This window comes from Vibrio phycocola, assembly GCF_053850235.1.
Genome location: NZ_JBSQDJ010000001.1, coordinates 519043 through 576713 on the forward strand (window position 1 = coordinate 519043; position 57671 = coordinate 576713).

The 57671-nt window shown below is 41.0% G+C and carries 60 protein-coding genes and 1 pseudogene (2 of these 61 only partly in view); 18 read left to right on the forward strand and 43 right to left on the reverse strand.

From position 1 onward, the window contains the following. Together ACWU4D_RS02360 and ACWU4D_RS02365 are read right to left on the reverse strand one after the other, a co-directional pair. Positions 1 to 159, reverse strand: partial view of an HDOD domain-containing protein gene (locus ACWU4D_RS02360; RefSeq protein WP_456049768.1) — the start only. 993 nt of this gene lie to the left of the window's left edge; only the first 159 of its 1152 coding nucleotides appear in the window; its start codon is at positions 157 to 159; its stop codon lies off the left edge, out of view. Between the two features lie 431 nt (positions 160 to 590). Continuing rightward, positions 591 to 1502 carry a LysR family transcriptional regulator gene (locus ACWU4D_RS02365; RefSeq protein ID WP_456049975.1) on the reverse strand — a complete coding sequence of 304 codons (912 nt, stop codon included), beginning with the start codon at positions 1500 to 1502 and terminating at the stop codon, positions 591 to 593. A 94-nt stretch (positions 1503 to 1596) separates the two neighbouring features. Here ACWU4D_RS02365 and ACWU4D_RS02370 point away from each other — a divergent pair, with 94 nt between their 5' ends. From ACWU4D_RS02370 to ACWU4D_RS02380, 3 genes are all read left to right on the forward strand, one after another. Continuing rightward, a complete protein-coding gene (locus tag ACWU4D_RS02370; protein WP_456049769.1) occupies positions 1597 to 2055 on the forward strand; it encodes a DMT family transporter in 459 nt (152 codons plus the stop codon). 3 nt (positions 2056 to 2058) lie between these two features. Then, on the forward strand, positions 2059 to 2493 hold the full coding sequence (locus tag ACWU4D_RS02375) for a DMT family transporter (protein ID WP_456049770.1): 435 nt from the start codon (positions 2059 to 2061) through the stop codon (positions 2491 to 2493). A gap of 190 nt (positions 2494 to 2683) precedes the next feature. Continuing rightward, entirely contained in the window at positions 2684 to 3712 is a 1029-nt protein-coding gene (locus ACWU4D_RS02380; protein ID WP_456049771.1) for an AraC family transcriptional regulator ligand-binding domain-containing protein, read from the forward strand. Between the two features lie 67 nt (positions 3713 to 3779). On the opposite strand, the gene ACWU4D_RS02385 is transcribed toward ACWU4D_RS02380, so the two are convergent. The 4 genes from ACWU4D_RS02385 to ACWU4D_RS02400 form a co-directional block, all read right to left on the reverse strand. Then, positions 3780 to 4271, reverse strand: a complete 492-nt coding sequence (locus tag ACWU4D_RS02385) for a hypothetical protein (protein WP_456049772.1) — start codon at positions 4269 to 4271, stop codon at positions 3780 to 3782. A 22-nt stretch (positions 4272 to 4293) separates the two neighbouring features. Then, on the reverse strand, positions 4294 to 4863 hold the full coding sequence (locus ACWU4D_RS02390; protein ID WP_456049773.1) for an outer membrane beta-barrel protein: 570 nt from the start codon (positions 4861 to 4863) through the stop codon (positions 4294 to 4296). A 486-nt stretch (positions 4864 to 5349) separates the two neighbouring features. After that, positions 5350 to 6528: an amino acid aminotransferase gene (locus tag ACWU4D_RS02395; RefSeq protein ID WP_456049774.1), complete on the reverse strand. Its 1179-nt coding sequence runs from the start codon at positions 6526 to 6528 to the stop codon at positions 5350 to 5352. Positions 6529 to 6553: 25 nt separating this feature from the next. Next, complete coding sequence (locus tag ACWU4D_RS02400; RefSeq protein ID WP_456049775.1) at positions 6554 to 7468, reverse strand: DMT family transporter; 915 nt, start codon at positions 7466 to 7468, stop codon at positions 6554 to 6556. Between the two features lie 150 nt (positions 7469 to 7618). Here ACWU4D_RS02400 and ACWU4D_RS02405 point away from each other — a divergent pair, with 150 nt between their 5' ends. Continuing rightward, entirely contained in the window at positions 7619 to 8074 is a 456-nt protein-coding gene (locus ACWU4D_RS02405; protein ID WP_456049776.1) for an Lrp/AsnC family transcriptional regulator, read from the forward strand. Between the two features lie 94 nt (positions 8075 to 8168). Here the strand turns inward: ACWU4D_RS02405 and ACWU4D_RS02410 are convergent, their stop codons facing one another. The 5 genes from ACWU4D_RS02410 to ACWU4D_RS02430 all read right to left on the reverse strand — a co-directional run bounded on the left by ACWU4D_RS02410 (position 8169) and on the right by ACWU4D_RS02430 (position 11956). Continuing rightward, the gene (locus ACWU4D_RS02410) at positions 8169 to 8516 is read right to left on the reverse strand and encodes a DUF3316 domain-containing protein (protein ID WP_456049777.1); all 348 of its coding nucleotides are present in this window, start codon (positions 8514 to 8516) and stop codon (positions 8169 to 8171) included. A gap of 264 nt (positions 8517 to 8780) precedes the next feature. Beyond that, a complete protein-coding gene (locus ACWU4D_RS02415; protein ID WP_456049778.1) occupies positions 8781 to 9404 on the reverse strand; it encodes a LysE family translocator in 624 nt (207 codons plus the stop codon). 75 nt (positions 9405 to 9479) lie between these two features. Next, complete coding sequence (locus ACWU4D_RS02420; RefSeq protein ID WP_456049779.1) at positions 9480 to 10286, reverse strand: AraC family transcriptional regulator; 807 nt, start codon at positions 10284 to 10286, stop codon at positions 9480 to 9482. 139 nt (positions 10287 to 10425) lie between these two features. After that, on the reverse strand, positions 10426 to 11124 hold the full coding sequence (locus tag ACWU4D_RS02425; RefSeq protein ID WP_456049780.1) for an HAD family hydrolase: 699 nt from the start codon (positions 11122 to 11124) through the stop codon (positions 10426 to 10428). 421 nt (positions 11125 to 11545) lie between these two features. Next, positions 11546 to 11956: a methylglyoxal synthase gene (locus tag ACWU4D_RS02430; protein ID WP_456049781.1), complete on the reverse strand. Its 411-nt coding sequence runs from the start codon at positions 11954 to 11956 to the stop codon at positions 11546 to 11548. A 389-nt stretch (positions 11957 to 12345) separates the two neighbouring features. Between ACWU4D_RS02430 and mpaA the strand changes: the two genes are divergently transcribed. The 7 genes from mpaA to ACWU4D_RS02465 all read left to right on the forward strand — a co-directional run bounded on the left by mpaA (position 12346) and on the right by ACWU4D_RS02465 (position 20228). Continuing rightward, positions 12346 to 13056, forward strand: coding sequence for a murein tripeptide amidase MpaA (gene mpaA, locus ACWU4D_RS02435; RefSeq protein WP_456049976.1), 711 nt, complete (start codon positions 12346 to 12348; stop codon positions 13054 to 13056). 143 nt (positions 13057 to 13199) lie between these two features. After that, the gene (locus tag ACWU4D_RS02440) at positions 13200 to 14030 is read left to right on the forward strand and encodes an alpha/beta fold hydrolase (protein ID WP_456049782.1); all 831 of its coding nucleotides are present in this window, start codon (positions 13200 to 13202) and stop codon (positions 14028 to 14030) included. A 318-nt stretch (positions 14031 to 14348) separates the two neighbouring features. Continuing rightward, positions 14349 to 15953 carry an ABC transporter substrate-binding protein gene (locus ACWU4D_RS02445; protein WP_456049783.1) on the forward strand — a complete coding sequence of 535 codons (1605 nt, stop codon included), beginning with the start codon at positions 14349 to 14351 and terminating at the stop codon, positions 15951 to 15953. 113 nt (positions 15954 to 16066) lie between these two features. After that, positions 16067 to 17029, forward strand: a complete 963-nt coding sequence (locus tag ACWU4D_RS02450) for an ABC transporter permease (protein ID WP_456049784.1) — start codon at positions 16067 to 16069, stop codon at positions 17027 to 17029. Between the two features lie 9 nt (positions 17030 to 17038). Then, on the forward strand, positions 17039 to 17944 hold the full coding sequence (locus ACWU4D_RS02455) for an ABC transporter permease (protein ID WP_456049785.1): 906 nt from the start codon (positions 17039 to 17041) through the stop codon (positions 17942 to 17944). Further along, the gene (locus tag ACWU4D_RS02460) at positions 17944 to 19650 is read left to right on the forward strand and encodes a dipeptide ABC transporter ATP-binding protein (RefSeq protein ID WP_456049786.1); all 1707 of its coding nucleotides are present in this window, start codon (positions 17944 to 17946) and stop codon (positions 19648 to 19650) included. Before ACWU4D_RS02455 ends, ACWU4D_RS02460 begins: the two co-directional genes overlap by 1 nt. 209 nt (positions 19651 to 19859) lie before the next feature. Further along, a complete protein-coding gene (locus ACWU4D_RS02465) occupies positions 19860 to 20228 on the forward strand; it encodes a hypothetical protein (RefSeq protein ID WP_456049787.1) in 369 nt (122 codons plus the stop codon). A 56-nt stretch (positions 20229 to 20284) separates the two neighbouring features. On the opposite strand, the gene ACWU4D_RS02470 is transcribed toward ACWU4D_RS02465, so the two are convergent. The 9 genes and pseudogenes from ACWU4D_RS02470 to ACWU4D_RS02510 all read right to left on the reverse strand — a co-directional run bounded on the left by ACWU4D_RS02470 (position 20285) and on the right by ACWU4D_RS02510 (position 28584). Further along, positions 20285 to 21592 carry a TRAP transporter large permease gene (locus ACWU4D_RS02470; RefSeq protein WP_456049788.1) on the reverse strand — a complete coding sequence of 436 codons (1308 nt, stop codon included), beginning with the start codon at positions 21590 to 21592 and terminating at the stop codon, positions 20285 to 20287. A gap of 15 nt (positions 21593 to 21607) precedes the next feature. Beyond that, positions 21608 to 22087, reverse strand: coding sequence for a TRAP transporter small permease (locus ACWU4D_RS02475; RefSeq protein WP_456049789.1), 480 nt, complete (start codon positions 22085 to 22087; stop codon positions 21608 to 21610). Between the two features lie 78 nt (positions 22088 to 22165). Continuing rightward, entirely contained in the window at positions 22166 to 23125 is a 960-nt protein-coding gene (locus tag ACWU4D_RS02480; protein ID WP_456049790.1) for a TRAP transporter substrate-binding protein, read from the reverse strand. Between the two features lie 682 nt (positions 23126 to 23807). After that, positions 23808 to 24986, reverse strand: coding sequence for an MFS transporter (locus tag ACWU4D_RS02485; protein WP_456049791.1), 1179 nt, complete (start codon positions 24984 to 24986; stop codon positions 23808 to 23810). A 17-nt stretch (positions 24987 to 25003) separates the two neighbouring features. Beyond that, positions 25004 to 25435 (reverse strand): MarR family winged helix-turn-helix transcriptional regulator, encoded by a 432-nt coding sequence (locus ACWU4D_RS02490; protein WP_456049792.1) that lies wholly within the window; start codon positions 25433 to 25435, stop codon positions 25004 to 25006. Between the two features lie 253 nt (positions 25436 to 25688). Next, positions 25689 to 26315 carry an HD domain-containing protein gene (locus ACWU4D_RS02495; protein WP_456049793.1) on the reverse strand — a complete coding sequence of 209 codons (627 nt, stop codon included), beginning with the start codon at positions 26313 to 26315 and terminating at the stop codon, positions 25689 to 25691. A gap of 151 nt (positions 26316 to 26466) precedes the next feature. Next, positions 26467 to 26988, reverse strand: a pseudogene (locus ACWU4D_RS02500) (GNAT family N-acetyltransferase); the annotation flags it as partial. Further along, positions 26976 to 27509, reverse strand: a complete 534-nt coding sequence (mog, locus tag ACWU4D_RS02505) for a molybdopterin adenylyltransferase (protein ID WP_456049794.1) — start codon at positions 27507 to 27509, stop codon at positions 26976 to 26978. The gene mog and the pseudogene ACWU4D_RS02500, both read right to left, overlap by 13 nt. A gap of 172 nt (positions 27510 to 27681) precedes the next feature. After that, positions 27682 to 28584, reverse strand: a complete 903-nt coding sequence (locus ACWU4D_RS02510) for a LysR family transcriptional regulator (protein ID WP_456049795.1) — start codon at positions 28582 to 28584, stop codon at positions 27682 to 27684. A 217-nt stretch (positions 28585 to 28801) separates the two neighbouring features. Here ACWU4D_RS02510 and ACWU4D_RS02515 point away from each other — a divergent pair, with 217 nt between their 5' ends. Both ACWU4D_RS02515 and ACWU4D_RS02520 read left to right on the forward strand, forming a co-directional pair. Beyond that, entirely contained in the window at positions 28802 to 29470 is a 669-nt protein-coding gene (locus ACWU4D_RS02515) for a glutathione S-transferase family protein (RefSeq protein WP_456049796.1), read from the forward strand. Between the two features lie 96 nt (positions 29471 to 29566). Beyond that, positions 29567 to 30694: a zinc-binding dehydrogenase gene (locus ACWU4D_RS02520; RefSeq protein WP_456049797.1), complete on the forward strand. Its 1128-nt coding sequence runs from the start codon at positions 29567 to 29569 to the stop codon at positions 30692 to 30694. A 108-nt stretch (positions 30695 to 30802) separates the two neighbouring features. Here ACWU4D_RS02520 and ACWU4D_RS02525 read toward each other — a convergent pair whose 3' ends face one another. The 5 genes from ACWU4D_RS02525 to ACWU4D_RS02545 form a co-directional block, all read right to left on the reverse strand. Further along, a complete protein-coding gene (locus tag ACWU4D_RS02525) occupies positions 30803 to 31507 on the reverse strand; it encodes a hypothetical protein (protein WP_456049798.1) in 705 nt (234 codons plus the stop codon). Positions 31508 to 31680: 173 nt separating this feature from the next. Continuing rightward, entirely contained in the window at positions 31681 to 32139 is a 459-nt protein-coding gene (locus ACWU4D_RS02530) for a GNAT family N-acetyltransferase (protein WP_456049799.1), read from the reverse strand. A gap of 57 nt (positions 32140 to 32196) precedes the next feature. After that, a complete protein-coding gene (locus tag ACWU4D_RS02535; protein ID WP_456049800.1) occupies positions 32197 to 33189 on the reverse strand; it encodes a D-cysteine desulfhydrase family protein in 993 nt (330 codons plus the stop codon). Between the two features lie 137 nt (positions 33190 to 33326). Continuing rightward, complete coding sequence (locus ACWU4D_RS02540; RefSeq protein WP_456049801.1) at positions 33327 to 33743, reverse strand: GFA family protein; 417 nt, start codon at positions 33741 to 33743, stop codon at positions 33327 to 33329. Between the two features lie 65 nt (positions 33744 to 33808). Continuing rightward, positions 33809 to 34174, reverse strand: a complete 366-nt coding sequence (locus ACWU4D_RS02545; RefSeq protein WP_456049802.1) for a hypothetical protein — start codon at positions 34172 to 34174, stop codon at positions 33809 to 33811. A gap of 105 nt (positions 34175 to 34279) precedes the next feature. On the opposite strand from ACWU4D_RS02545, the gene ACWU4D_RS02550 reads away from it, so the two are divergent. Beyond that, positions 34280 to 35008: a helix-turn-helix transcriptional regulator gene (locus ACWU4D_RS02550; RefSeq protein ID WP_456049803.1), complete on the forward strand. Its 729-nt coding sequence runs from the start codon at positions 34280 to 34282 to the stop codon at positions 35006 to 35008. A 68-nt stretch (positions 35009 to 35076) separates the two neighbouring features. Here ACWU4D_RS02550 and ACWU4D_RS02555 read toward each other — a convergent pair whose 3' ends face one another. Then, entirely contained in the window at positions 35077 to 35550 is a 474-nt protein-coding gene (locus ACWU4D_RS02555; RefSeq protein ID WP_456049804.1) for an Lrp/AsnC family transcriptional regulator, read from the reverse strand. Between the two features lie 151 nt (positions 35551 to 35701). On the opposite strand from ACWU4D_RS02555, the gene ACWU4D_RS02560 reads away from it, so the two are divergent. After that, positions 35702 to 36655, forward strand: a complete 954-nt coding sequence (locus ACWU4D_RS02560) for a hypothetical protein (RefSeq protein ID WP_456049977.1) — start codon at positions 35702 to 35704, stop codon at positions 36653 to 36655. Between the two features lie 56 nt (positions 36656 to 36711). On the opposite strand, the gene ACWU4D_RS02565 is transcribed toward ACWU4D_RS02560, so the two are convergent. Next, entirely contained in the window at positions 36712 to 38610 is a 1899-nt protein-coding gene (locus ACWU4D_RS02565) for a PhoX family protein (protein WP_456049805.1), read from the reverse strand. A 226-nt stretch (positions 38611 to 38836) separates the two neighbouring features. On the opposite strand from ACWU4D_RS02565, the gene ACWU4D_RS02570 reads away from it, so the two are divergent. Next, entirely contained in the window at positions 38837 to 39460 is a 624-nt protein-coding gene (locus tag ACWU4D_RS02570; protein ID WP_456049806.1) for an SGNH/GDSL hydrolase family protein, read from the forward strand. A gap of 5 nt (positions 39461 to 39465) precedes the next feature. Here ACWU4D_RS02570 and ACWU4D_RS02575 read toward each other — a convergent pair whose 3' ends face one another. After that, positions 39466 to 39918 carry an Lrp/AsnC family transcriptional regulator gene (locus tag ACWU4D_RS02575; RefSeq protein WP_456049807.1) on the reverse strand — a complete coding sequence of 151 codons (453 nt, stop codon included), beginning with the start codon at positions 39916 to 39918 and terminating at the stop codon, positions 39466 to 39468. A gap of 124 nt (positions 39919 to 40042) precedes the next feature. Here ACWU4D_RS02575 and ACWU4D_RS02580 point away from each other — a divergent pair, with 124 nt between their 5' ends. Beyond that, positions 40043 to 40954, forward strand: a complete 912-nt coding sequence (locus ACWU4D_RS02580; protein ID WP_456049808.1) for a DMT family transporter — start codon at positions 40043 to 40045, stop codon at positions 40952 to 40954. On the opposite strand, the gene ACWU4D_RS02585 is transcribed toward ACWU4D_RS02580, so the two are convergent. Beyond that, positions 40951 to 41586, reverse strand: a complete 636-nt coding sequence (locus ACWU4D_RS02585) for a LysE family translocator (RefSeq protein WP_456049809.1) — start codon at positions 41584 to 41586, stop codon at positions 40951 to 40953. The genes ACWU4D_RS02580 and ACWU4D_RS02585 overlap by 4 nt on opposite strands. A 272-nt stretch (positions 41587 to 41858) precedes the next feature. Between ACWU4D_RS02585 and cqsA the strand changes: the two genes are divergently transcribed. Beyond that, the gene (gene cqsA / locus ACWU4D_RS02590) at positions 41859 to 43040 is read left to right on the forward strand and encodes an alpha-hydroxyketone-type quorum-sensing autoinducer synthase (protein ID WP_456049810.1); all 1182 of its coding nucleotides are present in this window, start codon (positions 41859 to 41861) and stop codon (positions 43038 to 43040) included. A 68-nt stretch (positions 43041 to 43108) separates the two neighbouring features. On the opposite strand, the gene ACWU4D_RS02595 is transcribed toward cqsA, so the two are convergent. From ACWU4D_RS02595 to ACWU4D_RS02660, 14 genes are all read right to left on the reverse strand, one after another. Continuing rightward, positions 43109 to 45139, reverse strand: coding sequence for an ATP-binding response regulator (locus ACWU4D_RS02595; protein WP_456049811.1), 2031 nt, complete (start codon positions 45137 to 45139; stop codon positions 43109 to 43111). Positions 45140 to 45317: 178 nt separating this feature from the next. After that, a complete protein-coding gene (locus ACWU4D_RS02600; protein WP_456049812.1) occupies positions 45318 to 46604 on the reverse strand; it encodes a peptidoglycan DD-metalloendopeptidase family protein in 1287 nt (428 codons plus the stop codon). A gap of 127 nt (positions 46605 to 46731) precedes the next feature. Further along, positions 46732 to 47733 carry a CobW family GTP-binding protein gene (locus tag ACWU4D_RS02605; RefSeq protein WP_456049813.1) on the reverse strand — a complete coding sequence of 334 codons (1002 nt, stop codon included), beginning with the start codon at positions 47731 to 47733 and terminating at the stop codon, positions 46732 to 46734. 10 nt (positions 47734 to 47743) lie between these two features. Further along, positions 47744 to 48196, reverse strand: a complete 453-nt coding sequence (locus tag ACWU4D_RS02610; RefSeq protein ID WP_456049814.1) for a Fur family transcriptional regulator — start codon at positions 48194 to 48196, stop codon at positions 47744 to 47746. Between the two features lie 294 nt (positions 48197 to 48490). Beyond that, positions 48491 to 49285, reverse strand: coding sequence for a hypothetical protein (locus tag ACWU4D_RS02615; RefSeq protein ID WP_456049815.1), 795 nt, complete (start codon positions 49283 to 49285; stop codon positions 48491 to 48493). 2 nt (positions 49286 to 49287) lie between these two features. Next, positions 49288 to 50406: a methyl-accepting chemotaxis protein gene (locus ACWU4D_RS02620; protein WP_456049817.1), complete on the reverse strand. Its 1119-nt coding sequence runs from the start codon at positions 50404 to 50406 to the stop codon at positions 49288 to 49290. Positions 50407 to 50730: 324 nt separating this feature from the next. Continuing rightward, positions 50731 to 51219: a DUF3617 domain-containing protein gene (locus ACWU4D_RS02625; protein ID WP_456049818.1), complete on the reverse strand. Its 489-nt coding sequence runs from the start codon at positions 51217 to 51219 to the stop codon at positions 50731 to 50733. Between the two features lie 110 nt (positions 51220 to 51329). Continuing rightward, positions 51330 to 51680: a RidA family protein gene (locus ACWU4D_RS02630; protein ID WP_456049819.1), complete on the reverse strand. Its 351-nt coding sequence runs from the start codon at positions 51678 to 51680 to the stop codon at positions 51330 to 51332. Positions 51681 to 51827: 147 nt separating this feature from the next. Then, on the reverse strand, positions 51828 to 52799 hold the full coding sequence (locus ACWU4D_RS02635; protein WP_456049820.1) for a hypothetical protein: 972 nt from the start codon (positions 52797 to 52799) through the stop codon (positions 51828 to 51830). Between the two features lie 204 nt (positions 52800 to 53003). Further along, on the reverse strand, positions 53004 to 54140 hold the full coding sequence (locus ACWU4D_RS02640) for a glycerate kinase (RefSeq protein WP_456049821.1): 1137 nt from the start codon (positions 54138 to 54140) through the stop codon (positions 53004 to 53006). A 7-nt stretch (positions 54141 to 54147) separates the two neighbouring features. After that, positions 54148 to 55161, reverse strand: a complete 1014-nt coding sequence (locus tag ACWU4D_RS02645; protein ID WP_456049822.1) for a LacI family DNA-binding transcriptional regulator — start codon at positions 55159 to 55161, stop codon at positions 54148 to 54150. Between the two features lie 53 nt (positions 55162 to 55214). After that, positions 55215 to 56312 carry an ABC transporter ATP-binding protein gene (locus tag ACWU4D_RS02650; protein WP_456049823.1) on the reverse strand — a complete coding sequence of 366 codons (1098 nt, stop codon included), beginning with the start codon at positions 56310 to 56312 and terminating at the stop codon, positions 55215 to 55217. 2 nt (positions 56313 to 56314) lie between these two features. Then, complete coding sequence (locus ACWU4D_RS02655; protein ID WP_456049824.1) at positions 56315 to 57277, reverse strand: carbohydrate ABC transporter permease; 963 nt, start codon at positions 57275 to 57277, stop codon at positions 56315 to 56317. A 6-nt stretch (positions 57278 to 57283) separates the two neighbouring features. Continuing rightward, positions 57284 to 57671: the 3' end of a carbohydrate ABC transporter permease gene (locus tag ACWU4D_RS02660; RefSeq protein ID WP_456049825.1), read on the reverse strand. Its footprint extends 476 nt past the window's final position; the window shows 388 of its 864 coding nt (coding positions 477-864); its start codon lies beyond the right edge, outside the window; it ends in the stop codon at positions 57284 to 57286.

The following is a 57671-nucleotide window of genomic DNA, read 5'->3' on the forward strand; positions in this document are numbered from 1 at the left end:
AGAGGTGCCTTGTGAATCGACAAGCTCGCGCCATTTGACTGGGTCCTGAATTAAGGTAATCGTCCAGTCAGGCTTAAGACGCCTCAGCAATCTGCTGGCGGCTTTCAGCATGAATTCATCATCATCAATGTAGAGAACTTGAAAACTGCTCTGTGCCATAGTTACTCGCTTTTCGTTAGTTATAGGATTTTGGTGGTTACCATAGAGTCCTCACTACAAACCTAGCTGCATATATCTAGCATAGTCAAAATATGGCGTTTTGTTAAAAAAGTGTTCAAAGTGTGAAGAAATTACACTTATGTGTGGCTAGAGTGACGTTAAGCCGCTTAAGGGAACGATGGCCTAAATCGCAGATGTGGAAGTTGCTAATGGTGAAACCTTGAATTCAACGTGCTTTGCGGATGATGACAAATTAGTCACGCTTCTGAATACACTGTTTACTAGGAGTCTGTATGCGACTTAACAATAATTCAGCTTCTTCAAAGTAAGGCTAGAGTCTCGTTTTCGCCTATTTGGGTGTTTTCACCGTGGTGTCCACGGTCAAGATTTGGAGGTTATCTTCGTGTGAGACACAGGCTTTGACCAAGAGATCAATTTTCATCCCAGTAGCCGAAGCCATCTCCTAGTTTCTCTTTGAGAAAATGTATGAAAACACTGACTTTCTCTGGCAAGTGTTTTCGTTCCGGATATACCGCATAAATGGCATGTTCTGGTAACGTAAACTCTTCTAATAGTGGGATCAACGTGCCGTTTGAAAGGTGCTCGGAAATAATAAATGTGGGCATTTGACAAATACCTAACCCCTGCAAGAGTACGTGTTCAATTGCTTCGCTGTTATTGACCACGAAGTTGCCTTTTACCTGTGTCTTTATTTTTCTATTATTCTGGTAAAAGGTCCATTCAACCCCTGCTTGAAACAAACTGTAGTAGATGCAATTGTGATGAGACAGCTCTTCGGGGCAACTCGGTTTTCCATTGTGTTTAATGTATTCAGGAGCGGCGCACACAACACTTCTGCACCCTACCAGTTTTTTTGCGATCAACGATGAATCTTTTAACTCTCCTATTCTTATGCCGACATCGAATGCTCCTTCGGTCATATCAATGAGGTTGTCATCCATACTCATCACCACATCCAGTTCAGGATATTTTTCCAGAAATTCTTTGATATAAGGAACGATATGAAGTTTGGAAAAGGTCATTGGTGCATTGATCTTCAGCGTTCCTTTTGGACTGCCTTGATACATCGATATTGCTGCGAAGCCATCTTGCGCTTGAATATATGAGTTTCTCGCATAGTCGGAAAATCGTTCCCCCGCTTCTGTTAGGGTTAACTTTCGGGTTGTGCGATGAAAAAACCTGACACCTAAACTGTCTTCAAGTACCGAAATCCTCTTACTGACCGCGGATTTCGTCATACCCAATCTATTGGCAGCAGAAGAGAAGCTCCCCGTTTCGACGACGGCGACGAAAACAGGAATCGCTGAAAAAGAGTCTTTGATTGTCAACTATTACTCTCCAATGTTTTGTTATAAGAGACATTATCATTCATTTCATTCCCAATTAAAATATTTGTATCAAAAACGAGGAATTAAAATGCAACTTCTCAATAAATATTCATTACTTGCGGTTATTGGTGGCGGTTTGCTTGCGCTCATGATCCATTTAAACAGCCAGCTTGCATCCGTTACATCCGCATTAAGTGCGTCATGGATAGCTCATGCCGTGGGCGCGTTTGTCGCTTGGTGCCTACTGATTGTCTTCAACACGGGTATAAGCCCTAGCGAGGTACACATGGCAAAACCGACTAAGATTTATCATCTTGGGGGCATTCCTGGAGCATTAACCGTGATTTTGGCGTCGATCACCATAAATAGTGGCGTTGGATTGTCGGGAACTCTGGCACTAGCACTTATTGGCCAACTGGTCTTTTCTATGCTTTGTGAACATCTTGGGCTTTTTAATCTTAAACAACGAACGTTTCTGTATCGTGATTTGATCCCTATATTACTGGTTACATCGGGTTCATTTATGTTGATATTTAGCAAGGGGTAATCTATGACGGTATACATACTTTTAGGGCTTTTAAACGGGTTTTGCATTGCGCTAAGTCGGATTTTGAATGGTCAACTCAGCTTACATTATGGTGCATTTCGTGCTTCCTATTTTAATCATATCGTAGGGTTAATTTTTCTCTCGCTGTTCGTCGTTTTTTGGTATCACCCTCCAGAAATATTTCCCAGTGATATTGTGCTTTATTCTGGCGGACTAATAGGAGCATTATATGTCGCGATTAATAGCCTCGTCATGACCAAACTCGGTTCAACCAATGCCATTGTACTGGTTATCGCTGGGCAAATGCTTGTGAGCGTGTTCTTTGATTCATTTACCACTGATCGTTATATTCAACAATACGTGGGAGCAGGACTGATCATTGTGGGAGTCGTATTCAAAGAGATGGTAGAAGTTAAAAAAAAGAGCATGAATAATTAACGATTCAGTAAAGTCCGGTTCAATTCAAGCCTTAACTTTTCAATATCAGGACGTATTCTTATGAGCTAACTTATGTGTAGGATTGAGAAATTCCAATGCTAATGTATTATGACAAATAAGTACCCCAGCTCATTTTAGGTTATTGGTATGTTTATACACTCTCACCCGCTGCTAACTTTCGGACATATAAATGTCTGATATAAATTTTTCAAACTCTGTTTCGATTGCGTCTATTTTGGATGTGATCGATGCATGCGGAAATTTGCCCGCCTCGGCCAAATTGAAATACAGAGCACTGGGTTTGTGTCATTCACGTAATAAATCACCTTTAACTCGTATCCCTGAAAATACGTTCATTGAACTGTGGAATCTAATTGGAACGTTCCACCCCTGCGCCGAGATAGGGCTTGTTATTGGCCAAAAAATCTCCCCGGAATCCAAAGGGGTACTCGCGAGTTGGGTAAGCCAATCCGATACCATTGGAGAGGCATTAACCCTCTTCCAGAAAAATATTATCTTGATGAATCCTTCTGAGCATTGGGAAATCGATGATGATGGTAGGTATTGTACATTGTCGTTAACGATTCATTCAGAGTACAGCTATCCAAATCAAGCTATAGAGCGCAGTTTTAGTGCGATGGTTGCTTGGGCTCGAATGCTTAGTGCGCACCCTTTCTCAATAAAAAGTGCTCATTTTACCTGTGAGAAACCCGACTACGCTGACAAATATGAATCTATCTTCGGGTCGAACATTCAATTTGGTTCGCAAACGAATCAGCTTGTCTTTAGTTCCAGCTTTTTAACGTACCCTATTACGTCTAGTAGCCGCTATGTTAAAGAAATAATGGCCGAAAATGCAGATAAAGTATTAAGAGCACTCAACGATACTGGCAGTATAAAAAAATTAGTCTCTGAAATTGTTACGAGTAATATGTCAGAAGGTCATCTAATTGGAATCGATGAAATAGCGACTAAGCTATATACCAGTAGACAAACGCTATATCGTAAACTAGAAAAGGAAAATACTACCTTTCGTTCTATCGTTGATGAAGTACGTAAAAAATACATTATCATCAATCTCAACAAGCCAAATGCACCTAGTATTACGGAACTCAGTTATAATCTAGGTTTCAAGGATACCAGTAGTTTCTATAAAGCGTTTAAACGTTACTTTAACGCCACCCCCAAAGAGTATATTGAGTCAAGACGCATTGAGTAACGCTCATTTCGATATGTAAAGAACAGTATTGAATGAGGATCGCTCTGTTTGTATCCAGTTTCTAGTTTCAATTAAAATGATAACGAACCCCAATACCAAACGTCTCTAAACTACCGCCTAACCAGCTATATTCAAGTTCAACATTAAATTGGTCAAATCGGTACCCGACTCCCACTCCTCTTGCGATACCGGCATGGACATCGTCTAATTTTAACGTCCCATTACTATCATAAAATTTGTATCTTTCATTCGTTACACCGAACTTAATTTTATAGAAAAGCGTTTCTTGACTGCGATAAACTCCATATAGGTGAACCATATTGATTTTTTGGTCACCACCGTAAAAGTCATTGTGTGTATTACTGATATTGTAGCTGCCTTCAATTGCCCAATGATTAAACTCATACCCAGCTAAGATGTTATTGACATTTACAGAATTAAATTCTGTTTGGTCTAAAGTCATACGGCTAAAGTCTGTGCCTACATAAAATTGATTTGCATGTGCAAATGACGAGAGTATTGATGCCCACGCAACAAAACATTTAGTGATTAATTTCAATTTTTGCTCCTCGCCACTATTGCTAAAAGTGGTAACCCGCCGTTAGGCCCCAAGTAAATCCACCCGCGTCACGCTCTTCGCCATTAAGTGTCATATCGCTACTCGAATAGTGAGCATCAAGACCTACAGACCATTGATCTGCAATGAGGTAGTCAACCCCGCCGCCAATCCAATACCCAGTAGATTCATCTTCATAAGTCTTCTTCGAGCCTGACTGCTCTGATTGAAGTTCAGCGCCTAAAATACTAACGCCCCCGCCTAAGTACGGGATAAATGAATCGGCTAAAACGGGCGCTTGCCACCGTAACCCAAAATTAATTTCAGCAACGCCTGTTTCTGTGGTCACCCCATTAGTTTGGTTCTCGTTACCACTGCCGTAAAAATCTAGCGCAATCCCCACAGGTGATGATGTCGGTAAGTAAGTAAACTGAAACCCGATAGTGTCCATTGAATCGTCGTCTCCCCAATCAGAATCAAGTGATTTCGCACCAAATAATACTTTGAATGAAGAATTCCCGTTTGCGGCATTTGCCAAGCCGACTGGCAATAATAATAAACTGGCAAGCGTAACGGTGTTCACAGTAGTTGACATAATAAGCTCTCACTTTTTTTAGGGTTAAATCGGTATCGCCTAATACAATGACCCAGTCCATGGACTCGTTATTTAGCGACATTTCGTTGGAGCATGATATGGCCTGACAATGGTTTTGTTTATGTTCATTTGTAACCATTTAATGTCAATTTGATTCAAATTTCGTTTGCAGATGATTAGCGTTTTTTAGTCTACTTGTGGATTGTCTATATCGTAGACAGATAGAGCGTTTGGATATTCCTATTGTCGGCAATGTGCACCAAGAAGTTGAAGGCATCACTTCTCTCTATACTCGTGGTTATTTGAGGGTATCTGGAGTAAAGGAAGTTAAGTAAGTTGATTAATTACGGCGGAGTTGGTTAAAGTCGTAGCAAGTAAAATACAAATACTGCACACACCGACTCGTATTGGGGCAAAAGGCTAAACCAGTGTTGGTTCAGCCAGTGTTATGACTAGTCATGATCCCGTCGTCGACTCTAAATTTCTCTAACCGTCGATGATATCTATTAGTGCTTCGGCCAGTATTCTTATCTGAGATTGTCTCAGTCCCGCAATGTTTATCCTGCCATTGGGAATACCATAAATTGCATACTTATCTCGCAATAGTGCCATCTGAGCGGTGCTTAAGGGCAACATCGAAAACATCCCTTTTTGCTTGGCGATTACGTGGAGTGACGCGGGAGCGCCTAATTCGGACAAGATGTCTCCAAGCTCTTTACGGATATCGACAACACGTTCTCGATACCCTGTTAGTTCTTGTAACCAAGGTTCAGGGTTACTGAATAGCAATGAAGCAATTGCGGAGCCATGATTCGGTGGCATTGAGTAGTTCGCTCGTGTAATGCGTTCTAGCAATGGACGTACGTTGGTTAGCAGGCTTTTATTATTCGCGACAACCATTGCGGCACCAGTACGCTCACAGTACAGTCCCATATTCTTCGAGCAACTTGCGGCAACAAATACCACATCATTTTGTTCCACAATCAATCTCAGTCCAGCGGCATCATTATCTGGTGTGTCGCCAAAACCTTGATAAGCGATATCGATAAATGGGGTTATTTTTTTACGCTGACAGAAATCTGAAAATTGTTGCCACTGTTCGATAGATGGATCAATTCCCGTTGGGTTATGGCAACAACCGTGAAGCAAGATGACGTCTCCTTCCACGGCGTATTCCAAATCGGCAAAGCAGGTTTCGATATCCAACTCTCCATCTTTATCCTGCCAGCGGAAAGGCTCAACCTTTAACCCGGCACCTTCCATAATCGGTCGATGGTTGATGTAGCCTGGATTGGTATTCCATATAACAGTATTAGGAGATAAATGCACAATAAAATCCGCCAATACTCTCAGTGCTCCCGATGCACCGACGGTTTGAATCGTGTATTGGCTTTCAAGTTTGGCGTTGATATCCCCGAGCAAGAACGTTGCAATTTGGTGATTGAATTCCAAATTTCCAGATAACGCTCGGTATGACTTTGAGTGCGCCTTTTTCGCTAGGTAATGTTCCGCATCTTGTACATTTTTCATGACTGGAGTTTCACCCAATTCATCTCGGTATACCCCCACAATAAGATCAATTTTTTCTTCTCGTGGGTCGTCTTTAAACTCATCTAAAAGTGTCCATAATGGGTCACCACTCAAATTCGGTAAGTTTTCTAACATAACTTTGATTCTCCCTGAATAAACACTAACTGCGGTTGGAAAGAATGACACCTGTAATGGTCAACCCTATCCCACAAAGAATGACAGCTGATAGCGGCTCGTCGAAAACCGCCACTGCGAGTAGTGCTGTTAAGCCTGGTGATATCGAGCCTATAGTCGAAGATTTCTCGGAGCCTAATTGACCAACGGCATAGGAAAATCCTATTGTGGCGAGGATACCAACGCCCAATCCTTGTATAACAATAAACGGTAGAGCTTCTTGAAATGAAAATGAGCCGAAATTACTCGGAACCCACTCGCAACAAATCAGCCCTAATGTAATAAAGAATGACAAGTACGATAGGATAATTGCTACGGTAATCGCGTTTAGGCCCGCACGTTTTAACCCCATTATGTACCCTGCCCAAATCAGCGCAGCGCATAGCAAATAAAATACACCATTGGACATACTGTTAGTCGCGTTGCCAGTACGGTCGATAACCATTATCACGATGCCCACAAGTATCAATGATAAAGAAAGAACACGCTTCAAAGACACATTCTGGTGGTAAAAAATATAGGAAAGCAGAGCAATAAAAAAGGGCGAAGTCCCCGCTAAGATAGCCCCAACATAAGCGGTAGGTGTCGTTTTTGCCCCTAAAGAAGCTAAGAACAAAAATGGAACGCCTCCTAGCAGAATAAATAGTACGTCCGAAATGCGCGTCGTTTTTATGGCTCTCAGGTGTGAAGGGATCATTGGAGCCAATAGCACCAATGGCACAAAAAACCTGATTAATGCAACATCAGCAATACTAAGAGGTGAAGTACCGATTGCACGGATGGTGAGAGAAAACCCTGACCAGATTATCAACACCATAAACATTGCCATGTAACCTTTTGCTAAAGGAGAGACAAAGCTCTGACTCAATTTACCCGTTACTGAATGGATCGCTCTTTCCATTGTACCTATCACCTACTCTCTACACTTGTTAATGATATTATTCACCAAATATCACGCATTTAATCGGCAAATGTTTAACCGGTAATTGCCATTTGTAGTGGAATAAATTAACTTGTCATAAAATATTGATTGATATCGGCAAGAGTAATTATGGATAGAATTGATCGTCACATACTTGAAATTATTCAATCGGAAGGACGATTGTCTACTGCGGATCTTTCAGAGCGAGTTGGCTTGTCGCCTTCCCCTTGCGCTCGGCGTTTAAAACGGCTTGAAGATGAGGGCTATATTGAAGGTTACCTTGCTAATTTGAGTAAGGAGAAGATAGGAATATCGATGACGTTTTTTGTTGAGGTGAGCTTGAATAATCATCAGGAAGAGTCGATTAGAAGCTTTGAATATGCGCTCTCGAGTATAGAAGAAGTGATAAATGGACATATTGTTTCGGGAGCATACGATTATCTATTAGAAGTCGTTACCCCAGATTTGACTGGTTATGAATCATTTACAAAAAAACTTCACAAAATAACCAGTGTAAAAGACATTCATACGCATTTATCTGTAAGGCAAATCATCACAAAAAAATCGTTACCATTATATATTTAACGGGCTGATTTATTCTTAACGTATATTCGTTTCAAATAGAAAGCCCCGTCGATAAATTGAGTTATCGTAACGGGGCTTGTTATTCATTCTTGATTTAGTCTTCGTCTTGCTGATACGCGCTGAAGTTATAATCCACATTCACAATTGCTTGGTAGCTAATTTCGCTCGGAGAAGTCGCAAACTCAGTGATGGTGACTTTCGTGTCTTTGAGCATAACGTCATCAGCAGATGCTTGAACGTAAAACGGAAGCTTTTTAATAAGCTCATCACTGGACAACGTCTTTAAGTTTTCGATCATCTTGAATCCAGCATCATACGCTTCTGCTTTGCTTTGATATGTCGCGGTCGCTATGTCTGTGCTGCCTTCTTGTGTTACTGAACCTGCGAAAGATGCAGTGCTTAGTAGTAGAGAAGTGGTGAATATAGTGATTAATGATTTCATAGTCTTTTTCCTAATATTGGTTAACAGTGCCCTTACTGCTTAAGACTAATCATAACGTTGAAATTATGTGATGTACGTCAAGTTATGTAAAGACAACGTAAATGTGAAATTACAAACGTTAATTAGATTATCTCGATATTTCATTAGCGGTAATAGATGTGATTAATATTTAAAATCAAGAAATTACACCTCTATCAGATTGCGATATTTTCTTTAACTCGCCCTTTACTCGTACTTAGCTAGGGGCTAAAGTTTTTCCATGTGTCATGCAAATAGTGATGTGAACAGCGGATTGTCCATCACAAGCCAGACAGCAACAGCGACCAGGCTGCCTGCATAAAAGAAATTCATCCCTTTCTCATACATTGGGCTGTTCGACAGTTTCGACAGTAATTCACCAATTGATACCCAGACAAAATGCATAGAAATGTTTAACACCGCCAGCCAGATAATTAAGACGGCAACACCGTTTGCTCCAAATGTTTCCTGAGACTGTTGCGCGAACAAGGTAAACATCAGAAATACCATTAGCCAGCCTTTACTGTTTAACAATTGAATCAACAATCCATCAAAAAAACCTAGTGTTCTTGAAGCATTATTCTGTTCACTGTCCTGAACTCGAATGAATTTACTGGCGATATAAACAAGATAGAGCGCGCCTACTAATTGCAGCACATTCATTAACTTCGGTTGCGTGCCAACAACCTCCCCTAACCCGTAACCGATTAAAATCGACTTAATAATGAAAATACTATCTACACCAGCAATTAACGGGATAGATTTTCTTACCCCTACCTTTGCTCCTGATGCTGCAAAAACAATGTTGGCGGGGCCAGGGCTAAATACCAGAGGAAACATCACCCCTAACCAAATAACAAATAAACTCATACTCACCTCCTAAGTAAAGAAGCGCAGAATAAGGAATTAATCTCGCGTGGTCTTGTACAAAATTGAACGCTAAAACTAATGCTGAGTGACTAGATAATTGGATGGAGATACGCCAAAGGCTTTCTTGAAATTGCGGGTAAAATGACTTTGATCATAGAACCCGCAAGCGAGCGATGTTTCGACACAACTCGCCCCTCTAGCAAGGAAAGTCTTGGCATTGATAACCTTTATTAAAAGTAAATATTGATGAGGAGTGACGCCAAACACTGTCTTAAAGCTTTTAATTAACTGAAATTTAGAACAGTTTGAAATGTCTTCAAGTTCGGTTAGTGAAGGATTTAACTCGAAATTATCGTGAATATAATCTCTGGCAAGATAACTGCTTCTGGTACAAATATGCTTATACATCTCTTGTTTAGGAGAACCATACTTCGTAAACAGTTTTTCTAGCGCGACGGTATATAAAGACTCTTTAGTTAACTGAAACGATGTTTCTTCGAGCGAAATGTGCAGTTTTAGCAATGTATCAAATAGCGTTTCATCGTGGATAACTGGGCGATCAATGATAGGGTCTAGAGGAAAACAACTATTTTCAAAAGTGTCATTTAGCGACTTCATATTGAAATAAAACATGCGATATCGCCAGCCTTCTGGCGAACCTGAAAAACCCGTATGAACCTCTGAGGGGTTGATAGCGACGATATGACGTTTGGGTATGATGATATTTTTACCACGGTACAATAAGCCTTCTGCACCTTCTTCAATAACACCAATCGCCAATTCATCATGCCAATGTTTAGAAAACTCAAACTTGGTATAGCTGGCCGAAAGTAGTTCTATGCCAGACAAGTCTGGATTTACCCAGAGCTTCGATTTTTCCACTCGGTGCCTATTGATCTTAAAGAGAGTTTGAATTTCATTCTGATGTAAATATCCTCAAATCACAATATAAATATAGGCGCAATACGTTCTTGTTTGGTTACCTCATATACACCACTGTTCTACAACCAATAATTATGTATCAAGTAATTTTGATAATGGTGTTTAGGGAGGTGATATTTGAAATGACGTGCTCATTTGGAACATTCTTTGGAGGTTTATTTGATATGAGTATCGATTTTATCCCGACGGTTTGTGGCCCCCAATAATCATGTTCATATGAGTCGCCAATGAATATTGAATTATCAGCTTTTTCTTGTAATGCCGAGAGCGCAACTTGATAAATTGATTTATGAGGTTTGGGGCGGCCATGATCCACCGAGGTTACAATTTCAGTAAAATAATCAGACATGGCAAATTTTTCCAACAACATTGGTACCATTTTTATGTGATGTGTATTGCTAACGATCGCAAGTTTGTAATTTGAATATAGCTTATCAAGTAACGCTTCAACGCCCGGAACGGGTTTAATATGAGCGCTCCACTCGCGAATATACAGATCAATAAACCCTTCTTCAATATCGTCTGATATCTGCTTGGCATTCACAAAAAATAAGAATTCTGTCAGCACGTCGTGCAAAGAAAATTCGATTTGGCTGTCTTGAGATTGTTGCTCCAGTTTGCAAAACACTTTATGCCAATTTTCTACAAACGACTCATACTCTATTTCAATTATATTGGTATTTAAATAATGATGAGTCTGTGAAAATTGTAAAGATTTCCGATGAGTAGAGTACTCTACCAATGTGCCAAAGAAGTCGAAAATTATTGTGTTGATCATGCTGTAACCTTTTCAGTATTTCTTCCGAAAGCTATTGAGCAGAGCACATGTTTTTACCGCTCTGCTTCGATTGATATAACGCGAGATCAGCACGTTGATAAATTTGTTCGATACTTGTGTCATTATCATTATGGTTCCTGCTATAAGCATAATGTGAGCACAGTCTAAAGTTTAATCCTACCTGTTTTCTAACGATAATATTGTTACATTAATATGCAATTGAAGGTGTATTTTAAATTTGTGATATGTGGAAGATTTAGGTGAAAAAGTTGCTATATAATCTATGCCTAAAATAACGATATATAGAGATGTTTCTCCACTATATATCTTAATCTCACCATTTACTGATAGATAAAGTAGTCGATGCTTGTCAACATAAACATTTTATCCAGAGTCGCTTTCCAGTGTTCTATCATCACCCTCATACAAAAAGAGGAGATGAAATCATTAATGCTGCGGTTGAAAGGTTATATGCCGTTGGGATGTTGTATAAAACGACAATTCTCAATAGCGCTGTTATGTCGGAATTATGAGGTTGTGTTTGCATCGGATCCAATAAAAATATGACTAAATCGATTCGATCTTCGATAATCAATGCTCCTAGTTGTACATCTCCACCATCTAAACCTGGTTTTAACTTGAACACTTCGAAATCATCTATATCACTCGCACTGAGTTTATTTTTAATTGCCTTTTCAACTAAATCTCCAGTTGTTTTTGTTGATATCAAGTTGTAACGGATTAAAAGTTCATGATTCCATTCGACCCATTTGATCAAATCTTGTTTTTTATTATCGTGCGCCACTAAAGCTATTCGTTTAATCTTTTTCATATAAAAACCCAACCAAATAAACTTATATAAGATCAATGTAATGAAAAGATAAGTGAGATAATTACTTTCAACTTTCTTACATTACACGACTCGCCACCTACCGTTGTATTGAAATTTTTACAATGTGTTAGTTGACCTAACTCATTGTTCCCTAGTTACTAAAGCCAAATTAAACTCAAATTGTCAAGTGAGTATTGAGAATTATTCTTAAATACTAACTACTTGAACTAGGCATTTATAACCATAATAAACACGACAAATGAGGTGCTAAGCTAGTCTGGAAAATCAAACACAATGGCGCGAAATAGCGACAAAGCCGAAGTTTGACGTTCTATAATTTTTATGCGAACTATAATTAGAGTCCATTAAGTGATTGGAGGTGAGATATGATCGAACTTGTAACCAGAAGTCAGCGCGCTTTCTTCTCAGTGTCACCGTGTGAGTTTGGCCGTTCCAATTTTGGCGCCCCACTTCACTACTTCCCTGCACAGGCGCAACATCATAGAAAGGGACTGGTTATTGCGGGAACTCATGGTGATGAAACCATTTCTCAAATCGCGCTTTCTTGTGCTTTGCGTTCTATTGCGCCTCAATATTTAATGCATGATGTCGTGCTATCAATCAACCCCGATGGTAATCAGTTAGGTACTAGGGCGAATGGTCATGGTGTTGATCTGAATCGAGCCTTTCCCTCTTCGAATTGGCATGCTGAAGATACTGTGTATCGCTGGAGCAGTGATACCGATGTGCGAGATGTTGCCATTAAAACTGGACAAAAATCGCCAAGAGAGCCTGAGGTGACGGCATTGATCTCTCTCATTAACATGCTTAAACCCGCGTTTATCATTTCACTGCATGAACCTTTAAATTGTGTTGATGACCCAGTTAAATCCGAACTTGGATGCTGGCTAGCAGATGTATTCAAATTACCCCTTGTTGCGGATGTTGGCTACGAAACACCAGGTTCATTTGGTTCTTGGTGTGCAGAACATGGCATTCCTTGTGTCACATTAGAGCTACCTTCGATTACTGCTGATGACGCGATGAAAGAGTTTCTTCGCCCTATGACGAAACTTCTCTCTACCTCGGAATTGCCGTGATAGTCACAATCCATGCTTTAGGACGTAACTGTTTGATACAAATAACTAGGTTATGAAAAGACTCGTGAGCAAAACAATGGAACCCAACACAGTTATACATTGTCAAAGCACTCACATCAGTTTGAAGGTGAAGGAAGAATCTAGTGTCGTTTTTATTGGGTGGCTCGCGTCACAACGAAATCAAAAAAAATAAACAGATCGTTGCTCGTATCAAAGATAACCCTCGTATTACCACACATCACTATATGACACTAGCGGATCACACTCTCCATTACGTCTCCTCACCTTCTATACCGACTCAGCCCAAACAGAAGACTAGTGTGGTCTTTGTTCATGGTACTCCGGGCGGATGGGCAAGTTTTTCGCGTTACTTGGAAGATGAAAATCTAGTAAAAGATTTTTCTGTTAACGTGGTCGACAGACCTGGTTGGGGAGAATCCGGTTATGACAACGCGGTATTTCCAACTTCTTTAAGTGACCAGTCACGGTTACTAGAACCGGTGTTAAAAAATATTTGGCGACAAAATGGAGAGCAAAAGGTCATCCTTGTTGGGCATTCTCTAGGTGGTTCACTAGTCCCTAAAATGGCTGCAGATTATCCCCAGTATGTAAAAGGTGTCATTATTCTCGCCGGTGATCTGGATCCTGCTTTGTCAGAGGCTCGCTGGTTCAATAAAGTGATGGCTAAGCTTCCTAATGCTTGGTTTCCAAAAAGGTGGGTAAATTCAAATGATGAAGTCTTGGCGATTCAGCCTAGCTTAGCGGAATTACAAAGCGAGTTTGCCACGATTACTTTACCTATTACGGTGCTACAAGGCGTGAACGATGGCCTTGTTCGATCGGGGAGTGCGACAAAAGCCCCATCGATTTTTTCATCAGCTCGAGTTGAAGTTATCATGTTACAAGGAGCGAGCCATATAATTAACCTAACCCATGTAGAAGAGGTAAAAAAGGCCATTTATAAAATGAAGTGAGAGAAAGTCTCGGGTTTACGCTCTACCAACAACAACTTTAGGCTGTTTAAACCTGAATGTAGATATTCGTTACGTTAACGAATTTGACAAACTTCTCTTTCAAACTTCCCAGTCCTGCAAGCTAAAAAATTATTGATCATATTGAATCCTATGGTCTTAACCTGCCTTGTTCCATATCGTTCTAATTATAACCATGTTCTAAGATTTTGATTTTGTACTAGTTCACTTGGTATAAAACCTGCTTGTAGACTTTAAGAAAGAAGATGTTTATTCTCGATTTGATATCAATTCATTTACCATTATTTTAAGGGCCACCTTATGAAACAACGCGGCTTTCAGCATTTATTACTTCCTCGTATTTTGACTTCACTCACTGCAGGCGTATTGATAGCAGGCATGTCGACAAGCGTATCAGCAGAAGCCTTTCGTTGGGCTTCCAACACTGACCCTCAAACGTTGGATCCTCATGCAGTTAACTCTACACCCGTATTGTCTTTTCTAAATAATATTTATGAAGGCTTAGTTCGACGCGGTGAAACGATGGCTATCGAACCGTCTTTGGCAACTTCGTGGGAGCCTCTGACTGATAAGAATGGCTGGCGTTTTCATTTACGTAAGAATGTAACTTTCCAAAATGGTGCAGCGTTTACTGCTGAAGATGTTTTCTTTTCATATCAGCGGGCGTCAAATGAGGCTGCTGATGTGCGATCTTGGTTCTCACCCGTTTCGGAAGTCACCATTGTTGACGACTTCACCATAGATTTTGTCACAATAAGCCCCAACCCTCTTTTCCCTGATTCCATTGCCAACTTTATGATATTAGATAAAGATTGGGCACAGGAAAACAAAGCAGAATTACCAGCAAGTGATTCGGAAAACTTCGCGACTATGAACACAAATGGTACTGGTCCTTTTCAATTATCGAGTCGCGATCCAGGTGTAAAAACGACGTTAGCACCGAATGCATCATGGTGGGATAGCGCAACTCACAATATTACTGAAGCGACATTCACTCCAATTGGTAACCCTGCTACGGGGATCGCGGCCCTGTTTTCAGGTGAGATTGATTTCATTCAACCCATTGCGTTACAAGATGCGAAACAAGTCGAAAGCCGCAAAGGGTTTAAAGTATTAGAAGGTGAAGAAACGCGAGTCATTATGTTTGGTTTTGGTCATGACCATGACTCTCTGCTCTATTCTTCTGATGTGAAAGATGAGAATCCGTTTAAAGATCCTCGTGTTCGTTTAGCTGCGGCACATGCGCTGAATATTGCTTCGATTGACCGTGTTTTATTCCGTGGAAAGATTGAATCTGCATCGCAATTGGTTCCTGAAGGTATTTCAGGCTTTTCTGAGAAGAATTCAGAACGACCAGAATATGATCCTGAACGTGCGAAAGAGTTACTGACCGAAGCTGGTTATCCTAACGGTTTTAGCTTTGGCTTAAAATGTACTAATGATAGATACATTAACGATGAAGCACTGTGCCGTGCTGCGGTTTCTATGTTTAGTGCGGTTGGTTTAAATGCGCAACTGAGCACCGGCCCAGTACGCGATTACTGGACTCAATTACGTGCTGATGATTTTGATATGTATTTACTCGGTTGGTCTCCAGGTACATTTGATATCGAACATCCAATTCGTTTCCTATTGCATAGCCAAGATAACGCAAAAAAATTGGGGTCTTGGAACTTTGGTAACTATTCAAATGCGCGTGTTGACGAGCTATTGCCATTAATACAACAAGAGATAGAGCCAGTTAAGCGCCAAAATATGATCGATGAAGTGGTCGCGACTACACAAAAAGAGATGGCGTATATTCCGCTTTATACCCAACCATTAATTTGGGCGACTAAAGAGAATGTCGAGATGACACAACGTGCTGATAATTTCTTCTTATTACGCTGGGTAACAGTGAAGTAGTTAGAAAGCAAGGCATTGCTAATACCCTGTAAAAAACGCTTCTATTCGCAGGGTATTAGCTTTGTGTCGATATGAATTTATTTTTCTAGTAACACCTCAAAAGTGGAACATTGATGTTTTATTTTATTTCTAGACGGCTCTTTCAATCCGTTTTTGTTATGCTTGCGGTTGCTTTTCTTGCCTTTTCTTTATTCCGTTTTGTTGGCGACCCGATTACGCAAATGACTGGCGTTGAAACCTCGCTCGCTGATCAAGAAAGACTCCGTGAAGATTTGGGTTTAAATGACTCATTCATTAGTCAGTTTGGGCGCTTTACTTTAGATATGCTAAAAGGCGACTTTGGTTTTTCCTTTCGTACCCGTCAGCCTGTCGCTGAAATGATTGCCCATCGTATTCCAGCGACTCTTGAATTAGGTGTTGTGGCACTGCTTATCTCTCTTGTTATTGGCATACCTGCGGGTGTCTATACTGCTCTTCGACCTAAAGGGCTGATTACTCAAGGCATCTTAATGACCACATTGATTGGTATTTCTATTCCAACGTTTGTCATTGGTATCGTGCTTATATTCTTATTTGGGGTGCAACTTGGTTGGCTCCCCACTTTTGGCCGTGGGGAAACCGTAAACATAGGACTTTGGGAAAGTTCTTTATTTTCTCTAGACGGTTGGCGAGCATTAATTCTTCCGGCCATAACATTGGGGGTGTATCAGCTCACGTTGACCATGCGCCTAGTTCGTTCACAAATGATGGATGTGATGCGATCGGATTATATTCGTTTTGCTACCGCGCGTGGTGTCCCTATGAGGCAGCTTTATTTTCGTCATGCGCTTGCCAATACGATGGTGCCCGTAATTACCATTATCGGTTTGCAGTTTGGCGGGGTGATTGCCTTTTCAATCGTGACTGAAAGTGTTTTTCAATGGCCAGGAATGGGGTTGTTATTTCTTGAGTCGATTCGTTTTGTGGATATTCCTGTAATGAGTGTTTATTTGGTGGTTATCGCCTTTTTCTTTGTGGTGGTAAATTTACTTGTTGATCTTCTATATGTGGCGATTGATCCACGCCTGAGAGCTTAAGGAGTGCATATGAAAGAATTGATTAAGCGCTCAGAAGGGCTTTGGCTTTTCACTCGTAGCCCTGTTGTAATTGTCGCTGCAGTCATCGCTATTCTTATTTTTATTGGTGCGGCTTTTGCCCCATGGATTGTTTCTGGGAATCCTTATGATCTTGGGTCATTTAGCTTGATGGATGGTTTATTGCCTCCTGTTTGGCAAGATGGTGGCTTATCACAATTTATGTTAGGCACCGACGATCAAGGTCGAGATATGGTGTCATCGGTGCTTTATGGTGCTCGCTTATCCCTGGTTATTGGGTTGTCTGCGATGGTTATTGCCACTGTTCTCGGAGTGGGATTGGGGCTTGCAGCCGGCTTTTATGGCGGACGTTTAGATGCGATTATTATGCGTATTGCAGATATTCAACTGGCTTTACCTGCTATTTTAACGGCTTTATTAATTGATGGTATTGCCCGTGGTATTTTACCTTCAGACATTCAGCAAGATCTGCGAGTCGTAGTATTGATTCTCGCTATTGCTCTGTCTCTGTGGGTGAACTTTGCCCGTACCGCTCGCGCTTCGACTTTTATTGAAATGAATAAGGAATATGTACAAGCATCTATTATTATGGGGCAACGTCCAATTCGTATCATGTTGATTCATATATTGCCAAATATTCTCGGGCCACTTTTGGTTATTATGACTGTGGATCTCGCTTCCGCTATCTTGTTGGAAGCCACGTTATCCTTTTTGGGTATTGGTCTTTCAGCTGATAGCCCATCGTTAGGAACGCTTATTCGTATCGGTATGCAATTTATGTTGTCTGGTGAATGGTGGATCTTATGGATACCGACACTTTTTCTGGTTGCTCTAGTCGTTTCAATCAATACGCTTGGTGATTTCATGCGTGATGTTTTCAACCCGAGGTTACGTTAATGCTGACAGTCAAAAATTTAACCGTACGCTTCCCTACTCGTTTTGGTGACGTAACAGCAATAGAAAATATTAACTTACAGGTAAGTGCTGGTGAAATTCATGGCCTTGTGGGTGAAAGTGGCGCAGGTAAATCGACGGTTGGTGCAGCCGTTATTGGTTTACTGCAAACGCCGGGTTATATTTCCGAAGGTAGCATTACTTTAGGTAAACTCGATTTGCGCGCTTTAAGTGACAGCCAAGCACATGCTTTACGTGGCAAACGGATTTCGATGATTTTCCAAGATCCACAAACCAGCTTAAACCCGCTGATGACGGTGGAAGAACAGTTAATTGAAACCATTTTGGCTCATGAAAAGATATCTGTTGTCGAAGCTCGTACTCGCGCGATCGATTTGCTAGAAGAAATCGGAATCAATAATGCAGCGCAACGGATCAAGTCTTGGCCGCATCAGTTTTCGGGTGGAATGCGTCAACGTGTGGTTATCGCTCTGGCTCTATGCACTAATCCTGAATTAATCATTGCAGATGAACCAACAACCGCGCTAGATGTGGCGGTGCAAAGCCAAGTGTTAGATCTCATTCGCTCGCTGGCGGATAAACGTAAGATTGGTTTTATCTTAATTACTCATGACATTGGTGTTATCGCCCAAATTGCCGATCGAGTCACGGTTATGCGTAATGGCAAAGTGGTGGAATCAGGCAATACTGCACAAGTTCTTGGCCGTCCCGAACAGGTTTATACCAAAGCATTAATGGACGCTGTGCCAACTTTAGACCATAAAATAGAGCGATTTCGCGTACCTGTCGAGAAAGAGGTGAAGTTTGATGGCGCGATTACTGGAGATTTTGCGGAACAATGGTTATTAGCAGAAAAAGAGTCCAGTAAACAAGATCTCGCCGTTGGTCTTAGTATTGACGGTCTGGAAGTGCGTTTCACTGGCACTCGGACGTCATTATGGCGCAAGCCAAGTGATTTTATCGCGCTTAACAAAATCAGTTTTAAGGTTAACGCTGGTAGTATTATGGGTTTGGTTGGAGAAAGTGGCTCTGGTAAGTCAACCGTAGCCAAAACCATAACTGGGCTCATTAACCCTAGCGTCGGTAAAATGATGCTTGGGAACGAACCTTTGCCAGCAGGAAAAGATCGGAGTCGTAACCACTCATCTCGTCGAGTGATTCAAATGGTGTTTCAAGACCCATATTCAAGTCTTAACTCACGTCATAAAATTGGTTCTATTTTAACTGAGCCACTCTGGTTTTACGGTTTAGAAAAAGATCCCGTGCAACGTAAAAAGATTGCGGCTTCTATGCTCACTTTGGTTGGAATGGACCCGAGTGCAATTGATAAATATCCTCACCAATTTTCGGGAGGGCAACGCCAACGAATTGCTGTTGCGCGTGCGTTACTCGCGCGCCCTCGCTTTCTAATATGTGATGAGCCTACTTCTGCTTTAGACGTATCAATTCAAGCAGAAATCCTTAATCTCTTAAAGGATCTGCAAGAGAAATTTGGACTCACGATTTTATTCATTAGCCACAACCTTTCGGTCGTACGGCAAATGGCCGATGATATGATTGTCCTGCGTAATGGTGTGATTGAAGAGGCGGGAAAAACCGAGGATTTATTCAAGCGTCCACAGGCAGAATACACGAAGAAACTACTCGAATTAACACCGGTAATGCCAAAGAGTTGGGCTGTGTCATAACGGCTAGGTTACATTTGCACCATATTGCTATGAAAGTATTTATGGTGCTGTAACAAGCAATGGTATTCGCCTGTTGTCGCTTATATTTTGAGCCATTGATCTTTTCACAATATTTTTTAGTAACAAAGAGAAGAGCGGTGCGTTACACTTGCGATATCTTCACATATTCACTTATCACCTACTTCACTCCATAAGGCACTTTCTCTATTATGATGTATCTCCAGTATGAAAAATGCATTGCAGCGGCCCTAGCCCTCAGCTTATTTTCATTCGGACAACCTGCCCACGCCGAAGAAAACAGCAACGATAAATCGGCAAACAATCGTGATTGGGATTACACCATGAGCATGTTAGATATCGCGAACCCTGAAGATGATCAACGCTATATCGACCCCGCAGAGTTAAAAGCTGGTCATGTAAGTGCACTCGAGCACTATGGTGAGCTCAAATTGCAAGCCAATGATCTTGAAGGTGCTAAGAAGTATGCTGAGCGTCTAGAAGAAGTATGCCCATATGGCTGCGACGAGCTTGAGACTCTCAAGAAGTCAATTAGCGAATTTGAAGAGCAGCATAAATAAGCATTAAAAAAGGGGTAGCCTCAGCCACCCCTTTAATTACTACTCAGAATGAAACGTTAGTTAACTAACCCAAACATTCTTGGTAGGAACAAGCTGATTTCTGGAATGAAGGTGATCGCTAACAGCGTAACAATCAATACCGCGCAGAACGGCATGATGCTTCTAATTACATTTTCAATCTTAGAACCACTAACACTACAGCCCACGAATAGCGCCGTACCCACTGGCGGTGTCGCGATACCAATACATAAGTTAAAGATGATCATCATTGCGAAGTGAATTGGGTGCATTCCTAAGTGTTCTGCGATTGGCATGAAGATAGGTGTAAAGATCAATACGGCAGGCGTAAGGTCCATAAACATACCAACAATCAACAAAATCACGTTCATTAAGATGAAGATGATAATTGGGTTATCTGAAATCGACAGCATCCAATCACTGATCATAGTTGGTAGACCGGTAAAGGCCATTGCCCATGACATGATGGTTGAAGCACCAATCAAGAACAGCATAATCCCCGTAACCTGTATTGTTTCCCGGCAAATTAGCGGGAAATGCTCCCACTTAAGCGTTCGATAACAGAGTGACAGAATAAAGGAGTAAAGAACCGCAATACATGCCCCTTCGGTAGCCGTAAATACACCACCTATGATGCCGCCAATAACCACAAAGATTAAACCTAAACTTGGCGTTGCTTGCCAAACGATGTTTAGTACATCTTTTGTTGTGAAGCCATCGTTAGCACTCGTGGTATAGCCTTTCTTCTTAGCGATGAAATACGCCAAGACCATACAGCTTAATCCCATTAAAATACCTGGGACATAACCTGCAATAAACAGAGCCGCAACCGATGTTCCGCCAGATACTACGGAAAATACGATAAGTGAGTTACTTGGCGGAATTAGGAGACCAGCAGGACAAGATGCCACGTTTACCGCGGTAGCTAAGTTTTTGTCGTAGCCCTCTTTTTCCAGTTCTGGGCCCAAGGTTTTACCAACCGCAGCTGCGGCCGCAACGGCAGATCCAGAAACCGCGCCAAACATCATATTGGCAAAAATGTTAACGTGCAAAAGTGAGCCTGGAATCCAACCAACCATAAGTTTCGCAAGATTGATAAGTCGCCCCGCGATACCACCCACGTTCATGATGTTTCCGGCAAGAATAAAGAATGGGATAGCGAGCAAACTGAAACTATCTATACCGGTAAAGATCTTTTGCGCCGCAGTCATGCTTGCTACGTTAAAGGGTAAAATGAAATACATGATGGTCAAAGATGACATTGCAATCGCAATCGCAATCGGCATGCTTATCGCAATCATGAATAAAAATAGGCCTAGCAGCCAAACACCAATGGACAAGTCCATAATATAGAATCCTTATTAAGCTTGTTCTTTGTTACTAAACAGGTCGACCGTATTTAAAACGATATAAATGAGTATAATTACGGCTGAAATGGGCAGTATTGAATACACAGTAGACATCGGTAATTGCAATGCTGGTGATAATTGTTGCGTGGTTCTGCCCATAAGAGCTAAGCCACCTTTGAGCAATGCTAAAGAAATAAATGCACCTGAAATTACATTTATCAGTACATGTAATGCGACATGTGCTTTGCCTTTAAGCGCGCCGTCCAATAGTGTGATGGCTAAATGCCCTTTTATTCCGAATAAATAGCTTGCCCCAAATAAACCAAGCCATACCATGGTGTAGCGTGCGAGTTCATCAGTCCAGTTACTTGGATCATTCAACACATAGCGGCTAAATACTTGCCAAGTGACAGTAACTACAAGCAACATTAACGCAAAAGATGAAATAAAAAGGAGCAACCTATCAAGCAGGTTTCTGAAAGTTGTTAACATGGAGTTGTACCTCAAAAAATTTTGCCCTAGCAAAGCCAAGGCAAAATTATAGTGTTACTAATATTGTGCTAGGACTAATTAAAGCGCTTCAATTTTTTCAATGAATGCCGCTAATTTAGGATCTTTCTTAGCTTCGTCAATCATAGGTTTAACAGCAGCACGGAATGGGGCTTTGTCTACCTCAACAAATGTAACGCCTTCTTCGATGCCTTTCGCTTTGTTCATGTTGTCTGTTTCGTCCCAGATTTTGATCTGTTCTTCAAGAGACTCTGCTGCGGCTTCTTTTAAGATTTTTTGCTCATCTGCTGAAAGTGAAGCCCACTTGTCTTCTGAAATGATAATCACGTCAGGAGTCATCATGTGTTGATCCATCGAGTAAAATTTAGCAACTTCACTGTGCTTCATTTCAACTAGGCTAGAAATGTTGTTTTCTGCGCCATCGATGACACCTTGTTGTAACGCGGTGTAAACTTCGTTGAATGGTACAGGTGTTGCTTTACCGCCTAATAGGTTAACCATTTCCATCATAGTCGGAGAACCAGGAACACGAACTTTCATACCCGCTAGATCTGCAGGAGAATTAATCGCTTTTTTCGAGTAGAAGCTGCGAGTACCTGAATCGTAGAAAGTAAGACCAATGAATCCTTTGCCTTCACTTGAAACTAGCATTTCTTCAGCAGCGTCACTTCTCATGAACGTTCTCATGTGTGCAACATCACGGAACAAGAAAGGCAGTGCATTAACTTTAAAAGTAGGTTCAAAAGATTCTGCTAATCCACCATTGATTTTTGCCATGTCAATCGCGCCAGTAACCACTTGCTCAGCTTGATCACGTTCAGAACCGAGTTGGCCGTTTGGAAAAATCTTGATAGTCAGTTCGCCATTCGATTTTTCTTTCACTTTGTCAGCCATAATCACCATACCTTGGTGAGCAGCACTTTCTAATGACATTGCATGTCCAAGCGTTAACATTTTTGCCGAAACATTCACGCTAGCAAATAAAGAGGTAATCAACAAAGGCAATACTAATTTCTTCATTTCTTTTGTCCTTAATATATTTATCTAATAAGTAATAATTTTAATATTGGAATTAAACTTTCTTTTGAAACATTATTTCGAAAAGCTAAGGAGATAATACTTATGTAGTCTTGTAATACAATATTACGACACAAGAAGTATGATCAAAGCACTGTGCTAGATCACATTTTTAATCTGATATTCTACATTTTCGATCTTTCCGGAGAATATTAATTGATCTCAAGCACGATTAGCACGCTTGAATGACCAATAACTTATCAATGCAGTGAGGTTTTATTAAGAGGATTCATTGTGATGGCATAATCGATCACAATATTAACATATGGATCCAAGTCATAACATATTACAATAAGATTATATTAAATATTATGCTTATTGTTATGAGCGTTATTCTAAGTATGCTTATTTACAATATGAGTTTAAGTTAATATCAATGATATTAATCGTATTAATTAGGATATTTGATAATAGTTTTTATAGATTTTTCTGCAGTAAAATATTCACATATAAAGTGAGTTGCACAATACAATAAATGTAGATGTTGTTATTTATCGCTGACATGACCTGTTGTTTTTAGGTAACAGGTCATTCAGTACGAGTGGAATCAGCCGCAATGTTTATCTACATTTATTTCTAAGCAGATCGTTCCTAGTTAAACACTGTTTATAACACCTAGTTCGAACTATTCTATGAATTCGACTTTATCTTCTGCCGCGCCCCTTTTCCATTGCGTGATAGTCCTTAAAATCAGAGTCACGAGGCAAAGAGAACCAGAGCAGAAAGCAACGATAGTGAAAGAGAATCGTGTGCTGGTATTACCCAACAGTTGTCCTAAAGCGTCTAAAATTATTGGTGATAAGAACTGACCTAAAAACAGCATGCATGAAACGATGGCCATAACTCTAACTCCTGCTCCCTTCCCTCCAGCATGACTGGCCCCGGAATACAGTGTTGGCATTGTCCATCCGAGACCAAACCCGACAATACTAATGGCTATCAAAATTTGTGATACGCTTGCAGCTTGACTTAACAACAAAAAGCCAACCGCCATCATTCCAAATAGAACGATAAGAAGAAATGACTTAAGGAAGAGTCTTACTTTGACATAAAACAATCCAGCGATGAATCCACATGCAGTAAGAACCGCAAGGGCTATTCCTGATAGTGATGAATCTCCTAGATGGTTATTTTGCATGAATATTGCGATGTTGACGGGAATTGCGTAGAACGCGACCATTAAAGCAAATGCTCCACTTGCCCATGCATACACTGACTTAGGCAGTTTTTGTTTGTATGTAACGGCACCTTTTATCTCCGGAGGCTCGGGTAAAAATAATAATATTAATACAAACACAATTAGCCCCATCGAATAAACCGCAAAAGTGTAGCGCCAATTCAGGGTAGCCAATGCTCCCGCAGCGATAGAGCAAATAATGCCACCAAGCTGAGTCGCTGAAACGGAATAACCGAGCATCTTTGCTCGTTCTTTACCATCGAAGAAATCAGCGATTAAACCTGTCGACAAGGGCATGATTAGACCAACGCCGATTCCAAGTACTGCTCGCGACAAAAGCAACATGCTGAAACTTCCGACAAAGGCACTACCCAGTCCGCCAACGAGATAAAAAAGAAGTCCTATTACTAAAATACTACGTGCAGATATCTTAGAACTAAGTTGTCCGGAAATGAGTGTGAAAACGATCATAAATATGGCCGGCATTGTTACGACGAGTTTTATCGCGGATTCACTCGTTTCTGGAAATGCAGTGGCGATTTGGGCTATCGCAGGAGCAACTGCTGCTCCTGCCATTACCGTTAGTAGTGAGAGTGACAAAATAGTCGGTTTAATCATACTTTTCATAACTTGTTATTGTCCTGTTATTTCAAATTAGACGCATTTTCTACCATACGATTTAGCAGCCCCATCACCTGGTGTCGCTCTTCATCAGAGAACCCTTCCACTAAGATTTCGATTGATCCGTATAAGATTTTTCTTAAGGTTGGCTTAAAATCGCTTCCTTTCAGTGTTAGATACACCAGATTAACGCGTCCATCTTCTGGTGATCGTTTTCGTTCGACGTATCCCTGACTTTCCAAGTGCTGTAGCGCTCTTGTTGCCGTTGCTTTATCGCACTTAAAGAAACTCGCCAGTTCTTCTTGGCTAACACCATCTTGGTAGGTAAGTTCAGCTAGAAAGCTAACCTGACCACTTCCAATGCCATAAGGTTCAAGTTCCTTACTAATGTGGCTTTGGCTAGACCGATATAAGATTGAAATTAAGCGGCCAAGTGGGTCATATTTCTCTTTCATATCGAGTTCCTACCTATTTTAGATTTGACTATATTAGTTGCTATAGCAACTAATATAGTCTTACATGGTTGCGATCGCAACGTTATTTTGGGTATGAAATGAAATAAATATCTTAAATAGAATTAGATTTAGCGTTTCATTGATAGCTGGACAGCTGCTGAACAGAGGAAGAAAACACCGAGAAAAGCGATAAATTTAGTTTGTTATGGGGATCTGAGACGGCTTTTATACAGAGAGGTAAATACCAATGTCATTAGACTTCTTTTTCTAGCTGTTTTAAATATGATTTCATAAATGAAGTTCTGCGCTCGGCTTCTATCTTTGCCGAAGTCGTATTCATAGTGTCGACGAGCTTCAGCAACTTCACATAGAAGTGATCAATACAATATTGCTTATCGTTTAACTCCCTTTCGCGCGCAAACGGGTCCAATTTATGGTAGAAATCGGAGCCCAACGTGGTATTGACTTGAAAGCACCTCGCGATACCGATAGCGCCTAAGGCATCGAGTCTGTCGGCATCTTGCACTATTTGGGCTTCTAACGTTTCAGGTGCAATATTGGCGCTAAAACTGTGGGCTACTATCGCATGGCTTACGTCAGAGAAATACTCAGATGGGTAACCGATTTTCTCTAGAAACTTAAGCGCTTTCTTGGCTGCTATGGTTGAACTGCTCGCTCTATCTGGATGGTTTTTAGGGAAAGAAAAACAGTCATGAAGGTACGCAGCAGGAAGGACTATTTCGAGTTTTGCCTCTTCTTTTAATGACAGGCTTTTAGCGGTTTTTACCACTCTTTGAACATGAGTCAAATCATGAGCTAGGTCCTGTTGCATCTCTGATTTAATAAAATTGAAAAACAATGATTCAAATTGCTCTACCATTCTCTACTCCGTGAAATCTAATATTGCTAGCGTATGGTTTTCAACATACTCTTGGCTATGTTTGGACCTTTCTCTATTCTATTCTCTTATCTTTATTACAAAATAATCAGAGTAAAGCAGGTGGTTAATTATGTTTGTTTCACGATGAACATCAAATTGATTTTTGCATGATAACTTCGCACGCATCATGACCGGTATCACCACGTGGTGCATTGAGGTACTCAAAACCCAATTTCTCGTACAATTTTATCGCCTCTTTAAGGCACTCAGTTGTTTCTAAATAGCACTCTTGATATCCATGTGCTTTTGCCTGTTTTAGAGTCAAAGCAACCAGTTGTGTAGCTAAGCCATGTCCTCGAGTTTGAGGTAAAAAATACATTTTCTGTAATTCGCAAACTGATGGTTCGCCAGCCAAAGGGGCGAACCCTCCTCCACCTACGACTTTTCCACTATGCTCAACGACCCAGTACGCAGCTCTATCCTGATCATACGCGGAATACAAATCGTCTAGAGTCGGATCTGAAACGCCATACCCTTTATCAGCCGTTAGTCCATATTCTGCCGATACTGTTCGGATTAAATCAGCGACCTCTCGATTATCGGATTTGCTAAGTGGACGAATAATAAAGTCGTTTGGTCGGCAAACGTTGGTTAATCCTTTCATTTTGCTTTGGGACGAAATGGCTTGATCACTGCTTCGTTGCATTCTAAGAAAGGCCCTTCCATTAGATCGATACAATACGGAATTGCGGGGAATACCGCATCCAGACATTCTCGGATCGACTTTGGTTTTCCTGGTAGGTTTACAATTAACGAGTCATTGCGAAGACCGGCAGTCTGACGTGACAAAATAGCGGTAGGGACGAACTTAAGAGATTCAGCGCGCATAAGTTCCCCAAAACCGGGCATCATTCGATCACAAACGGCTTCGGTTGCTTCTGGAGTAACATCACGTTTTGCAGGCCCTGTTCCACCTGTAGTGACGATCAAACTGCAATCCTGTTTGTCTGCCATTTTTATTAATGTGGCTTCGATAACATCTTGTTCATCGGGGATCACTTCGTAGATTGGTTCCCACTCAGAAACTAAATACTCATTTAGCGTTTCAATAATGGCTTTACCTGAAATGTCTTCATACACACCTGCGCTTGCACGGTCGCTAACCGTAACAATACCGATTTTAGCTTTTGTCATTTTTTTCTCATTGGTTGACTAAATTTGTTACACACGCTAATGCATTAGAAAACGTTGGTCAAATGGGAGATCGGAATGCATTGCCTCTGGTCAACTGATTATCTTGCTAGAAAAGTTGATTAATTACGTTATTAAGTTTTTTATATCGTTTGTTTGGAGTGAGTTTCTCGGCTCAAATTTTGTTTATTCTATCGACCAAAAAATCGACGGCAGCTTTTACTTTTGGCACCAAGTAACGTTGCTTTTGATAGAGTAAATAGACAGCCATATTGGTGTTTTGAGTTACGGATATTTCCTGTTCAAACATCAGTTCTTGCAGTTCTCCTGATTTGAGCTGGGAAGCCAAAGCCCACCTAGGCAACATTATGATACCTTCCCCACGACACGCTTTTTTTGACAGCCAAGCGCCGTTATTTGATATTGCGACCGCGGGTCCGGAGACATCCTGCCATTGATTGTCTAAATGACATAACCAAGGCATAACCCCAATTGGCGACTTAAAATAAAGACCATGATGATTTTTTAACTCCATTGGGTTCTTCGGAACGCCGTATTTTTCTAGATAGCAAGGTGATGCAACAGGAACAAAATTATTGTCCATCAATTTAATGGCTAGAACTCGTTCATTGGGGGCATAACCACCTCGAATGGCAATATCGACATCGTCACGACCAAGCGTTGACAACTCATCACTGAGACTGACATCGATAACAATCTCAGGATACAGTTCGCTGAATTCATCCAACAACGGAAACAAAATCTGATTACCAAAACCCACCATCGAGCTAATACGCAAACGCCCCATTGGCTTGCTTTGATAGCTACGGACTGTTTCGTTGCTTTGCGCTAACTGATTTAATATTGTTTGTATATCGTTGTAATAGATTTGACCGACTTCGGTTAATTTTACAATTCGGGTTGAACGTTTAAGCAAAGTTGTGCCTAATTTCTTTTCTAAATCGGCGACACGTCGAGACAACGAAGATGGTGGAACATTAAACGTTTTTGCTGCTTTGGTAAAACTGCCGGTTTCGACAACTTTGCTGAAGTATCGGATAGCTCTTAGTTCATCCAATGAATATCTCCATTTTATGAATAGGAAAGCATTATTGCTTTATTATTGTTATAAAAGCAATTGTGATTCGCATTTTCCCCTATATATCACATGATTAAAACCAGTAATAATACTCACACTTAGCGAATAAAGTAATAATTGTCCTATAAATTCACTCCTCGACTTTAGTACGGAACGACATTTATTACGCCTTAACACAAACAATGGAATTGGACTTATGATTACTCTGCATGGTTTCCCCTCGAGCAACTATTACAACATCGTAAAACATGCCCTTTTATATAAAGAGATCCCCTTTCAAGAGAATCTAATTTATGCTGGTGATCAGAAGTTGGTCGAAATCAGCCCTGCTGGCAAGATCCCTGTTATCACGACCGAAACAGGTTTCAATCTGTCAGAGTCGAGTGTGATTTGCGATTTTATTGAAGAGACATACCCAGCGAATCCGCTATACCCAACCGATTCAAGTGAGCGAGCGGCCGTGCGTCAGATTATGAAGGTCGCAGAGCTCTATTTTGAACTTCCAAGTAGACGGTTAATCCCCTACGCGTTTTCTGGCACGGAAGCGCCAGAGATGGTGACATCAGAAGTTCGCCAAGTGTTGAGTCGTGGAATTACCGCACTCAGTCATTTATGCGAGTTTTCACCTTGGGTTGCGGGTCGTGAGTTCACAATGGCGGACATTTATCTTTATCACGTTAATACGATCGTTAATGCTTTTGCTCCTTCACATCTTGATTGGGATGTTGTTGGCCAAGTCCCGGGAATGAAAGAGTGGAATTCAGTGATGAGTCAAACTGATGTTGCCCAAAGTGTTGAAGCAGACCGCTTAGAAAATATGCCTGAGTTTATGGAAAAAATTAAAGAGCGGTTAAAGCATTCATGACTCAATAGCGTTTAGGATCTAACGAAAGGTTACTGGTAAACGGTCAATTCGATATTTCGATTGGTTTAACAAATGATATTTTTAGGAACAATTAATATGTCAGAGACAAACACTCACCTAACTTCAACCATCAGCGACAATAATACCCTAACACTAGCATTACAAAACATTGAGACGCCACAGCCCGACACCGACGAAGTGGTTATTCGCATTGAGGCAGCTCCGCTAAACCCATCCGATTTAGCTGTGATGTTTGGTGCCGCGGATTTAGCAACAGCGACCCAGTCTGAAACGGCAAACGGCCCAGCGATTACAGCTGACGTTCCCCCTCACTATATGTCGTCACTAAAAAATCGTGTCGGTAAATCTTTGCCAGTTGGTAATGAAGGCGCAGGAACCGTCATTGCTGCGGGGTTGTCTCCCGCTGCACAAGCGTTAATCGGTAAAACCGTTGCTGTAATTGGTGGCGGTACCTATCGTAAATTTTTATGTGCCAATGTACAAAGCTGCTTAGAACTAAAAGAAGGCACAACTGCGAAACAAGGTGCGTCTTCATTTGTTAACCCGCTTACTGCGTTAGCCATGGTTGAAACCATGCGAGCAGAAGGTCATAAAGCGATTGTTCATTCCGCTGCCGCATCTAACCTAGGGCAAATGTTAAACCGTATTTGTATTGCCGATGGCGTTGATTTAATTAACATTGTTCGTAAACCAGAACAAGAAGCGCTGTTACGAGATCAAGGCGCTAAATATGTCGTCAATTCAAGTAGTACTGCTTTTCTTGCCGATTTAACCACCGCGATTATTGAAACCGGCGCCACTATCGCATTTGATCCAATCGGTGGCGGACAATTAAGCAGCGATGTTCTTAATTGTATGGAAGCAGCCATTTCTCGTGATTCAGACGAATACAGCGTTTATGGCACGACAACATTCAAACAGGTATACATCTACGGGGCATTAGATCGTGGCCCTATAACCCTTAATCGTAACTTTGGTTTTTCTTGGGGAGTAAATGGATTCTTACTGTTTCAAGCTTTAGGAAAACTTGGAGCGGAAACCGCTAGCTCAATGCGCCAACGAGTTGCGGATGAAATCACCACAACATTCGCAAGTCATTACACTCATGAAGTCTCTTTGGAAGATGCGCTCAAGATCGAGTCATTAGAAACGTATTCCAAACAGGCTACTGGAGAGAAGTACTTAATTACACCGCAAGCGTAAATTGTTCTAGCGTTCTAATTTTAGCCATTCCGCCCTATTATGTATATTTCATGTAATGGGGCTGAAAGCCGTTAATTTACGAAATTCAGGGAGAACCGTTAGTATAAATTACTTTCGATTGAGTATTGGTGAATTGATCTTTTTCCAAAACAACGTGTTTTTGTCGTGGAGTCCAAAGCTACGATACGTGTGGGTTAAATCAATATATGCACGGCAATCGATTGAGTAGATTTGGTTTTCTGGAAACAAACCAGTACCAATGTTGGCAATGACTTTCCAGCCGAATGTAAAACTGGGACAATTTGAGATTGCTTGATGGTACGTACCAGTTTCATCTTTTATCGTACTCATACACTCAGATATTTTCACTTCTTCGCCAAAAAAACTTTTTTCTATACTCGCTACCTGTGAAGAGCAATTGCCACCAGTGATTGTGACTAACCGATGAGTCGGGTTCCCAGACCGTTCGTAATCGAATGCAGATGCGATACTTTCATCACAATTGATCGAATACTTCGATTTGCGAGTAAACAAACTGTTGCCAATGTTCGCCATGACCTTCCAGCCAATCGTATATAACGGGCAATTTGAGATTGCACTATGCAAAGTCCCAGTTTCATCTTTTACGGTGCTTGAACATACTGAAAAGCTCCCCCTTCCCCCTCGAGCAGTTATTTGCTGAGCACAACCTCCATCGATAATTGTGACCAATTGTTGGGTTGGGTTTAGGCCATACAGTTCATAGTACATGGGGAGTGTAATTGCAGCGAGCGATAATAAACCGACCAGTGTAGTCATAAATATTTTATTCATAATCAGCTCATAGCATCCCTGTCGTTAAACGAGAACGAGTTACTTCAATTATGCTCACTCTTTATGTGGCACGTGTTCATTGAATACTGCTTCAAACTTATCAAAACAAAAGGACTCATCATTTTTCTGTACTTCGTTAAAGTTGGACATAAACTCATATAGTCAATTCTTCTCTAACTCAACTCTTTAGTCATAAAGCAGCTATGAGGATCATCTGTGTAGTGTGAAAAAGGTTCACAGTATTGGAAATTAAATTTTTCATAGAGTTTTCGAGCTGGGAGAAAGAAATCTTGAGTTCCCGTTTCTAGACTCACTTTTCGATAACCACGGCTAGCCGCTGCATCAAGCGTATGGACTAGAAGCTTGGTTGCCACACCAGATTGACGCGCTAACGATGATGTTCTCATTGATTTCAGCTCAACGTGTGTTGAGTTAAGCTGTTTTATGGCGACGCACCCCTGAAGTTCCCCATTAACCCAACCGCTGAAGAATGTGATATCAGGGGATTTAAGTTCGTTTACATTCAACGCATGAACACTTTCTGGCGGAGAAGTCGCGTACATGTCGGCGAGATGTTCTTCTAATAACGTAATGACTTCACCACCGGAAAGATCATCTATTTTAATGTCCATATTTTAATTATTCCTATGTCGGTATGTCAGATTTGAAAATTTCAGTAAAACCAGGCGTTAAAACACTTCCCGATAAGCAAATAAGCCCTGACTACCACCGGTATGCAAGAACAGTTGATTGCTGCCGGGCTTGATCTTTCCTTCGGTACATAAGTCGATAAATCCCGCCATGGCTTTTCCGGTATAAACTGGGTCAAGTAATATCCCTTCCAGTTCAGCACAGCGTTTTACAGCTGAAATCATTGCTGGTGTGGTCATTCCATATCCGTCACCATAGTAACTTCCATCCACGATGACTTTGCCTTCAGCTAAATTCGGGTCGATACCAAGATACGTCAGCGTGTCATTAAGTAACGCTGTCACTAATTGTTGCTGATCAACGGTAGAGCGACTTACGGTGATACCGACTACTGGAATATCTACGTTGGCAGCGGCGAGTCCAGCCAACAAACCTGACTGTGTACCAGCACTTCCTGATGCCAAGACTATTTGGTCAATTTTAATATTTTGGTCTGAAGTTTGTTGTAAGATTTCATTGGCACAACGAACATACCCTAAACTGCCGATGACATTAGAACCCCCCATTGGAATCAAATACGGTGTACGACCTTTCTTTATTAACGTTTCGATTAACTTCTCTGTATAGGCGTTGCCGTTGTCTTCAAGTTCAAGGGCATGAATGTTGGCCCCACATAACTGGTCGAGTAATACGTTACCGTTGTTATAGTAATCGGCTTTTGGTGTGCCCTTCACGTCTTCTAATATTAATTCACACGCAAAACCAAATTTTGCTGCCGCAGCTGCGGTTTGTCTCGCATGATTAGATTGATACCCACCGATCGTCACTAAAGTATCAGCACCCTGACGTTGAGCATCAGCGATCAAATATTCCAGTTTTCTCGCTTTGTTGCCGCCGCCAGCAAGCCCGGTGCAATCGTCTCGTTTGATATAGACGTTGCATCCTAATACCTCAGAAAGACGTGACAAGTGCTCTAGTGGAGTTGGTGCGTGAACAATGTTTACTCTAGGAATAGTATTGAAATCGGGCATGATGGAGTATCGCTATTTAGTCAATGGTACGTATGCTCTTACCCCATTTGGAGTAAGTTTGCCGTGTTTAATGACTATAAAACACCAAAGTGATACTTACTGCAACCCATACATCACACTGCTACATTTGTACTTCCCTACATTTTTTCAGCAAAGTACGCCATTATTTCAGCGGTGGTCATTTCTTTGGTTTGATTAGAAAAACAGTAATAACTTGGTTTCATGTCACTAAAATATTGCATGTCCATTTCTAACCCTTCTAAGGTAGGAAATAACCCAACCGGCATATTGTGTTCGCCCGTTGCTTTCAGTTTATAAAAAAGATGCGTGCCACACTCAGAGCAAAATGCTCGAGATGCCCAAGCGGAGGATTCATACATTCTAACGAACTTCTTACCATCTATTTTTACATCTGTTCCACACTGTACGGCAAAAAAAGGTGCACCTCCCCAGGTTCGGCATGATTGGCAATGGCACACGGTAAACTTAGGATTAATATTATTAGCGACTATTGTTACAGCACCACATAGGCAGCTTGCATTTGAATGAGACATAGGAGTGGTTCCTTATTTACTTAAGAAAAAATGATATATGAGTGTTTGTATTCACTATAAGTCCATTACTTTGCGCCCAATTGCCCGACAGCTTGATAATGTGAAAAAATAGAGCTTTCAATATCCATTTTAGAAAAGACTTTCTGAGCCTTAGCATTCTCCATAGCTTGCATAGACGCCGCTTGAGCAAGATTAGCATTTTCCCAAACGACAATATCGGTCCAACGGTTAAGTTCCTCACTGTAAAAATATCGACGACTTTGAAAACCTTCAAAACGCTGAACAACGGAATTGAGTGTTTCCATTGCTAGCTTTTGTTCATGATACTCAATTCCGTCGATAAATTTCGTACTGACTATTTCATAAGTTGAAGCAGAGCTCATTGACGAGGCTAACATGGTGATAGCAAGTGTGGTGCCCTTTGGATTCATTGTTGAAGACTCCTGATATTTTGTAAAAAACATGTTGGAAATACGTTTCGTGTCATTGGTAGTGATATCCTATTGGTAAATACGACACTTAATGACCGATTAATTATGCGCAGTTTTCAAAACAAGCAAGATAGGCTCGAAAAACTTATAGGGCTCTTAGCGAACAAAAATTTAACAACGACAAAATCACTCGCGGCATCCTTAGGTGTGTCGATAAGGAGTATTTCCAGAGATCTTACGCTGTTGCGAGAGCAAGGTTACGACATTGAAACCGAGCGTGGTGCGGGCGGTGGTGTTTCGCTATTAGGGATGACACGCCCTCCTCGCTTCTTCTTGAGTGATGAGGAGATTTTGAATACGTTAATGGCATTGGCGCTAACTGAGTCGTTAAGCTGTCCAATTTTAGGAGATACTATCTCTAGTGTGAAAAGCAAGCTGACCTTTTTTCTCAACAATGAGCAGAGAAAGCGAATTACCTTATTACGCCAGCGTGTGTTAGTAGGTGCTATCGCTTCAAGCAAAGTATCATCATCGGTTGTAAACATACATCAACCATTTCTTACTGATGTAAGCCAAGCATTTATTCAGCAACAAACACTCTTTATCGGCTATTTGTCCGAAAATGGCACCGAAACAACAAGGCGGATCGAACCTCAGTTCATACTACTCAACTGGCCAGCGTGGTATTTATTGAGCTGGGACTATTTAAGAGACGCACCAAGGTTGTTCCGCATCGATCGTCTCACCCATGCCAGCGTTGAGAATAATCGTTTTCGACTCAGAAGCATCAGAAGTTTAAGCGGTGATTTTGGCGAGTATTTTGACACTATGTAGTGACGTCGGTTATCTCACCAAATGAACGCATGTTCGTCGAGCGGTTCATAAATGTTTCTAACGTTTCGCTATGATCCTGACTCATTTAAGTTAACTTCAGTGGTAAATTTTACCGTACGTAACGAAACCGACGTATGGAACTTCCGTATATTGAGGTCTTTACGTATCGAACGATCTAGAAACGCTTCATATTGTGGAATATCATTGACACTCACAATAAGCAGAAAATCATAGCTGCCTGATATTTGATAGCATTGAGTTACTTCAGGAAACTTAAATATCATAGAGCGAAAGTCCTTGTAGATATCTTCTCTATCTCGCTCCATTTCGATTGATACAATAAACGTCATAGATTTCCCCACCAATTCCGGATTGACTAGTGACACGTCACCGATAATGGCTTTTTCTTGTCTTAAACGCCTGACTCGTTTTAGACAGGCTGGCGGAGACAATCCCACTTCTTCAGCAAGATCAACGTTAGGAATATTATTATTTCTTTGCATAATCATCAGAATTTTTCGATCTATGCGGTCAATTTCCATAATTTTGTAAACCTATATAAATAAGAACTTTTTAGATGTATTTTTTCTATATAAGAAATTTATCGCCACTATTAATGGCAAATTCAAAATACAATGAACGGCTATATCTTTATCATATTGTTATGAACTTAGCCATATAAGGCGATAAATGATGAATCGATTAATAGTCGAAATTAAACAAATAAGCGGTGAAATCAAGACGACCACCGTATCGTTATTTGCAATTATGATTCCTATGATTGTACTGATAAAAATAGCCGATGATCTCGGTGGAGTGACGCTGCTAAGCTCACTTTTAGAACCGATAATGGCGAGCCTTGGGCTTCCGAGTTCGATGGCACTTGTTTGGGCAACGACCATGTTGACTAATATATATGCCGGAATTGTTGTGTTTATCGACTCCGGAGCCACGCTATCGGTCGCTCAGGTTACGGTATTAAGCAGTTTGCTATTGATATGCCATTCTCTCCCCTTAGAAGGCATTATTTCAAAGAAAGCGGGCGTTCCAATGTGGGTTTCTATCATTTTGAGAGTGGCTGGAGGATTTGTTTTTGCGTGGCTTCAGAATATGTATTATCGGTACTCAGGAACAGGCGAGCAAGCGGCTAAGATACTCTGGCAGAGTGAACCGCGTGTTTACGAAAGTTACCTCGATTGGGGCATTGGGCAACTTATTAATTTGGGGAGCATATTTGTTGTCATCTGTGTACTGATTACAGGGCTGAGAATTTTAAAACTTCTTGGAGTTGAATATGCGATGGCATTATTAATGGCACCTTTATTGAAACTCCTTAGAGTTAGCAAAGAAGCTGCTAACTTAGCCGTTATCGGTATCACGTTAGGCCTTTCCTACGGTGGCGGTTTAATCATTAATCAATCTAAGAATGGGAATTTAACGGCGAGAGATGCCATGATAACGGTGATGTTATTGAATTTGCTCCACAGTATTATTGAAGACACCGCACTGGTGTTGCTGCTAGGGGCCGACGTGACTATGGTACTTTGGTTTCGAATTGTATTTTCTATTTTGGTAATGGCCATTATTTCTCAATTTTATCGAATGCCAAAACCAGATCTGAAATATGCCTCAAGCTCTAATAAATAAGTAAAAAAGCCCTTAATCATGAGACTAAGGGCTGTGACTATATTCTTACTTAACGATTAAGCACCGATGATACCGCCATCTTTACGAGTAATCGCAATCACAGATGAACGAGGAATGCTGTTTCCGCCTTCAGGGAAGTGCGAGTCAGCCAGTTTCTCACCTGGGTGTTGAATCCCAACAAACATGGTTTTGTAGTCTGGAGCAAAGGTTAACCCCGTCACTTCACATGCAACTGGGCCAGTTAGGAAGCGACGAATTTCACCGGTTTCTGGGTTACTACAAAACATTTGGTTATTGCCCATTCCAGCAAAGTCTCCTTCGTTTTTATAGTTCCCATCGGTTTGAATCCAAAGACGTCCAAAACGGTCAAAGCCAATACCATCTGGGCTATTAAACATATTGTCTTTGTTGATGTTGTCACTACCTGCCATAAGCCCAGAATCGTGTACTTCCGGATTTCCCGCTAAGACATAGATATCCCAATCAAACGTATCCCCGATGTGGTTACGGTTGGTTGGACGCCAACGAATGATGTGACCGTAAGGGTTCTTCTCTCGAGGGTTAGCGACATTAAGCGGCTGCGACTCTTTTACACCACGGTATTTATTGTTTGTTAGCGTACAGAATACGGACTCGTTATCAGGGTGAACGGTTACCCATTCTGGACGATCCATTGTGGTTGCACCAACTTGTGTTGCAGCAAGACGAGCAAATATCAATACGGATGCTGCATCTGGGAATCCATTTTCAGGTGTAAGCCCGTTTTTGCCCCAAGTAAGCTCAAGCCATTCGCCTTTACCCGCTAACTCCCCTTCTGTGCCATTGAATTTAGCAACATATAGGGTCCCTTCTTCAAGAAGATCTAAGTTTGATGCCGCACCAGGAACATATTTGTTCTTAGATACAAATCTGTATAAGTGTTCACCGCGTTCATCATCACCTAAGTAAACAACAGCATGGCCTGAATCGTCTAGAGTTAAAGCGGCATTTTCGTGTTTGAAGCGACCAAGTGCACTGCGCTTTTTAGGGGTTGAATTAGGATTCATTGGATCAATTTCAACTACCCACCCCATACGATGTGGTTCATTTGGATGTTTTGCCATATCAAAGCGTTCATCGTGCTTAAACCAATCGTAGTTCCAGTCTTCTTTCTTGAGACCATAACGCGAATACGACTCATCAAATTCTTTGTCTGATGAAGCGCCAAAGTAGCCATTGAAGTTCTCTTCACAGGTGAGATACGTTCCCCATGGAGTTTGACCATTAGCACAGTTATTCATAGTGCCAAGAATTTTAGTACCTGATGGATCAGCGTCTGTTTTCAGCAACTGATGTCCACGAGCAGGACCCGTCATTTCCATTTCGGTCGAAGCGGTAATTCGGCGGTTTACGCGACCATCTGGGTTCGTGACCCACTTACCATTCTTTTTCGTTAATTCAACAATGGAAACACCGTGAGCTGCTTGAGCTTTATATACATCATCTTCGGTGATGTTTTTGCCTTGGTGTGCGTAAAGATACTCTTTATTGACGTATTCATTGTTTACCGCAAGTACTGCTCTATCGTCAGAAACTGGGAAAAATGTCATCCCATCATTGTTGTCACCAAACTGCATTGACTGAGCTTTTGCGTCGTTCGATTGGCTAAATGCTGGCGCCCCTTTTAATACAGGATCGCCCCATGAAATCAGAATATCAGCCTGATAACCTGCCGGAACCACAACAGTGTCGGCCGTCGAAGTTGGAATTGCTTCAAAACCAATTGTCACAGTTTTGTTGGACATTGAACCGGCAATGGCTTGACTCAATGGTGCTGCTGCAAAGAAACCGACGGTCCCGGCAGCGCCAGCAGATTTCAAAAAACTTCTTCGTGACATTGCAGCGTCGACAAGTCGATTGAATTCTGGCTCGTGAGTAAGTGGTCGTTGATCATTTTCTTGATTGAATTGCTTCATGAGTCGCTTCCTTGTAAGTGCAAACGTTGTATTTACCGCTTGCTATAGTTTTGCCACTAAGATGAAGTTTTTATATTTCAATTTCGTTTCATTTTGGTAATAGATATCTTAAGTATTTCTTACAGTTCAACATTTCTGGTTATTTATTGTTGTTTCCAATGGCGTAGAATGAGGTTTGCTCATAGAATAAAACCTCGGCAGACTTCACTCAGTTAAGGACGATTCCATGAAAACGGTTCTATGTTTTGGTGACTCAAACACCTGGGGTTACGCTCCAAACTTGTCACGTCGTTACAATCAAAATGAACGCTGGACTATGCTTCTTCAATCTCAACTCACTTCCGAGTATCGCATTATCGAAGAAGGTCAAAACAGCCGGACTACTGTGTTTGAAGATCCTTTTGAGCCAGGTAAAAAAGGGTTGGACTACCTTCTACCCTGTTTAGAAAGTCACCACCCAGATTTGGTCGTGATTTTATTAGGAACAAATGATCTTAAATCTCGGTTCAACGTCAGTGCAAGTGATATATCTAAAGGTGCAGCACGCTTAGTGCAAGTAGTACAAAATTTTAATCATGATTTTATGCCTAGCGCGCCTAAAGTTTTGCTCATCTCTCCACCCCTTGTTTACGAAGCTGATCCATTAAAAGAAGGATTCGAAGGTGCGGAAGAAAAATCCAAACAGCTTGGACATTTTTATGAACGAAGAGCACAAGAACTCGGTTGTCACTTTTTAGACGCTGCTAAAATCATTACGCCGTGCGAAAAAGAAGGCATTCATTGGCAGGTTGAACAGCATCTTGTGTTAGCTGAAAAACTTGCCGAGTTAATTCCAAAGCTAGTTAAGTAACTTAATCAGATTGGTACGGTTAACCCTATTTTAACCGACTGCATGGCAACGTTTGAGGTGAACTTTAAAATAGTATCGTCATCGAGAAACAATTCTCGTGTTATCGCCTCATATCGTTGCATGCTTTCTGCTGTAATTATTACCACAAAATCTTTTTCGCCAGCAATGTAATAACATTGTTGGACTTCGGGCTGATCACATACCTTTTTTTTGAATCGCTCAATCACCGACGCTCCCCCCTTTACCATAACTACATCAACGACGATAGTGATAAATCCGCCGAGCTGGTCACTATCGAGAATTGCAACTTCCTTCGAAATAACGCCAAATTCCTTAAGCTTCTTAATTCTTCGCTGGATAGCTGTTGCGGATAGACCAATTTCAATCCCCAATTCTTCAGACGTTTTTTTGTTGTTATCTTGGACACTTTTTAGTATTTGCCGGTCAAAACCATCCATATGCAGCTTTTCCTCTTAATTTATATATAAATGCAGTTATAATTCATATTAGTGCTCGTTAAGCTGCAATGTAAAGCTTCGGTTGATTTATCCTAGAGTAATAATTAATCGGAGAGGCGTGATAATGGTAGTTAATATTAAAAATAATGGAGTTGGGCTCGTTTTGGGGATTATTGCCTCGTTAATTTGGGGAAGTTGGCCAGTAATATCTAAGATTGGTGCCACGCACGCTCTCACCCCTATAGACATCGCAGCACTGCGTTTCTCAATCGCTGGTCTGATTTTGTTTCCTGTATTAATCCATCATGCGATACATGTTCGAGTTATTCTGACAAAAGGTACCTTGTTGACTATCGGTGCGGGTGCGCCCTACGTCTTACTTGCAACACACGGTATAAACCTATCTTCTAGCGCTCACTTTGGTGCAATTGCCCCAAGCACGATGTTGGTGTTTTCATCCATAGGTAGCGTCTGGTTATTCAAAGAAACAATCGATATAAACAAGCGTTTTGGGATTGGTGCCATAGTGGTTGGAGTGGTTACTATTGGATTATTCAATGTGAACAATATTACTCAAGCAACTGTGTTTGGTGATCTAATGTTTGTTGGTTGTGGTGCTTTATGGGCATCATTTACGCTGCTTGGTAAATATTGGCGACTTGATTCATGGGTGGCAACTGCATTGGTTTCAGTCGTGTCCGGAGTTATTTGTGCACCATTTACTTTTGATGTTATTCAAAATACGCCGGTAGATTTACTGCTCTTACATGGCGCCTACCAAGGTATACTTGTCGCGATTGTTGCTTTGTATTGTTACTCGAAAAGCGTCGCTTGTTTAGGCGCTATGAAAGGAGCAATATTTGCGTCTCTTGTTCCGCCTGTTGCATTGGTTTTGAGCTTTTTACTGCTGGGCGAAACCATGAGCACCCAAGAAGTTATGGGATCATGCTTGATCATTTTTGGTATGATTTTAGCGCTAGGAATGGTATCGATTTCTCGTCCCGCGGTCTCAATAAAATCGAAATCGTTGGATTAATTAATACTTTTGACGCTAATAAGACTAAACCCCATTCCAACAAATAAACCGCCACTAATACGCTGGAACCACTTTACATTTTTCGAGTTAGACAGAAAACCTTTACTTCGCTGAGCTAAGTAGCCATAAGTGGTTAATGATGAAAACGAGAAGAACATAAACAACAGGGTCATTATTGAAAACTGAAATAGTAACGGTCTATCTGCATCGATAAACTGAGGGAAAAGAGCGGTAAAAAATATGATGGGTTTTGGGTTGGTTACCGCAATGATGAAGCCCTCTTTAAAATAAGAAAATAGTGAGCGTTCTGCTTTAATTCCTTGGTAAAGAGGTTTCTTTTGTATTGCATTGCTTGAGCGTATTTGCTTAATTCCGAGATAGATCAGATACCCAGCACCCAATATCTTAACCGCCATAAACAGCACCGATGACGCGAGAAGAATAGCGCTTAAGCCAGTAATCGAAACTATTGATAGGATCATTAAACCAAGGATGTTCCCTAAAGCGGATACCACAACACACTTAACACCGCTAACCGCCCCGTTATAGATCGCTAGAAATACTGCTGGCCCAGGGCTAATCACATAAAAAAAGGCGACAAAGAAATAGGTTAATAATGTGTCGTAATTCATATTGTATTCCTTTTTTCCTATCTTTCACGAGTGACGCCATGAAAGTCACACATTAACACTGCTTTATCCATTCCGATAGTGTCAATTTAATCTAAATTCGATCAGTTAGATCTCCAAACCGTACGGACTTATAAACAGCGTTCTACCCTCAAATTCTAAGTTTGCAAGAGAGTGCATATTTATGCAATTGAAGCAATGACATCTAATGCCCAATCGGCAATATAGATTTCTGTCAGCGCTGGCGTTTTTTTATCTTACAAAGAGAACTTATTATGAGTGATAAATCAAATCTGAAACCACTACCTCCCTTTGTTGAAGAACGCCTAGGTTTTTACCTTACCGATCTAATTCATCAGAATGAAAACCACAAACACTTGGTTTTAGGGAAACGTCCTCAGCGGGACGCCATTGTCATGCAAAGTAATGACTACCTGTCATTATCGCATGACGAAAAGATTCAAAAAGCACACCGTGATGCTATAGGAGAAAATGACGATAACGTCGTAATGTCGGCAATATTTTTGCAAGACGCTGGATCAAAGCCAGCGTTTGAGAATCAACTTTCCGAATACATGGGGTTCGAGAGTTGTCTACTCGCGCAATCTGGCTGGGCTGCTAATATGGGGTTGTTGCAAACAATTTGTGGACCAAACACCCCTGTTTATACCGATTTCTTTGCACATATGTCTCTCTGGGAAGGAATTAGGGCTGCAGGCGCTCGTGCCCACCCTTTTATGCACAACGACATCAACCACCTTCGTAAACAGATTCAACGTTATGGCCCCGGAGTTATTGTTGTGGATTCGGTATACAGTACGATTGGCACAATCGCGCCATTACGAGACATCTACGAAATGGCTCAGGAGTTTGGTTGCGCTTTGGTTGTCGACGAATCTCACTCTTTAGGTGTCTATGGCGAACACGGTTCTGGCTTGGTCAAAGCACTGAACCTGACCGAGCAGGTCGATTTCATCACCGTCAGTTTAGCGAAGACATTCGCTTATCGTGCCGGAGCAATCTTAGGACCAAAAACGCTTGCACAGACATTACCCTTTGTAGCCTATCCTGCGATATTTAGCTCGACAGTATTGCCTCATGAAATTGTACGATTGGAACAGACCCTTGACGTAATTAAAGAGTCTGATGGTAAGCGAACAAAACTAGCCGATCGAGCAAAACAACTTCGTTGTGGCTTAATACAGATAGGTTTCAATATCCGCAGTGAATCTCAAATTATCGCTCTCGAATGTGGAAATGAAAGAAATACCGAACGTGTGCGTGATTTTCTTGAAGACCGTAATGTATTTGGCGCGGTATTCTGTCGTCCAGCAACAGGAAAAAATCGAAATATCATTCGATTTTCGGTTAATTCTGACTTGACGGTGGATGACATTAATCATGTATTAGCGGTGTGTAAAGACGCATTTCTCCATCCCGAATTAGAGTTCAATTAGAGACTAAAAACGGTAAGTTATAAGATTTACAGAACTCTGGCTCGCTCAGAGTTCTGTTTCTCAAAATTTTACACCCAATTGGAAATTTTGTTTAGAAGAGTATTTTTATCGACCGGCTTTACAATGAAATCAGAGATCCCTGATGATGATATGTCTTTTAGTGTATCTGGTGAATTGTCACCCGAATGAGCGATGATAGGAATTTGCGCAAAAGCTTTATGACTAGCACGGATAGTACGCGACGTTTTAATTCCATCCATGATGGGCATTTCTATATCCATAATAATTAGATCTACGGCTTTATGTTCCAAAGCTTCAAGTGCTCGTTTGCCATTTTCCTTTTGTATGACGTCAAAACCTTGTTTTTCCAGCATTATCGCAGTGAATTTTCGTATCGAATCATTGTCATCGACCAACATTATGGTTCTATGTTTTTGATTAACCTCTCGGCAGCTAGGACATTCGAGATCTATTGGGTATTCAACGAACAATAAATGGTCAATAATCGACTCACTCTCTTCGAGCCATTTGTGCATTTCAATCCAAGTCTGTTGAAAGGATGCTTTATGAGGCTGGTCAAGTGGCACTTGGTCATACAAGTAAACAAACCTTGCTGATGATCCAATCGCGTCTAACTGATCTACCAATGGTCCCGCATTTTGAGTATCAACAACAATCAAATCATGATTGAATTCAAATGTTCTTTGGGCCAATGCTGATGCAGGGTTGTAAACGACAGGCTTGAATCCTAATGAGGCCGCAGTGCGGTTTATATTCGCAATAATCTCATCATTGTCACCGATATAGAGAAGAGTTTTAAGTTTAGTAAGTTCATACTTAATACTTTTAACCGCTTCAGACTTAATCAATGGCATAGTTAGAGTAAACTGCGTCCACTCTCCGACTTCTGAACGGCAGCTAATATTACCACCAAATGAACGCATTACTTTTTGGCAGAAAGGCAGCCCTAAGCCGTAATTACCTGACTTTCCGGTTGTATAAAAATCTTGAAAGATATTTTGTATGGCATCGTTAGATATGCCCACCCCGTTATCAGTCACAACAATCTGATTCTTATCATTACCATGAGTCAACACGATATTAATATGAAATCCCTCTGAGCTACGGTGGTAGAAGGCATTTTTGATTAAATTAAACATGACATATTTGAGCAAGGAGCCACTGCCAAAAAACATAAATTCTGTGTTCACATCAATAGAAATAGCATCTCGATCAATTGGAGATTGATAGCTAAAATCTTCGATAGCACTCTCAACCGTCGTTTGCGCCGAGTAATGTTTGAACGTCGAACGCGAAACGCGATTTTCATCGATTGAAGTCAGCAGTAAATCAATCGTTTCATTTCCTGAATGAATAACTTTGAGGGCATCAGTGCTGACTTCTCTTAGTAATTCGACATCTTTGCGACTTATCAGACATTGATTGGTATTATTGTCTTTTAGATTGGGTAGCACCGACTGTATGACATTAATCGATGATGAAAGGCTACTTAATGGAATTCGCATCTCATGTGCAATCCCAGCACCAAAGGATTTAGCAATTGACACTTTCGCTTCGTGCTCGACTTGGTTTCGAACGCAAAACAGGTTGCCAAATAGATAGATAAACAAAAACACTGGAATGTGCGACCAATCCATACGAAATTCGATGGCATAATCTTGATTTAGCCAGGCTAAACCTATCGCTAGTGTTACACCTATAAACGTTTGCGCGAACATAATTAAAGTTACGTTCACAAGCAAAATATGAATAAAAATTGCTGTCATAAATGACATAAGCCAAACGGTGTTCCATTCATTCATAAGAAGCATATAGAAGAAGAAACTAGGTAAACAAATTATGATTGTGATTTGATATAAAATAGGTAAATGATCACGCCATTTCATCGGAAAATGGTTACGATAGATAAGACCAAAGAATAGTCCCGAGCACAGCAACCGGAATCCAATATTTTCATAGGGCTGAGGGAAGATAAACGCCCAGATAATGTAATATACCGGGAACCCGATAAACCCCATCCACCCAACAAGAGTGAGATTTGGCTCTGCATATTGATAGACTTTTTTAATGTTTTCCATCTTTAATATCGGGTCACTAGACTATGAGATTGATTCGACAACAGTGAGTTGTTGATTTCAAATACCTTATATGTCCTTTATTGCATACAATTCATATGGTTGCAATCTAATATTTAATAATTCGTTGATGATTATCCGATTTCATTCATTGGTGATATTCAAAACGCTATGAAGGTGCCTAGCTATTATTAACTAAAGAATCAAATGCGGATACCGATGCATAAAAGGCATCCTTATCTTTTTGGGAAATAGTGGTTGCGATTGGTAAGTCAGCTTTCATCGCGTCAACTGCCCGGTTTCGTACTAATACTTCAAAGTGTAAATGAGGACCAGTTAATCGACCTGTCGCACCAGCTAGTGCAATTTTTTGGCCTCGCGTGATTTGTTGGCCATTTTTCACTAAGAACTTACTAAGATGAAGATAACGTGTTTTATAGACGCTGTTATGTTGAATCACGAGGTATTTCCCAGCATAAGGGTGATTTCGTAATCCGATTACTTTTCCGTCACCGGTCGAGTAGACTGGCGCTCCTACTGGCGTCCCAAAATCAGTACCATTGTGTGGTGATATTCGTCCTGTAACGGGGTGTTTCCGTCTCGGATTAAAAGAAGACGTAATTCTGCGATATTTCTTGTCTACTGGATATCGGTTAAACGCGCGTTCTAAACTATTCCCTTCCCTATCATAGAATCGTCCATCTGGCGCTAAGAATGCTGACACTTCCCTTTTAGAAAGACCTCTAGAAAAAGTAAATGAGATTGCTTGAATTTCGCTATTTCCAGTTGGGCGATCATGTAAGAATTGTTGCTTAACCAAAATATTAAACCGATCACCTGCATGTAATGATCTAGAGAAGTCAATTTTATCGTGTAGGACACGAGTGATATTGCCTATTTGATTTGATGTAAGTCCAAGTTTGTTTGCGGATACAGAAAAACTTCCTGTAATGGTCCCTGAAAACAACTTTTCACGCCACTCGCCAGGAATCTCATTCAACTGATATGAGAATGAACCATCTTGCTCTTTGGTATATACCGCGTGTTCGACCAAGCTGATATGGTAAATCATACTCAGTAATTCATTATTGCTAGAAACAACGAATTCCAATTGCTCGCCGGGTTTTATGGTATCAAGCCGAAGGTGATTGAGATCGACTGATAAAATATGCTGTAGCGTTTCAAGAGAAATTTCTAACTGGGAAAAAATATTACTAAGCGTGTCACCAGGTTTCACTGTGTATTGTATTTTTTCTGGTTCTAAAGTTTCTATTGGTCCGTCTACTAATTGGATATCTTCAGTCTTTACGATTGGTGTTGTTTCATCGACCAGTTGCGTTGTAAGTTCTTTTTCACTCAATACCGAGTGAGATGCAGGCTGATTTGAATCATCAACGGTCGGGATAAGGTAAGCAGAGGTAAAGGCGAGTACCGCAGTGACTGAAGCAATAGTTCTAAACATTTTCATGGGGTAACACTTACTTTATTCTCTTGATAATCCATTACCAACATAACAACAATAATCATTTACATATATAACCGACTTTGTGACGATGTCACATAAAGTCAGTTATGTAAATCTATTTTATTTCTGCTTAGCGAATAATGCATTGCAGAAGTCGGTTCTCTAACTCTTCATCGATCGAATCTGCGATAACTTCGATTCTAGTTTCGCTACATTCGTCCAACTCAGATTCCGTTAGACCATCTTTCGTCAAATTATATCCAAAAATTCCATCGTAAGTGATAAAGACAGCTTTTAATCGCTCGACATTTAATTGCAAAAATAGATTTATAAGTTGCTTACGGTCAAATAGTTTATCAGGTGCGAAGCGCCAACCAACACTTATATACCCTTCCCCTTCATTGGTTGCTTTAATCATGCCACTTTCTGGCATTAGCAACTCTGAAGCCAATGGTTTTGAACTGTGATGATGGTGATGGTGATTAGACGAATACTCTTGAGTAAGTGTACTTCCTTTAAGCTGTTCGTGTGAAACTTTACCATGTTCAGCAAAAATAATTTCGACGTTTGGGTTATTAAATTTCTCGACATAATTTATCAGTGATTCTTGATCACCGCTTTGGTAAAGATCTTTTTTATTACCAACGACTATGTCTGCTATGGCTATTTGCTGATTGAATGTCTCGTGGTCGGTGTACCTTGTGTCTGATAGTTTACGAGCATCTACCAACGTAATGTTCTTCTGCAGAGAAATAACTTTGCGATAATGTTCTGATGATAGTACCTGTAATACTTCTTTTGGATGACCTAAACCGGTCGGTTCAATAAGTAATCGGTCGGGATTGGCTTGAACTAACAGTTGGTTTAGGGCTATTTGCATGGGTAACCCAGCGGCACAGCACATACACCCGCCCGGAACTTCTTGGATAAAGACGAGATCCTTCCCCTTTTGCCCATTGATTAAATTACCGTCGACCCCAATTTCACCAAATTCATTGACAAGTACTGCCCAGCGTTCATTATCAGGTTTGTTTTTTAAAAGGTTTAAGATCGCTGAGGTTTTACCAACACCGAGAAATCCAGTAATAATGTTAGTGGGTACTGCCAATATCTTTTTGTTATTCGTACTCATTCGCCCTTTCCTAATCAATGCAATCGTCACAAATACAACTAATTTCAAGTTGTGGACTTGTTACAGTAAAACCTTCTAGCTTTGCATTGGTTTGCAAGCCATTAATTAAACGAGGGTCGATAATTTGCTCGTTGATCTTTTCACACTTGGAACAGATCAAGAATTGAGGAACGCCATGCTCACTTCCACTGAGAATATGAGAACATACAATATACTTATTAGACATTTTAAGCTTGTGTGATAAATGCTCTTTCTCAAGAAAATCTAATATTCGATAGACGGTCATCGCTTGAAGATTCTGATTGAAATGTTCTTTGCAATAATCCACCAGCTCGTAAGCTGACAAGGCTTTATTGGCATGAATCAATGCTCGTAGTACCAGCTTTCGCTTTGGGGTTAATTGCTTATGATGAGCGATACAACTTTTCTCTGCGTGATCAACAATGGTATCAATGTCCTTCATTCTCGTTTCCAGAAAAAAAACTAGATGGTTATGTTATAACATAACGTTAATCTTGCCAATTGATGTTTTATATCTCGGTTCTAGAACTAAAAAACACCGAACTTAGTTGTCGGTGTTTGTGATAAAGAAGAATTTTTAACTAGTATTACCAAGTATCACGAACAGGCCGTACGTAGTTATATATTCGAATTGAATCAGCCGCTTGAATACCAACTGTTAAACAGTCGGACATTAATTAACATTCTTTCAACTCTAGTTTGCATTTTCAGGATAATCTGATTTTCAGCATTATATTTACATCTGTTCTTCAAGAATCGCATCAAACTCGCTTAATACAGACTCTAAAGCTACGGTCGCTGAGTCAAAGTAGGATTTAGCATTTACTGTGGGGACATCGATAATGATTTTTTGTTCGATAACTTGGAGCAGTTCGACAACCGCTTTTTTATCGCTACTGTGTTTAACAACGTTTGTTATGGATTGATGTAGGTAACTTAGACGAATTCTATCGACACTGGTACATATACCGGCTGCGGCAACACCAGTTCCAAGAGCTCTGGCCTGTCCTATATTTTCAGCGGTCACCAGTAAATCTTGCCATAAGTAACGAATTGACTGTTCTTGCTTATCTTTAACTTCGTAGAGTCGATATTCTTCGGCAACGTCATCAATAAGGTACAGTATATTTGTGATGAGTTTACAGTGTTGATCAAAATTATTTTTAGCCGATAAAGTCTCGAAATTCACCGAAAGTCTTTGCCAATGACTGTCGATTCCGGACCAACGATCGTTGTCGGATAGCCAGCTACCTTGCACTATAAGTTGATCTCGAAGTTGGTTGATACTTTGACTCAGCGGGGTTAATCGGTGAAGTAGCTCCTTATCACCACATATCAATCCATTACTCAAACCTCTATGTTGTTGAACCAACGCAAGTAATAAACGAAACTGCTTGAGCCATTTGATACCCTCTTTCCGACGCCTACTGCTCTCTTTAGTGTTACGGTAACGAATAAATATCATAATGCTAATTAGGGATATAGAAGAGATCATCAAAGAAAGTAAGGCTGAAAGATCGAAGTGAGTCATTACTAGGCCTCCATTCGAGTCATATTTTGCAGATGGCTTGCGACACTGGCATTTTCTTTTGCCATATTTGCATTGTGTCCAGCAGTAGTCGCAACTCGTTCCATATTTTCAGATATTTCTCGTGTAGCAATTGCCTGTTGCTCTGATGCGGTGGCAATGCCTCTAATTTGCTCTACCACTTCTTCAATCGACAAGACTGTTTCTTGTAGTGACGTATATGCCGAATCAACACTTTTTTCACACTTAGAGGTTGATTCAACGGCCATCTCCATTTGCTTAATTACTTCTGACATGCTTGCTGTAACATCTGTTACTTGATTGGTTATTGATGTTGCTGAATCGTGTGTACGCTGCGCTAACCCTCGTACTTCATCAGCGACAACACTAAATCCTCGGCCATGCTCTCCTGCCCTCGCTGCTTCTATTGCTGCATTAAGAGACAGCAAGTTAGTTTGCTCAGCGATTTCACGAATAAATTTGGACACAGAAACAACTGCGCTTAATTTGTTATCGAGTTCCTCAATACTTTGGCTTGTTTCAACAATACGCTCACTAACACTGGCCATATACTCTTGAGTATTCGTGAGTTCTTTACGCCCTTTGTGACAAAGGCTATTTCCAGTTTCCATTGCCTGTTGAGTGATCTCAATCCGTTTTGATACATCATCGATACTTAATGATATTTCCGTAGCTGCGGAAGCGGACGATGTCGTAATATCGGCTTGCGCCTGACAATGACTAGCAACATTGAGAGCATTATCTGCGAGCTCTTGTGCTGAAAACCCCATTTCATCTCGAATAGATTGAACCTCACGCAATTTACGTTTTGAAAGCCGCACCAAGTCGTCTATTTTGGGATAATGTTGTTGCAGTGGCCCAGTATTCGTTGAATCTAACTCACTCGCATGTCCATTTTGTATAGCAGTCACTTGCGCAAGAAAATTCTTTTGATCTTGACGAACTTCGTACAAAACGTAACTAGAAAAGACAGCCGTGAGTAGTAGTATTGCGATCGCTTGATTGCTAGCCCCAAAACTGATCAACATGACAGAAAATAGAACTGCACTACTTTGTAACCATAATGCTCCGGTAACCCCTAAAGATTGAATATACTTACGCATTTACTCTCCCCCAGTAAAATCGATGGTTCATCTATACTTCTCAAAAATGAAGCAAATATTGAACCAACCTATACATAGGGGGATTAATATATAAACTATCGATTTATTAACAACTTACAGGCTGCCAAATGAGCGAAGGCTTTCACTATTTACTGTGCAATGGTGCAGTATGGCACTATGTTGGGGCGAGGTGATGAGATTTTCGAGCGAGAATTAGATCAATAGACCAAGTAATAAAAACGTTATCATGCTCAATACCGTTACCTACTCATTCTGGTAACGGTATATTAATTCGAATCATATTAATTGGGTAATATAATATTGTTATTCGGAACACTCACCGATGTATTTGGCACTGCCTGAGATTTTCATGATCATATTCATTTTCATACCCATTGCTTCGCCAGATGTTGTGACATCGCCACTATAAGTCATGGTTTCGCCATTTAAATTGATAACACCTTCAGACTGCATTGTTCCTTGAGGGCTACTACAACTTGCCAACACATTGACGCGATTTGCGTTGATGCGGTTCACCTCTGTGTTGCAGCTTTCTTCTTCGTCTTCTCTGCCACTAAATCCAGAATCAAATAATTCATTTATATCGTGGATACATTGTGTTTCTGGATCCATTGGTTGCTCGAGACCACTACGAACTAACGCTTCAAGTTCCGCTGGTACGCTTATTTGAGTTATCTCATTTGTAAATGTTGTTTCCCAAAGGCCGGGTTTGAAATCGTAATCTTCTGCGAACGCTTGCGCTGAAGGCAATAAAGACCCCACGATTAACAATGCAGATTTAAGTGTTTTCATTAATTATTCCTCTAATGACAAGAGTAGACATATATAAGTTGTGGTTATATTTACTCTTATCACACAATAAAGTCCAATTTGCCCATAAGTTAACTTTCGAATGTTTGAAGTTATTGGATTTCTGCGGCGATAACAGAAATTTCGACGAGCAACGCTTCCCTTGCCATACTTGCTTGAACACACGCTCGTGCCGGCGCATAACCCTCTGGGACCCAATTATCCCAAACATTGTTCATTTCAGAGAAATCTTTCATATCTTTGATATAAATGGTGGCGGATAAAATGTGTTTTCTATCACTTCCCGCTGCTAAAAGGAGCTCGTCGACTTTATCCAGCATAGTTTCAGTTTGTTCTTTAATGCCTTGTTCAGCGTCTTTACACACCTGCCCACATAAGTAAATGGTACCATTGTGTTTAACAATTCGGCTCATGCGTTGCTTAGTTTCTATGCGGTCAATCAATTGTTGCTCCTAATCCATCACTAGACTGTTATTTTTAATCGCGCCAATTGTACGTTTTTACCATCTAAATTGCATGTGGAGAATCGCTTATCCAGTTGGCATTGTCTCAAATAAAAGATCGATTATATGCATGGACATCTTTTCGGATTACTCAACTTTGTAACGTAGCAATACCTCGTTATCCAATACAACGTTGGAAGACCAAATAAAGGTCGCCTTCGCACCAGTGAACTTTTCCCTAAAATTCATGTAGCCATTTTTATTCCTAACGCCAATTACATTTTCGGTATACGTGGTTGCATTGGGCCAAGCTGAATCATCAAAGGTGTCACTTTTCCAGTTTTTTGGCACTTCCCAGTGAACGGCAAAGGCATTCTCACCTTCGCCGTCGCCATTCGTAGAGCATGTCGCTGAATTTCTCGTTTGGTTCGTCTCTGATAAACAGCTCAAGTCATAAATTGGCGCAGTATAGAAGGTTTGTGCTCGCCAATCGGAACTTGTAACAGTTCCATCGCTAAAGCTAGCTATAAAGCCACCGTCGCCGGGATGATAGTTGCTTCCACGACCTCTTTCGGTCCCGACGCCTATATGCTCTTCCCAATCGATCACTTTTACAGCGATGGTATAAGGCGTATTTACTCGAAACTTTACAATACTTGAGTTAAACGGCGTAAAGGGAACCGAATCAACCCCAATCAATTGGCCATTTATGTACAATTCAAAGTAGTTATCTGCAAAGATATATCCAGTGATGACTTCTCCATCACTATCCACTTCTACAACCGGCACACTATTTGTGTCGACATCATTTAGACTTGAAGGTGTAATTCCATTGCAAACGTTATAGAGGTCAGTTGCATATAGACCACTTGCAAATTCATTGTCCGCAGGAAGATTCCAGATTTTTCCCGAGGTATCGGTTATTTCTCCAAGCGGTGATACTCTTGCTCGACCTCTATCACATTCGAATAGATTTTCGACAAGCATTTGCCCTAGGCCATGAGTGACGGAACCTGAACCTGTGTAGTTCCCAATAGATGGTAAATCTTGGGCGTAAAGAATAAAACTTGCTAAGTAAGTACTCGCTAAAACCGTTCGAGTTATAAATGACGTATTCATATCTTTTCCAATAGTTATGCGACTAAAAACGACAATGCTGCATTTTATACGCGAAAGTCAAATTCGCGAGTTAAAAAATCTTAAAGTTGAGCTCTACTGTTTCGTATCTTCGATAAAGAAGCTTATTGAATTTTGAGGGATATTTTGAGGCTAAAGTATCTAAAAATATAATGGCTACCGAGTTAGTAATGTCCCCTAATACTTCTATATATTCACTTTAATCGCTGCGGCAATATTGCTCGCAGTCGTTTTAAGATTGTACTGAGCTTCCTCTAATACAGCTTCCAAACTTTGCGGCGCGCGAACCGTTCCAAATACTGCAGAAAAATAACAATCTAACCCAGTAAGATCACTACCAAGCGAACCCGCAATCCCGATGGTGGGAATATTGAGCTGTTTAGCGAGCCGAGCAACGCCAAATGGTGCTTTCCCAAGCAGTGTTTGATGGTCCATCTGACCTTCACCTGTGATCACTAGATCGGCGTTGTTGAGATGATGATCAAGTTGAACCGCCTCAAGTACAATATCGATACCTGGTTTAAGAATCGGGTCTCGAATCAGAGATATCGCTAATGGCGTACCTCCAGCTGCGCCAAACCCAGGTGTTTCGCTGTGATTGTGCCCTGTTAAGTGCGTTACACAATCACTAAAATTTTTCAATGCAGTGTCGAGACGCATTATCTGGCTGTTCGTCGCCCCTTTTTGTGGGCCAAACACCGCGCTGGCTCCATTTTCACCGCACAAAGGATTAGATACATCACAAGCAACAAACCATTCTACATAAGTAGCTCTGGGATGAAGGTTACTAATATCGATTGAATCTAAGGTTAATAGAGCAGCCCCACCTCGAGAGATTTCACGACCACGACTATCCAGTAACTTAATACCAAGTGCTTGAGCAATACCTGCTCCGCCGTCATTGGTTGCGCTGCCCCCTAAACAAAGAATAATGCGATCTACTTGGGCGTCGAGTGCGGCTTTTATTAACTGGCCTGTACCATAGGTAGAGGCAACGGCAATGTTACGTTCATTCACTTGGTTAAGGGCTATTCCGGATGCTTCGGCAAGTTCGATCACAGCGGTTGATTGAGAACCATCATAAAAATGTCCCCAACGGGCGTTAATGGTTTGTCTCAGTGGACCTTCCACATTAACGTTGAAGATCTGCCCTTTTTTAGCTTCGATTAATGTTGTTAATGTCCCTTCACCGCCATCGGCCACTGGAACAGCAATGTATTCGGCATCAGGGAAATGGATTTCAAATCCTGCTTTAATCGTCTCAGCGACTTGCTGTGCCGATAATGATTCCTTAAAGGAGTCAGGGGCAATAACAATCTTCATGTTAGTCCTATGAAATTTTAACGTTTGAATCGGATTGACGAGCAATAATACTCGCTTCATACCAATTACAGACTTGAAATCGTTTATGCTCGAGTTTGTTGAACATCAACTTCGCCATTTGTTCTCCAATAGCGTGGGTATCATAACTTAAGGTTGTGATCGACGGCTTACTGTATCGGCTATGTTCATAGTCTCCATATCCGGCAATGGCGATATCCGAGCCAGGTTGATAGCCGAGCTCTTCGCATGCCGCTATCGTTCCTAATGCCATGGTATCATCAGCACACAATATTGATGTCGGGCGTTGCGCAAGGGATAAGACTTCTTTTGCCATATTAGTTGCCGCATGCTCGTTAAGTTCACCATTAAGCAGTAAGCGATGGTCTACATCAATCCCGGCTTCTTCGATGGCTCGCAAATAACCGCATTTACGAGCTTTAGATAACGTCAGTTCTTTGGGGGCATCGAGAAATGCAATTCTACGATGCCCCAATTCGATTTGGCGTTTAGTAATATCATAAAACGCCTTAGCATTATCTACGTCGACAAAACTGTCACTGGGAAAACCGTCATCATGCCCAAGGCAAACATAAGGGAAGCCTCGCTGGGTGAGCATAGCAATGCGAGAGTCATTGATACGAGTTCGAACAATAAACATCCCGTCAATCAACCCACTATCGATGAAGTCGGTATAGACTTGAGATTCATCTTGCCAGTGCGATAGTGTTGTCACTATCAGTTGATATTCATGTTTAGCAAGCAGTTCAGATGCACCTGCGAGGACTTTTGAAAACGCAGGAGAAACAAAAAGCCGTGAGTTCGCGGGTAATATAATCCCAACATTACGCGACTTACCCGATGCCAGTCGCTTAGCTGTTGGGTTGGGACGATAACCAATATCTTGCGCGGCAGCCAGAACCCGTTTTCGTGTGTCAGGGTTTACATCACTGTAACCATTGAGCGCTCTTGATACAGTGGATTTAGACAAACCCAAATATTCAGCTAATTTCTTGATTGACATAGAAGTACACTATTTCCCCTGCAACGTTTAAGAACCACTTAACTTGGCTACGACTATATACGCAGTTCACTCTGTTGATCAAATAACAGCACTCTTGAGAGGTCGACAAGTAGATCTAGACTATCACCACGAGCTATTTCTGAACGAAGGTCGAGTCTAGCTTTGATAGTATCATCACCTAACGAAAACAAGATTTCTTTATCGAACCCCATTGGCTCAATTAAATCGACGCGAATGTTATTAAAATTAAACGTAGAGTCATCTTGAGAAAAATAACGCTTGTCGTTAAAAAAGTCTGGTCGTATACCAACTTTTACTGCTCTTCCCTCATCGCCAATTGACTCAGAAAATTGAACGCTGGTGAGTTTATCTCTAGGAATTTGATAGCCACCAATTGCTAGGTATTCATTAAATAGAGTACCTTCAATAATATTCATTGATGGTGAACCAATAAATTGAGCAACGAATATACTCACAGGATTCAAGTAAATATCCATTGGTGCTCCAGCTTGAGCGATGTAGCCATCGTGAAGTACGACCACTTTATCCGCTAACGTCATCGCTTCAACCTGATCGTGGGTGACATATACGCTTGTTCGACCAAATTTATTATGAATCTTACCTATCTCCGTTCGCATATGCCCACGAAGCTTTGCATCAAGATTAGACAGAGGTTCATCGAATAGAAATACATCGGCTTCCCGGATAATTGCTCGCCCCATAGCAACACGTTGACGTTGTCCACCGGATAAATCAGCAGGCTTGCGGTCTAACAACTCTTCGAGTTGAAGCATCTCAGATACTTCTTTTAAACGGCGTTGAATCTCAGCGTTATCGACTTTTAGACGACGTAGTGCGAAAACGATATTTTCTCTAACCGACTTATGAGGATAAAGGGCATAATTTTGGAATACCATTGCGATATTTCGATGTTGAGGTTCGATATCATTAACGACTCTATCGCCAATAACAATATCTCCTGACGTCGCTTGCTCTAAACCTGCGATCATTCGTAATGTGGTCGATTTTCCGCAACCAGATGGGCCAACAAGAACAACAAACTCACCATCCTCAATGTCTAAGCTGATTTCTTTTACGACTTTTGTGTCACCGTAGTTTTTAACAATGTTTTTTAGTTGAATAGAAGCCATGATTAACCCTTAACGCCACCGTCAGTTTTTCCGCCCTTCATAAAGCGAGAAGCAAATAAGAAACACACCACAATTGGAGCAAGTGTCAGCATCGATGCTGCCATAATGCGATCCCAAATGGCATTTTTTGACACGAATAGCTCTTGTAAAGCTAATGGAAGTGTATGGAACTCCGGGTATTGTTTAAGAAATACCGAGGCAAATAGATATTCATTCCACCCGATAATAAAGCAGTAAATAAATACGGTTGCTAACATTGGTAGTGATAGCGGTAAAACAACTTTGATGATCGCTTCTTTTCGAGAGCAACCATCCATAATTGCTGCTTCTTCTAGGGCAAATGGAATCCCCCTAAAGTAGTTCCCAAGCATGTACATTCCGACAGGTAATGTCTGAACGATGTAAATAAGAAACAAGCAAAATGCGCTTCCCCACATTGTTGAAGCTAGTCCAATGTTCATTGCCATTTGATACAGAGGAACCATAAGTAATACCCCGCCAACCATATAAACAAAAAGCACTGAGCGCTGAATGACAACCTGCCCTTTGAAGCGAAGTCGACTGATTGAGTACGCCCCCATCACCGCTAAAAGTAACGAAATGGTGGCAGCGCTCGCTGAGAAAATCACACTGTTCAACATATATTTCCCAAATGGAAATAGATTATCGTTTGACGTGTATTTAGCGGCAATCGCCTCTTTTTTTGCTTGAGGTAATTTTGGATTCGCGAGAATTTTTTGGATCGCCGCAGGTATTTCAACTTCTTGTGGTTCAGTTAATCCTAATAGCTCTTCATATGCCTCGAAATTGATTTTCTGAGGAATCAAAGATGGGTTACCCCAATCAAATTGGTGTTTAAGCGAAGTAGAAAGAATTTGAGCAAATGGCAATAAGCTAAAACTAACCAGTAGCGCCACTGCAATGAAAAAACCAATACGTCCCTTTAATGTTCGTTTGCCTAGCATAATTAATTACCACTTCATGATTTTTTTAATGTAGAACCAAATAAATACACACAATACGCCAAGTTGAATTACTGACGTTGCCGCCGCCAACCCTTGGTCAATGACGCCGGTGAACGCTTGGTAATAGGTAAATATTGGGAGTGTTTGAACATTGGGCGCAAGAAGAAATACATCTTCAAAACGATTTAAGTTCCAGATCAATCTTAATAAGATTACGGTTGCCAGAACAAAATGAAGTTCAGGTAAGGTAACATGAAAAAAGCGCCCTATCGGGCCATATCCATCTATAGATGCCGCTTCATATTGATCTCGGGAAATGGACACTAGCTTCGACAAAATTAACATATAGGCAATGGGGGCGTGTTTCCAAATATCGAAAATGATCACCACCCAC

Coding starts and splice junctions, on each gene's coding strand:
- ACWU4D_RS02625 (WP_456049818.1), bottom strand. CDS start 51,219: ATGAAAACACTTAAATCTGCATTGTTAATCGTGGGGTCTTTATTGCCT.
- ACWU4D_RS02645 (WP_456049822.1), bottom strand. CDS start 55,161: ATGTCAATCAAGAAATTAGCTGAATATTTGGGTTTGTCTAAATCCACT.
- ACWU4D_RS02545 (WP_456049802.1), bottom strand. CDS start 34,174: ATGAATCCAAAGGGCACCACACTTGCTATCACCATGTTAGCCTCGTCA.
- ACWU4D_RS02520 (WP_456049797.1), top strand. CDS start 29,567: ATGTCAGAGACAAACACTCACCTAACTTCAACCATCAGCGACAATAAT.
- ACWU4D_RS02605 (WP_456049813.1), bottom strand. CDS start 47,733: ATGAGTACGAATAACAAAAAGATATTGGCAGTACCCACTAACATTATT.
- ACWU4D_RS02525 (WP_456049798.1), bottom strand. CDS start 31,507: ATGAATAAAATATTTATGACTACACTGGTCGGTTTATTATCGCTCGCT.
- ACWU4D_RS02655 (WP_456049824.1), bottom strand. CDS start 57,277: ATGCTAGGCAAACGAACATTAAAGGGACGTATTGGTTTTTTCATTGCA.
- ACWU4D_RS02615 (WP_456049815.1), bottom strand. CDS start 49,285: ATGACTCACTTCGATCTTTCAGCCTTACTTTCTTTGATGATCTCTTCT.
- ACWU4D_RS02650 (WP_456049823.1), bottom strand. CDS start 56,312: ATGGCTTCTATTCAACTAAAAAACATTGTTAAAAACTACGGTGACACA.
- ACWU4D_RS02480 (WP_456049790.1), bottom strand. CDS start 23,125: ATGAAGAAATTAGTATTGCCTTTGTTGATTACCTCTTTATTTGCTAGC.
- ACWU4D_RS02595 (WP_456049811.1), bottom strand. CDS start 45,139: ATGGAAAACATTAAAAAAGTCTATCAATATGCAGAGCCAAATCTCACT.
- ACWU4D_RS02495 (WP_456049793.1), bottom strand. CDS start 26,315: ATGGTAGAGCAATTTGAATCATTGTTTTTCAATTTTATTAAATCAGAG.
- ACWU4D_RS02410 (WP_456049777.1), bottom strand. CDS start 8,516: ATGAAATCATTAATCACTATATTCACCACTTCTCTACTACTAAGCACT.
- ACWU4D_RS02565 (WP_456049805.1), bottom strand. CDS start 38,610: ATGAAGCAATTCAATCAAGAAAATGATCAACGACCACTTACTCACGAG.
- ACWU4D_RS02610 (WP_456049814.1), bottom strand. CDS start 48,196: ATGAAGGACATTGATACCATTGTTGATCACGCAGAGAAAAGTTGTATC.
- ACWU4D_RS02460 (WP_456049786.1), top strand. CDS start 17,944: ATGCTGACAGTCAAAAATTTAACCGTACGCTTCCCTACTCGTTTTGGT.
- ACWU4D_RS02395 (WP_456049774.1), bottom strand. CDS start 6,528: ATGTTAGAAAACTTACCGAATTTGAGTGGTGACCCATTATGGACACTT.
- ACWU4D_RS02405 (WP_456049776.1), top strand. CDS start 7,619: ATGGATAGAATTGATCGTCACATACTTGAAATTATTCAATCGGAAGGA.
- ACWU4D_RS02635 (WP_456049820.1), bottom strand. CDS start 52,799: ATGAATACGTCATTTATAACTCGAACGGTTTTAGCGAGTACTTACTTA.
- ACWU4D_RS02550 (WP_456049803.1), top strand. CDS start 34,280: ATGCGCAGTTTTCAAAACAAGCAAGATAGGCTCGAAAAACTTATAGGG.
- ACWU4D_RS02580 (WP_456049808.1), top strand. CDS start 40,043: ATGGTAGTTAATATTAAAAATAATGGAGTTGGGCTCGTTTTGGGGATT.
- ACWU4D_RS02540 (WP_456049801.1), bottom strand. CDS start 33,743: ATGTCTCATTCAAATGCAAGCTGCCTATGTGGTGCTGTAACAATAGTC.
- ACWU4D_RS02490 (WP_456049792.1), bottom strand. CDS start 25,435: ATGAAAGAGAAATATGACCCACTTGGCCGCTTAATTTCAATCTTATAT.
- ACWU4D_RS02380 (WP_456049771.1), top strand. CDS start 2,684: ATGTCTGATATAAATTTTTCAAACTCTGTTTCGATTGCGTCTATTTTG.
- ACWU4D_RS02425 (WP_456049780.1), bottom strand. CDS start 11,124: ATGATCAACACAATAATTTTCGACTTCTTTGGCACATTGGTAGAGTAC.
- cqsA (WP_456049810.1), top strand. CDS start 41,859: ATGAGTGATAAATCAAATCTGAAACCACTACCTCCCTTTGTTGAAGAA.
- ACWU4D_RS02485 (WP_456049791.1), bottom strand. CDS start 24,986: ATGAAAAGTATGATTAAACCGACTATTTTGTCACTCTCACTACTAACG.
- ACWU4D_RS02445 (WP_456049783.1), top strand. CDS start 14,349: ATGAAACAACGCGGCTTTCAGCATTTATTACTTCCTCGTATTTTGACT.
- ACWU4D_RS02555 (WP_456049804.1), bottom strand. CDS start 35,550: ATGGAAATTGACCGCATAGATCGAAAAATTCTGATGATTATGCAAAGA.
- ACWU4D_RS02375 (WP_456049770.1), top strand. CDS start 2,059: ATGACGGTATACATACTTTTAGGGCTTTTAAACGGGTTTTGCATTGCG.
- ACWU4D_RS02450 (WP_456049784.1), top strand. CDS start 16,067: ATGTTTTATTTTATTTCTAGACGGCTCTTTCAATCCGTTTTTGTTATG.
- ACWU4D_RS02390 (WP_456049773.1), bottom strand. CDS start 4,863: ATGTCAACTACTGTGAACACCGTTACGCTTGCCAGTTTATTATTATTG.
- ACWU4D_RS02515 (WP_456049796.1), top strand. CDS start 28,802: ATGATTACTCTGCATGGTTTCCCCTCGAGCAACTATTACAACATCGTA.
- ACWU4D_RS02370 (WP_456049769.1), top strand. CDS start 1,597: ATGCAACTTCTCAATAAATATTCATTACTTGCGGTTATTGGTGGCGGT.
- ACWU4D_RS02535 (WP_456049800.1), bottom strand. CDS start 33,189: ATGCCCGATTTCAATACTATTCCTAGAGTAAACATTGTTCACGCACCA.
- ACWU4D_RS02470 (WP_456049788.1), bottom strand. CDS start 21,592: ATGGACTTGTCCATTGGTGTTTGGCTGCTAGGCCTATTTTTATTCATG.
- ACWU4D_RS02620 (WP_456049817.1), bottom strand. CDS start 50,406: ATGCGTAAGTATATTCAATCTTTAGGGGTTACCGGAGCATTATGGTTA.
- ACWU4D_RS02600 (WP_456049812.1), bottom strand. CDS start 46,604: ATGAAAATGTTTAGAACTATTGCTTCAGTCACTGCGGTACTCGCCTTT.
- ACWU4D_RS02465 (WP_456049787.1), top strand. CDS start 19,860: ATGATGTATCTCCAGTATGAAAAATGCATTGCAGCGGCCCTAGCCCTC.
- ACWU4D_RS02475 (WP_456049789.1), bottom strand. CDS start 22,087: ATGTTAACAACTTTCAGAAACCTGCTTGATAGGTTGCTCCTTTTTATT.
- mog (WP_456049794.1), bottom strand. CDS start 27,509: ATGACAAAAGCTAAAATCGGTATTGTTACGGTTAGCGACCGTGCAAGC.
- ACWU4D_RS02570 (WP_456049806.1), top strand. CDS start 38,837: ATGAAAACGGTTCTATGTTTTGGTGACTCAAACACCTGGGGTTACGCT.
- ACWU4D_RS02640 (WP_456049821.1), bottom strand. CDS start 54,140: ATGAAGATTGTTATTGCCCCTGACTCCTTTAAGGAATCATTATCGGCA.
- ACWU4D_RS02585 (WP_456049809.1), bottom strand. CDS start 41,586: ATGAATTACGACACATTATTAACCTATTTCTTTGTCGCCTTTTTTTAT.
- ACWU4D_RS02455 (WP_456049785.1), top strand. CDS start 17,039: ATGAAAGAATTGATTAAGCGCTCAGAAGGGCTTTGGCTTTTCACTCGT.
- ACWU4D_RS02560 (WP_456049977.1), top strand. CDS start 35,702: ATGAATCGATTAATAGTCGAAATTAAACAAATAAGCGGTGAAATCAAG.
- ACWU4D_RS02400 (WP_456049775.1), bottom strand. CDS start 7,468: ATGGAAAGAGCGATCCATTCAGTAACGGGTAAATTGAGTCAGAGCTTT.
- ACWU4D_RS02430 (WP_456049781.1), bottom strand. CDS start 11,956: ATGAAAAAGATTAAACGAATAGCTTTAGTGGCGCACGATAATAAAAAA.
- ACWU4D_RS02415 (WP_456049778.1), bottom strand. CDS start 9,404: ATGAGTTTATTTGTTATTTGGTTAGGGGTGATGTTTCCTCTGGTATTT.
- ACWU4D_RS02575 (WP_456049807.1), bottom strand. CDS start 39,918: ATGGATGGTTTTGACCGGCAAATACTAAAAAGTGTCCAAGATAACAAC.
- ACWU4D_RS02530 (WP_456049799.1), bottom strand. CDS start 32,139: ATGGACATTAAAATAGATGATCTTTCCGGTGGTGAAGTCATTACGTTA.